Source organism: Archangium minus (assembly GCF_044360475.1).
Taxonomy (GTDB): Bacteria; Myxococcota; Myxococcia; order Myxococcales; family Myxococcaceae; genus Archangium; species Archangium minus.
The window spans coordinates 12,153,051-12,207,500 of sequence record NZ_CP043494.1 but is presented as its reverse complement, the minus strand read 5'-3'; the positions used below and the strand labels follow the sequence as shown (position 1 = coordinate 12,207,500).

General features: G+C 67.5%; 56 protein-coding genes, 2 rRNA genes and 1 pseudogene (2 of these 59 running past the window's edge). 25 read left to right on the top strand and 34 right to left on the bottom strand.

Annotation, left to right across the window (positions count from 1 at the left end; genetic code table 11):
* Together F0U60_RS50230 and rrf are read left to right on the top strand one after the other, a co-directional pair.
* Positions 1–2,295 (top strand): 23S ribosomal RNA (locus tag F0U60_RS50230); it begins 674 nt to the left of the window's first position.
* 169 nt (positions 2,296–2,464) lie between these two features.
* Positions 2,465–2,581, top strand: a 5S ribosomal RNA gene (gene rrf / locus F0U60_RS50225).
* 139 nt (positions 2,582–2,720) lie between these two features.
* Here rrf and F0U60_RS50220 read toward each other — a convergent pair.
* Both F0U60_RS50220 and F0U60_RS50215 read right to left on the bottom strand, forming a co-directional pair.
* Positions 2,721–3,647 (bottom strand): pirin family protein, encoded by a 927-nt coding sequence (locus tag F0U60_RS50220; RefSeq protein WP_395811621.1) that lies wholly within the window; start codon positions 3,645–3,647, stop codon positions 2,721–2,723.
* A gap of 119 nt (positions 3,648–3,766) precedes the next feature.
* The gene (locus F0U60_RS50215) at positions 3,767–4,654 is read right to left on the bottom strand and encodes a LysR substrate-binding domain-containing protein (RefSeq protein WP_395811619.1); all 888 of its coding nucleotides are present in this window, start codon (positions 4,652–4,654) and stop codon (positions 3,767–3,769) included.
* Between the two features lie 130 nt (positions 4,655–4,784).
* Here F0U60_RS50215 and F0U60_RS50210 point away from each other — a divergent pair, with 130 nt between their 5' ends.
* Positions 4,785–5,339, top strand: coding sequence for a YceI family protein (locus tag F0U60_RS50210; RefSeq protein ID WP_395811617.1), 555 nt, complete (start codon positions 4,785–4,787; stop codon positions 5,337–5,339).
* 4 nt (positions 5,340–5,343) lie between these two features.
* Complete coding sequence (locus F0U60_RS50205) at positions 5,344–5,742, top strand: OsmC family protein (RefSeq protein WP_395811615.1); 399 nt, start codon at positions 5,344–5,346, stop codon at positions 5,740–5,742.
* A 38-nt stretch (positions 5,743–5,780) separates the two neighbouring features.
* On the opposite strand, the gene F0U60_RS50200 is transcribed toward F0U60_RS50205, so the two are convergent.
* Entirely contained in the window at positions 5,781–6,056 is a 276-nt protein-coding gene (locus tag F0U60_RS50200; protein ID WP_395811613.1) for a hypothetical protein, read from the bottom strand.
* A 21-nt stretch (positions 6,057–6,077) separates the two neighbouring features.
* Positions 6,078–6,257 carry a hypothetical protein gene (locus tag F0U60_RS50195; protein ID WP_395811611.1) on the bottom strand — a complete coding sequence of 60 codons (180 nt, stop codon included), beginning with the start codon at positions 6,255–6,257 and terminating at the stop codon, positions 6,078–6,080.
* A gap of 108 nt (positions 6,258–6,365) precedes the next feature.
* Between F0U60_RS50195 and F0U60_RS50190 the strand changes: the two genes are divergently transcribed.
* The 4 genes from F0U60_RS50190 (at position 6,366) to F0U60_RS50175 (ending at position 11,683) form a co-directional block, all read left to right on the top strand.
* Complete coding sequence (locus F0U60_RS50190; protein WP_395811609.1) at positions 6,366–7,694, top strand: MFS transporter; 1,329 nt, start codon at positions 6,366–6,368, stop codon at positions 7,692–7,694.
* Between the two features lie 61 nt (positions 7,695–7,755).
* Positions 7,756–7,992, top strand: coding sequence for a hypothetical protein (locus F0U60_RS50185; protein ID WP_395811607.1), 237 nt, complete (start codon positions 7,756–7,758; stop codon positions 7,990–7,992).
* A gap of 157 nt (positions 7,993–8,149) precedes the next feature.
* The gene (locus F0U60_RS50180) at positions 8,150–9,784 is read left to right on the top strand and encodes an ATP-binding protein (protein ID WP_395811605.1); all 1,635 of its coding nucleotides are present in this window, start codon (positions 8,150–8,152) and stop codon (positions 9,782–9,784) included.
* A gap of 45 nt (positions 9,785–9,829) precedes the next feature.
* On the top strand, positions 9,830–11,683 hold the full coding sequence (locus F0U60_RS50175) for a nitrogen regulation protein NR(II) (protein WP_395811603.1): 1,854 nt from the start codon (positions 9,830–9,832) through the stop codon (positions 11,681–11,683).
* Between the two features lie 101 nt (positions 11,684–11,784).
* Here the strand turns inward: F0U60_RS50175 and F0U60_RS50170 are convergent, their stop codons facing one another.
* Genes F0U60_RS50170 through F0U60_RS50160 form a run of 3 tightly spaced genes read right to left on the bottom strand, consistent with a single transcriptional unit; the run spans position 11,785 to position 15,202 of the window.
* Positions 11,785–13,362 (bottom strand): TIM44-like domain-containing protein, encoded by a 1,578-nt coding sequence (locus F0U60_RS50170; protein ID WP_395811601.1) that lies wholly within the window; start codon positions 13,360–13,362, stop codon positions 11,785–11,787.
* Positions 13,363–13,367: 5 nt separating this feature from the next.
* Entirely contained in the window at positions 13,368–13,991 is a 624-nt protein-coding gene (locus F0U60_RS50165) for a hypothetical protein (RefSeq protein WP_395811599.1), read from the bottom strand.
* Complete coding sequence (locus F0U60_RS50160) at positions 13,988–15,202, bottom strand: tetratricopeptide repeat protein (protein ID WP_395811597.1); 1,215 nt, start codon at positions 15,200–15,202, stop codon at positions 13,988–13,990. The genes F0U60_RS50165 and F0U60_RS50160 overlap by 4 nt, the downstream gene beginning before the upstream one ends.
* A gap of 88 nt (positions 15,203–15,290) precedes the next feature.
* On the opposite strand from F0U60_RS50160, the gene F0U60_RS50155 reads away from it, so the two are divergent.
* Entirely contained in the window at positions 15,291–16,106 is an 816-nt protein-coding gene (locus tag F0U60_RS50155; RefSeq protein ID WP_395811595.1) for a GNAT family N-acetyltransferase, read from the top strand.
* Between the two features lie 12 nt (positions 16,107–16,118).
* Here F0U60_RS50155 and F0U60_RS50150 read toward each other — a convergent pair whose 3' ends face one another.
* The 8 genes and pseudogenes from F0U60_RS50150 to F0U60_RS50115 form a co-directional block, all read right to left on the bottom strand.
* The gene (locus tag F0U60_RS50150; protein ID WP_395811593.1) at positions 16,119–17,225 is read right to left on the bottom strand and encodes a hypothetical protein; all 1,107 of its coding nucleotides are present in this window, start codon (positions 17,223–17,225) and stop codon (positions 16,119–16,121) included.
* A gap of 102 nt (positions 17,226–17,327) precedes the next feature.
* Positions 17,328–17,867, bottom strand: a complete 540-nt coding sequence (locus F0U60_RS50145) for a hypothetical protein (RefSeq protein WP_395811591.1) — start codon at positions 17,865–17,867, stop codon at positions 17,328–17,330.
* A complete protein-coding gene (locus F0U60_RS50140; protein ID WP_395811589.1) occupies positions 17,864–18,376 on the bottom strand; it encodes a hypothetical protein in 513 nt (170 codons plus the stop codon). Before F0U60_RS50140 ends, F0U60_RS50145 begins: the two co-directional genes overlap by 4 nt.
* A gap of 143 nt (positions 18,377–18,519) precedes the next feature.
* Positions 18,520–19,251, bottom strand: a complete 732-nt coding sequence (locus F0U60_RS50135) for a hypothetical protein (protein ID WP_395811587.1) — start codon at positions 19,249–19,251, stop codon at positions 18,520–18,522.
* A 107-nt stretch (positions 19,252–19,358) separates the two neighbouring features.
* Complete coding sequence (locus F0U60_RS50130) at positions 19,359–20,249, bottom strand: SRPBCC domain-containing protein (protein WP_395811585.1); 891 nt, start codon at positions 20,247–20,249, stop codon at positions 19,359–19,361.
* Positions 20,250–20,286: 37 nt separating this feature from the next.
* Positions 20,287–20,517 (bottom strand): annotated as a pseudogene (locus F0U60_RS50125) (response regulator); the annotation flags it as partial.
* Between the two features lie 34 nt (positions 20,518–20,551).
* The gene (locus F0U60_RS50120) at positions 20,552–21,787 is read right to left on the bottom strand and encodes an ATP-binding protein (protein WP_395811583.1); all 1,236 of its coding nucleotides are present in this window, start codon (positions 21,785–21,787) and stop codon (positions 20,552–20,554) included.
* 142 nt (positions 21,788–21,929) lie between these two features.
* Positions 21,930–24,350: an ATP-binding protein gene (locus F0U60_RS50115; RefSeq protein ID WP_395811581.1), complete on the bottom strand. Its 2,421-nt coding sequence runs from the start codon at positions 24,348–24,350 to the stop codon at positions 21,930–21,932.
* Between the two features lie 156 nt (positions 24,351–24,506).
* On the opposite strand from F0U60_RS50115, the gene F0U60_RS50110 reads away from it, so the two are divergent.
* Positions 24,507–25,292, top strand: a complete 786-nt coding sequence (locus F0U60_RS50110) for an FKBP-type peptidyl-prolyl cis-trans isomerase (RefSeq protein WP_395811579.1) — start codon at positions 24,507–24,509, stop codon at positions 25,290–25,292.
* A 191-nt stretch (positions 25,293–25,483) separates the two neighbouring features.
* Complete coding sequence (locus F0U60_RS50105; protein ID WP_395811577.1) at positions 25,484–26,335, top strand: dienelactone hydrolase family protein; 852 nt, start codon at positions 25,484–25,486, stop codon at positions 26,333–26,335.
* Positions 26,336–26,366: 31 nt separating this feature from the next.
* Here F0U60_RS50105 and F0U60_RS50100 read toward each other — a convergent pair whose 3' ends face one another.
* Both F0U60_RS50100 and F0U60_RS50095 read right to left on the bottom strand, forming a co-directional pair.
* A complete protein-coding gene (locus F0U60_RS50100) occupies positions 26,367–26,939 on the bottom strand; it encodes a CAP domain-containing protein (protein WP_395811575.1) in 573 nt (190 codons plus the stop codon).
* Positions 26,940–27,063: 124 nt separating this feature from the next.
* Complete coding sequence (locus tag F0U60_RS50095; RefSeq protein WP_395811573.1) at positions 27,064–29,310, bottom strand: TolB family protein; 2,247 nt, start codon at positions 29,308–29,310, stop codon at positions 27,064–27,066.
* An 82-nt stretch (positions 29,311–29,392) separates the two neighbouring features.
* Between F0U60_RS50095 and F0U60_RS50090 the strand changes: the two genes are divergently transcribed.
* The 5 genes from F0U60_RS50090 (at position 29,393) to F0U60_RS50070 (ending at position 33,462) form a co-directional block, all read left to right on the top strand.
* Entirely contained in the window at positions 29,393–30,220 is an 828-nt protein-coding gene (locus tag F0U60_RS50090; RefSeq protein WP_395811571.1) for a CheR family methyltransferase, read from the top strand.
* 99 nt (positions 30,221–30,319) lie between these two features.
* A complete protein-coding gene (locus F0U60_RS50085) occupies positions 30,320–31,216 on the top strand; it encodes a hypothetical protein (RefSeq protein WP_395811569.1) in 897 nt (298 codons plus the stop codon).
* Positions 31,216–31,602, top strand: coding sequence for a hypothetical protein (locus F0U60_RS50080; protein ID WP_395811567.1), 387 nt, complete (start codon positions 31,216–31,218; stop codon positions 31,600–31,602). The genes F0U60_RS50085 and F0U60_RS50080 overlap by 1 nt, the downstream gene beginning before the upstream one ends.
* An 8-nt stretch (positions 31,603–31,610) precedes the next feature.
* The gene (locus F0U60_RS50075; RefSeq protein ID WP_395811565.1) at positions 31,611–32,195 is read left to right on the top strand and encodes a hypothetical protein; all 585 of its coding nucleotides are present in this window, start codon (positions 31,611–31,613) and stop codon (positions 32,193–32,195) included.
* Positions 32,196–32,229: 34 nt separating this feature from the next.
* Positions 32,230–33,462, top strand: coding sequence for a S1 family peptidase (locus tag F0U60_RS50070; protein WP_395825793.1), 1,233 nt, complete (start codon positions 32,230–32,232; stop codon positions 33,460–33,462).
* On the opposite strand, the gene F0U60_RS50065 is transcribed toward F0U60_RS50070, so the two are convergent.
* From F0U60_RS50065 to F0U60_RS50045, 5 genes are all read right to left on the bottom strand, one after another.
* A complete protein-coding gene (locus F0U60_RS50065) occupies positions 33,413–33,916 on the bottom strand; it encodes a hypothetical protein (RefSeq protein WP_395811563.1) in 504 nt (167 codons plus the stop codon). The genes F0U60_RS50070 and F0U60_RS50065 overlap by 50 nt on opposite strands.
* 94 nt (positions 33,917–34,010) lie before the next feature.
* Positions 34,011–34,289 carry a hypothetical protein gene (locus F0U60_RS50060; RefSeq protein WP_395811561.1) on the bottom strand — a complete coding sequence of 93 codons (279 nt, stop codon included), beginning with the start codon at positions 34,287–34,289 and terminating at the stop codon, positions 34,011–34,013.
* 89 nt (positions 34,290–34,378) lie between these two features.
* Positions 34,379–35,047: an RDD family protein gene (locus tag F0U60_RS50055; protein ID WP_395811559.1), complete on the bottom strand. Its 669-nt coding sequence runs from the start codon at positions 35,045–35,047 to the stop codon at positions 34,379–34,381.
* Positions 35,048–35,100: 53 nt separating this feature from the next.
* On the bottom strand, positions 35,101–35,367 hold the full coding sequence (locus tag F0U60_RS50050) for a hypothetical protein (protein WP_395811557.1): 267 nt from the start codon (positions 35,365–35,367) through the stop codon (positions 35,101–35,103).
* A gap of 110 nt (positions 35,368–35,477) precedes the next feature.
* Positions 35,478–35,978 carry a hypothetical protein gene (locus F0U60_RS50045; RefSeq protein WP_395811555.1) on the bottom strand — a complete coding sequence of 167 codons (501 nt, stop codon included), beginning with the start codon at positions 35,976–35,978 and terminating at the stop codon, positions 35,478–35,480.
* Between the two features lie 181 nt (positions 35,979–36,159).
* Here F0U60_RS50045 and F0U60_RS50040 point away from each other — a divergent pair, with 181 nt between their 5' ends.
* Both F0U60_RS50040 and F0U60_RS50035 read left to right on the top strand, forming a co-directional pair.
* Positions 36,160–36,624 (top strand): DUF2267 domain-containing protein, encoded by a 465-nt coding sequence (locus F0U60_RS50040; RefSeq protein WP_395811553.1) that lies wholly within the window; start codon positions 36,160–36,162, stop codon positions 36,622–36,624.
* An 86-nt stretch (positions 36,625–36,710) separates the two neighbouring features.
* Positions 36,711–37,796, top strand: a complete 1,086-nt coding sequence (locus F0U60_RS50035; protein ID WP_395811551.1) for a phosphatase PAP2 family protein — start codon at positions 36,711–36,713, stop codon at positions 37,794–37,796.
* 16 nt (positions 37,797–37,812) lie between these two features.
* Here the strand turns inward: F0U60_RS50035 and F0U60_RS50030 are convergent, their stop codons facing one another.
* On the bottom strand, positions 37,813–39,306 hold the full coding sequence (locus tag F0U60_RS50030; RefSeq protein WP_395811549.1) for an HAD-IG family 5'-nucleotidase: 1,494 nt from the start codon (positions 39,304–39,306) through the stop codon (positions 37,813–37,815).
* A 113-nt stretch (positions 39,307–39,419) separates the two neighbouring features.
* Here F0U60_RS50030 and F0U60_RS50025 point away from each other — a divergent pair, with 113 nt between their 5' ends.
* The gene (locus F0U60_RS50025; RefSeq protein WP_395811547.1) at positions 39,420–40,052 is read left to right on the top strand and encodes an SRPBCC family protein; all 633 of its coding nucleotides are present in this window, start codon (positions 39,420–39,422) and stop codon (positions 40,050–40,052) included.
* 6 nt (positions 40,053–40,058) lie between these two features.
* Here the strand turns inward: F0U60_RS50025 and F0U60_RS50020 are convergent, their stop codons facing one another.
* Positions 40,059–40,499 carry a hemerythrin domain-containing protein gene (locus F0U60_RS50020; protein WP_395811545.1) on the bottom strand — a complete coding sequence of 147 codons (441 nt, stop codon included), beginning with the start codon at positions 40,497–40,499 and terminating at the stop codon, positions 40,059–40,061.
* Positions 40,496–41,308 carry a YwiC-like family protein gene (locus F0U60_RS50015; protein ID WP_395811543.1) on the bottom strand — a complete coding sequence of 271 codons (813 nt, stop codon included), beginning with the start codon at positions 41,306–41,308 and terminating at the stop codon, positions 40,496–40,498. Before F0U60_RS50015 ends, F0U60_RS50020 begins: the two co-directional genes overlap by 4 nt.
* 268 nt (positions 41,309–41,576) lie before the next feature.
* Here F0U60_RS50015 and F0U60_RS50010 point away from each other — a divergent pair, with 268 nt between their 5' ends.
* Positions 41,577–41,921: a TraR/DksA family transcriptional regulator gene (locus tag F0U60_RS50010; RefSeq protein WP_395811541.1), complete on the top strand. Its 345-nt coding sequence runs from the start codon at positions 41,577–41,579 to the stop codon at positions 41,919–41,921.
* Between the two features lie 228 nt (positions 41,922–42,149).
* Here F0U60_RS50010 and F0U60_RS50005 read toward each other — a convergent pair whose 3' ends face one another.
* The 6 genes from F0U60_RS50005 to F0U60_RS49980 all read right to left on the bottom strand — a co-directional run bounded on the left by F0U60_RS50005 (position 42,150) and on the right by F0U60_RS49980 (position 47,287).
* Positions 42,150–42,926 (bottom strand): DUF3396 domain-containing protein, encoded by a 777-nt coding sequence (locus tag F0U60_RS50005; protein ID WP_395811539.1) that lies wholly within the window; start codon positions 42,924–42,926, stop codon positions 42,150–42,152.
* Between the two features lie 98 nt (positions 42,927–43,024).
* The gene (locus tag F0U60_RS50000) at positions 43,025–43,831 is read right to left on the bottom strand and encodes a hypothetical protein (protein ID WP_395811537.1); all 807 of its coding nucleotides are present in this window, start codon (positions 43,829–43,831) and stop codon (positions 43,025–43,027) included.
* Positions 43,832–43,883: 52 nt separating this feature from the next.
* The gene (locus F0U60_RS49995; RefSeq protein ID WP_395811535.1) at positions 43,884–44,765 is read right to left on the bottom strand and encodes a DUF3396 domain-containing protein; all 882 of its coding nucleotides are present in this window, start codon (positions 44,763–44,765) and stop codon (positions 43,884–43,886) included.
* On the bottom strand, positions 44,744–45,538 hold the full coding sequence (locus F0U60_RS49990; protein WP_395811533.1) for a hypothetical protein: 795 nt from the start codon (positions 45,536–45,538) through the stop codon (positions 44,744–44,746). Before F0U60_RS49990 ends, F0U60_RS49995 begins: the two co-directional genes overlap by 22 nt.
* A gap of 52 nt (positions 45,539–45,590) precedes the next feature.
* Positions 45,591–46,499 (bottom strand): DUF3396 domain-containing protein, encoded by a 909-nt coding sequence (locus F0U60_RS49985; protein WP_395811531.1) that lies wholly within the window; start codon positions 46,497–46,499, stop codon positions 45,591–45,593.
* A complete protein-coding gene (locus tag F0U60_RS49980) occupies positions 46,496–47,287 on the bottom strand; it encodes a hypothetical protein (protein WP_395811529.1) in 792 nt (263 codons plus the stop codon). Before F0U60_RS49980 ends, F0U60_RS49985 begins: the two co-directional genes overlap by 4 nt.
* 157 nt (positions 47,288–47,444) lie before the next feature.
* Between F0U60_RS49980 and map the strand changes: the two genes are divergently transcribed.
* Complete coding sequence (gene map, locus F0U60_RS49975; RefSeq protein ID WP_395811527.1) at positions 47,445–48,443, top strand: type I methionyl aminopeptidase; 999 nt, start codon at positions 47,445–47,447, stop codon at positions 48,441–48,443.
* A 5-nt stretch (positions 48,444–48,448) separates the two neighbouring features.
* Here map and F0U60_RS49970 read toward each other — a convergent pair whose 3' ends face one another.
* Entirely contained in the window at positions 48,449–49,588 is a 1,140-nt protein-coding gene (locus F0U60_RS49970) for an EamA family transporter (RefSeq protein ID WP_395811525.1), read from the bottom strand.
* Between the two features lie 193 nt (positions 49,589–49,781).
* On the opposite strand from F0U60_RS49970, the gene F0U60_RS49965 reads away from it, so the two are divergent.
* Together F0U60_RS49965 and F0U60_RS49960 are read left to right on the top strand one after the other, a co-directional pair.
* Positions 49,782–51,221, top strand: coding sequence for a PLP-dependent aminotransferase family protein (locus tag F0U60_RS49965; protein ID WP_395811523.1), 1,440 nt, complete (start codon positions 49,782–49,784; stop codon positions 51,219–51,221).
* Positions 51,222–51,254: 33 nt separating this feature from the next.
* Complete coding sequence (locus F0U60_RS49960; RefSeq protein WP_395811521.1) at positions 51,255–51,707, top strand: hypothetical protein; 453 nt, start codon at positions 51,255–51,257, stop codon at positions 51,705–51,707.
* A gap of 6 nt (positions 51,708–51,713) precedes the next feature.
* Here F0U60_RS49960 and F0U60_RS49955 read toward each other — a convergent pair whose 3' ends face one another.
* Positions 51,714–52,763 carry an MBL fold metallo-hydrolase gene (locus tag F0U60_RS49955; protein ID WP_395811519.1) on the bottom strand — a complete coding sequence of 350 codons (1,050 nt, stop codon included), beginning with the start codon at positions 52,761–52,763 and terminating at the stop codon, positions 51,714–51,716.
* Positions 52,764–52,900: 137 nt separating this feature from the next.
* Between F0U60_RS49955 and F0U60_RS49950 the strand changes: the two genes are divergently transcribed.
* Positions 52,901–53,278 (top strand): hypothetical protein, encoded by a 378-nt coding sequence (locus tag F0U60_RS49950; RefSeq protein WP_395811517.1) that lies wholly within the window; start codon positions 52,901–52,903, stop codon positions 53,276–53,278.
* Between the two features lie 31 nt (positions 53,279–53,309).
* Here F0U60_RS49950 and F0U60_RS49945 read toward each other — a convergent pair whose 3' ends face one another.
* Complete coding sequence (locus F0U60_RS49945; protein WP_395811515.1) at positions 53,310–53,960, bottom strand: TonB family protein; 651 nt, start codon at positions 53,958–53,960, stop codon at positions 53,310–53,312.
* A 124-nt stretch (positions 53,961–54,084) separates the two neighbouring features.
* Between F0U60_RS49945 and F0U60_RS49940 the strand changes: the two genes are divergently transcribed.
* Positions 54,085–54,450: the 5' portion of a hypothetical protein gene (locus F0U60_RS49940; protein ID WP_395811513.1), read on the top strand. 96 nt of this gene lie beyond the right edge of the window; only the first 366 of its 462 coding nucleotides appear in the window; the start codon lies at positions 54,085–54,087; its stop codon lies beyond the right edge, outside the window.

The following is a 54,450-nucleotide window of genomic DNA, read 5'->3' as shown; positions in this document are numbered from 1 at the left end:
GGAGCGAAAGCGAGTCCGAAACGGGCGACTACAGTTGCGTGCATTATAACCCGAAGCGGGGTGATCTACACATGGCCAGGTTGAAGTGAGGGTAACACCTCATGGAGGACCGAACTCATGAAAGTTGAAAATTTCTGGGATGAGCTGTGTGTAGGGGTGAAAGGCCAATCAAACTCCGTGATAGCTGGTTCTCCCCGAAAGATATTTAGGTATCGTCTCGAGGAATTCAATACCGGAGGTAGAGCACTGGAACGGCTAGGGGTCTCACCAGATTACCAAACCGTACCAAACTCCGAATGCCGGTAATTGTTATCTCGGGAAGCAGTCAGTGGGTGATAACGTCCATTGGCAAGAGGGGAATAACCCAGACCGACAGCTAAGGCCCCCAAGTCTAGTCTAAGTGAACACTAGAAAGGATGTGGCAGGTCATTGACAACCAGGAGGTTGGCTTAGAAGCAGCCATCCTTTAAAGAAAGCGTAATAGCTCACTGGTCGAGACAGGCCGCGCCGAAAATGTAACGGGGCTCAAGACTAGCGCCGAAGCTTCGGATTGCATGCGTCAGGCGCATGCAGTGGTAGGGGAGCGTTGCAACTACAGCGAAGGTAGACCGCAAGGGCTGCTGGAGTGGTTGCGAGTGCTGATGCCGAAATGAGTAGCGATAAAGGGGGTGAGAAACCCCCTCGCCGTAAACCCAAGGTTTCCTGGGTCAAGTTAATCTTCCCAGGGTTAGCCGGGACCTAAGCCGAGGCCGAAAGGCGTAGGTGATGGCAAGCAGGTTAATATTCCTGCGCCATCTTGTAGACGTTGAACCGAGGAAGGACGGAGAAAGCTAGACGAGCTGGCCGGTGGTTGTGCCAGTCCAAAGGCGTAGGGGTGTCGCGTACGATGAAAAGGCGCGGCAGCTATCCCCGAGACCCCATGGCACCCCTCACGGGGTAAGTCGTTGATGCTCGGCTTCCAAGAAAAGTTCCGCGGGGAGTCTACAGGGTGTCCGTACCGCAAACCGACACAGGTGGGTGAGGAGAAAATCCTAAGGCGCTTGAGAGAACTCTCCTCCAAGGAACTAGGCAAATTTCCACCGTAACTTCGGAAGAAGGTGGGCCTCTGGTAGGTGAAGGCGTACAGCTGGAGCCGAGAGAGGTTGCAGAGAAATGGCGGTAGCGACTGTTTACCAAAAACACAGGACTCTGCGAAGGCACGAAGCCGACGTATAGGGTCTGACTCCTGCCCGGTGCTGGAAGGTTAAGGGGATTCGTCAGCCGCAAGGCGAAGCGATGATCCGAAGCCCCAGTAAACGGCGGCCGTAACTATAACGGTCCTAAGGTAGCGAAATTCCTTGTCGGGTAAGTTCCGACCTGCACGAATGGAGTAACGACTTCCGCACTGTCTCGGAGAGGGACTCAGCGAAATTGAAATAGCTGTGCCGATGCAGTTTACCCGCAGCAAGACGGAAAGACCCCGTGAACCTTTACTACAACTTGACAGTGACACTAGGGTTCGACTGTGTAGGATAGGTGGGAGCCTTTGAAGCCGGGCCGCTAGGTTCGGTGGAGGCAACGGTGAAATACCACCCTGTCGGATTCTGGTGTCTAACCATGCCCCCTCAACGGGAGCTGGGACACTGTCTGGTGGGTAGTTTGACTGGGGCGGTCGCCTCCCAAAATGTAACGGAGGCGCGCGATGGTTCCCTCAGCCCGATTGGAAACCGGGCGTCGAGTGCAATGGCATAAGGGAGCTTGACTGCGAGACAGACATGTCGAGCAGGTGCGAAAGCAGGTCATAGTGATCCGGTGGTCCTGAATGGAAGGGCCATCGCTCAACGGATAAAAGGTACTCCGGGGATAACAGGCTTATCTCCCCCAAGAGTTCACATCGACGGGGAGGTTTGGCACCTCGATGTCGGCTCATCGCATCCTGGGGCTGGAGCAGGTCCCAAGGGTTTGGCTGTTCGCCAATTAAAGCGGTACGCGAGCTGGGTTCAAAACGTCGTGAGACAGTTTGGTCCCTATCTGCTGTGGGCGTAGGATACTTGAGAGGCTCTGACCTTAGTACGAGAGGACCGGGTTGGAGACACCGCTGGTGTACCAGTTGTCTCGCCAGAGGCATCGCTGGGTAGCCATGTGTCGATTGGATAACCGCTGAAAGCATCTAAGCGGGAAACCGACCTCAAGAACAGGTATCCCGGGCGCAAGCCCCTGAAGACCCGTCGAAGACTACGACGTTGATAGGCCGGGTGTGTAAGCGCGGTAACGCGTTGAGCTAACCGGTACTAATTGGTCGTGCGGCTTACTTTACCTCAATCTCTCACAAGCTCCACCGAAACGGGGGAGTAAGGGATTCGAGGCCAAGGTCGAGGCCCCTGAGCGCGCTCCGAAAGCGAGTGGCGCCGGGCCCGGAAGAAGGCACCAGCTTCTGTCAGCAGGAAATTGAAAACTACCCTTTGTATGCACGCGTCACATGTTTTCCGGTGGCAATGTCGGAGGGGTCCCACCCGTTCCCATCCCGAACACGGAAGTTAAGCCCTCCAGAGCCGATGGTACTCCGCGGGAAACCGCGCGGGAGAGTAGGTCGCTGCCGGATTTTTTTTGAAGGCCCCGAGTCCTCACACCCACGTGTGGACTCGGGGCCTTCGCCTTTGCGGGCTCTTTCTCTATTGCCGCATCCCCGCCGTGTGGCGGGGCCTGGCCGCGCTCAACGTGGCTCTCAAGGGCTCGTTGCACTACGGATAGCGCACAGGGGCGGGCTCCTCGGGCAGCGGGATGAACTCCGTCTCTTGCGGTACCCGGGCGAAGCGCCCAGCCTTCCAGTCCGCCTTCGCCTCTTCCAGCCGCTCCTTCGAACTCGAGACGAAGTTCCAGAAGATGTAGCGCGGCCCGTCCATCGGCTCGCCGCCGAGGAGCATCATTCGCGCCTTCGTGGAGGCCTGGATGCCAATCTCGCTCCCCGGCCGGAAGACGAGGAGCTCGCCCGGGTTGAACTCGATGCCGTCAATCTCCACCGTGCCTTCCGTGAGGTAGAGCGCGCGCTCCTCGTGCTCGGCCGGGAGCACCAGCCCCGCGCCCTCTTCCAGGGCCGTGTCCGCGTAGAACAGGTCCGAGAGTGTCTGTACGGGCGAGCGCTTCCCGTAGAGCGCTCCTGCGATGAGGTGCATGCGCACGCCGTCTCCCTCGAGGAAGGGCATGGTGTCGGCGGCATGGTGGACGAAGGTGGGCCGGGTCTCCTCGTGCTTCTTCGGGAGCGCCACCCAGGCTTGGAGGCCGAAGACCGGCCCGCCCGCTGCCCGCGTCTCGGGGGCCGTGCGCTCGGAGTGGACGATGCCTTGCCCCGCCGTCATCCAGTTCACCTCGCCGGGCCGGATGGGTTGCACCACCCCGAGGCTGTCGCGGTGGAGGATTTCTCCATCGAAGAGGTAGGTGACGGTGGCCAGGCCGATGTGCGGGTGCGGCCGCACGTCGAGTCCCTGGCCCGCGCTGAACACCGTGGGCCCCATCTGGTCGAGGAAGATGAAGGGGCCGACCATCCGGCGCCGGGCGGAGGGCAGCACCCGCCGCACCTCGAATCCATCGCCGAGGTCCCGGGTGCGGCCGACGATAAGGGTCTCCAGCTCGGGGTGCTGCCGCGTCTCGATCGTCTCATCCCAGCTCATGTGTGGCTCCTCCCGCCGGGTCGGCCAGCGGTGCTCCCGTCTTGTCTGACATCCATCATGAGGGCGGGACCGCGTCCACACTAGACGCCGACAATAGGAAAGACCGTCCCACGGGTGGATCAGTTCGAGGGGGAGGCCGGCCAGCGCTCTCGCAGGAAGTCCACGAAGGCCATCACCTTGGGTGAATGATGCCGGGTGCTTGGATAGACCGCGTGTACCGGTGCTCCTGATGAGGTCCAGTCCGGCAGGAGGCGCTGCAGGCGTCCGGCGTTGAGGTCCGCGGCGTGGGGGAGGGTGGGGAGGAGCGTGACCCCGGCGCCCGCCAGCGTCACCGAGCCCAACATGTCGGGCTCGTTCACGACGAGGCGCGCACGGACTGAGACCTCGACCGACTTGTTCCCGGAGTGCAGGGTCCAGATGTTCCCCACCTGCCCCGCTCCGAACAAGAGGCAGTCGTGCTTCTCGAGGTCTTTGGGTGACTTGGGCGTTCCCCGTTCCTTGATGTAGCTCGGGGCCGCCATGACGATGCGCTCGAGGCTCCCGAGCCGGCGGGCAACCAGGGACGAATCGGCCAACCGTCCCGCGCGCACGGCCAGGTCGAACCCCTCCTCCACCAGGTCGACCGAGCGGTCCGTGCACACCATTTCGAGCTGCACCTCGGGGTAGCGCTTCAGGAACTCCGCGACGATCGGTCCGAGGAAGCTGAAGGTGAGAGGGGCCGTCACTCGGAGGAGCCCGTGCGGCGCAGCCTGCATGCGCGTGACGGCTAGCTCGGCCTGCTCCGCCTCAGCCACGATGCGTGCGCAGTGCTCGTAATAGGCACGCCCCACCTCCGTCAGGTTCAGCTTGCGTGTCGTGCGCTGCAAGAGTTGAGCGCCAACCCGCTCCTCGAGCTCGGACACCTTCCGGCTAACGGTGGACTTGGGCATTCGCAGCCCGCGCGCTGCCACCGTGAAGCTGCCGGCCTGCACCACCTTGGCGAAGACGAGGAGTTCGTTGAGGTCCATGTCCGTTCTCTGCTCGGGCGTTGTTCCATGGGTGGAACAGTTCTTCCAGCTCGCCCCATCTAATCAAGGCCACTGCTCGCCGCTACCTTCAGCAACGTCAAACACGCCGCACCGAAAAGGAAGAACGCACATGGCTAGCGCGACCTGGAACATCGACACGACCCACTCCGGTATCCACTTCACCGTCCGTCACATGGTCATTGCGAAAGTGCGCGGAAGCTTCCGGTCGTACAGTGGGACGGTGTCGCTGGACGAGCAGGACATCACCGCCTCGTCGGTCTCCGTCCGCATCGAGACGGCGAGCATCGACACCGGTGTCGAGCAGCGTGACGCGCACCTGCGCTCGGCGGACTTCTTCGACGTGGAGAAGTTCCCCGCCATCACCTTCCAGAGCACGAAGGTGGAGAAGTCCTCGGGCAATGGCCTCCGGGTGACCGGCAACCTGACCATCCGTGACGTCACCCGCGAGGTGGTGCTTGAGGCCGAGCAGCTCGGCATCGGCAAGGACCCCTGGGGCAACGTCAAGGCGGCCTTCGAGGCGAAGACGTCGGTCGATCGCCGCGACTTCGGTCTGAAGTGGAACCAGGCGCTCGAGACCGGCGGCGTCCTCGTGGGCGAGAAGGTGGAGATCTCCCTGGAGCTCCAGGCGGTCAAGGCGCAGCAGGGTGCCGAGAAGGCGGCGTGAGACCATGAGCACCGAGAGCCAGACCGAACAGCGCGGCGCATTCCGCCAGGTCATTCATGTCGACGGGCACACCTTTCACGCCGACGTCTCCTCCGCACAGGGAGGCCAGTCCTCCGCTCCAGGGCCCCATGACTACTTCGACGCCTCGCTCGCTGCATGCAAGGCGCTGACGGCGACGTGGTACGCGAAGAAGCACGGGATGGCTCTGGAGTGCGTCGAGACCCACGTCGAGCGCGATGACTCGCGCGAACGACAGGGCACTTACTCCCTGCGCGTGAAGCTCGCGTTCTACGGCGAGCTGACCCAGGAAGAGAAGCAGCGGCTCTACGATGCCGTCGCTCACTGTCCCATCCATAAGCTCATGACCTCGACGAACGTCGAGATCGTCACCGAGCCCCTCTAATCCGCTTCAGCCCTCTGCCTTCGGGAGAGGGGACATCCTCAAGGAGCAGGGACGAATTCTTCCTGCGTGTCCTGCTGCATCCCCCGCCGGACTCGCGTGAGGATGTCGATGCGCAGCTGGAGCCAGTCCATGCCTTTCGGCGTCTGGTAGTCGTGGGCGGAGAAGTAGGCCGTCGTCGTCCTCGCCCTCAGGACGAACCTCGCCTCCCGCTTCTGGTACAGCACGCGGAAGCCCTTCACCTTGCCTACTTCAACGAGGTCCCTCGTGATGGCCTTGGCCTGACGCTCGGCTTCCTGCGCCCACTCCGAAGACATGGTCTGCTCCCGCGCTCGGATTCAGTTGTGCGGTGGGAATGCCGCGGGCTGGCCCGTGCCGCCGTTGCCCTCGGGCTGAGGGCCGGACTGTTTCTCCTCTGAGGTCGAGCGCCCGCCTCCCTTGTGACGGATTTGCTCGTTCTCGTTCTCGCCCGAGCCCTGCCGGGTTCCCTGCTTGTCGTCCGGGTTCTGCTGGTTCATCGCCCCGCCTCCCCAGAAATGTGTTTCCTTCGAAACTGGGCACGATGGGCCTGGCTGGCATGGGCCGGAACGAAGGCAGGTCGCCTGCTCCTCGGGCATGATGCACCCGTGAATTCGTCCAGCTTCGAGTCCTCGTCCGCCGCGCTGCCAGTGGCCACCACCGCCGAGCGTGGTCTGCGGCAACGGGTGACCTCCATCTTCGGCGGTTCGGTCGGCAATCTGATCGAGTGGTACGACTTCTACATCTACTCGGCCTTCTCGCTGTACTTCGCGAAGTCGTTCTTCCCCAGCGACAACCCCATCGTCGAGCAGCTCAACACGGCCGCGGTCTTCGCGCTCGGCTTCCTCATCCGTCCGATCGGCGGCTGGGTGATGGGCATGTATGCGGACCTGCGGGGGCGCCGCGCCGCGTTGTCCCTCTCGGTCACGCTGATGTGCCTGGGGTCCCTCATCATCGCCCTCTGTCCGACGTATGAGCGCATCGGCGTGCTGGCGCCCGTGGTGCTCATCTTGGCCCGGTTGCTCCAAGGGCTCTCGCTCGGTGGCGAGTATGGCACCAGCGCCACTTACCTCAGCGAGGTCGCCACCTCCCGCCACCGTGGGTTCTACAGCTCCTTCCAGTACGTCACGCTCATCATGGGCCAGCTGCTCGCGACCATGACGCTGCTGGTGCTGCAGCGCCTGGTGCTCACCGGCCCACAGCTCGAGGCGTGGGGGTGGCGCATCCCCTTCCTGTGCGGCGCCGCGCTGGCTGTCGTCGGCTTCTACATGCGCCGCAGCATGGTGGAGACAGAGGCCTTCCAGGCCGAGGCTGCCAGGAAGACGGCGCACCGGCCCATGCGCGAGCTGCTTCGGCACCCCAAGGAGATTGCCCTCGTCGTGGGGCTCACCATGGGCGGCACGCTCGCCTTCTACACATACACCGTCTACATGCAGAAGTTCCTGGTGAACTCGGTGGGCTTGTCGAGGGACCAGTCCACGCTCATCTCGGTGTCGAGCCTGTTCATCTATATGCTGCTGCAGCCGGTGTTTGGCTTCATCTCCGACAAGGTGGGCCGCAGGCCCGTGCTGATGTGGTTCGGTGTCATGGGCACGCTGTGCACCGTGCCCCTGCTGACAGCCCTCACCCAAACCCGTGATGCCTTCATGGCCTTTCTGCTGGTGCTGGCCGCGCTCGTCATCATCTCAGGCTACACCTCCATCAACGCCGTGGTGAAGGCCGAGCTCTTCCCGGCGAGCATCCGCGCCCTGGGCGTGGGTCTGCCCTATGCGCTCACTGTGTCCATCTTCGGTGGGACGGCCGAATACCTGGGCACATGGCTCAAGCTCCGCGGCCACGAGCGCTGGTTCTTCTGGTACGTGAGCGGCTGCATCCTGTGCTCGCTGCTCGTCTACGTCTTCATGCGCGATACTCAGCGGCAGAACCGCTTCGACTGACGGCCTCTCCGCCGCAAGGCGCCTGGGCGGCTCACCTCGTTGGCGTATCATCGCGCGCGACATGTCCACGAAAGCGGCACGCGCGAAACACATCCTCCTCTGGCTTCTCGCCATCTTCGCCTCGGCGGGCGCGGCGCTCTCCTGCGCCTATCGGGCCCTGGGGAACATGCTGGGCTTCCTACGGGATGAGGGCGTGTTGATGCGGGGGGCGACCTCCTGGTTGATCCTCACCGCGCTGTTCGCGGTGGTGTGCTTTCAATGCGCCCTCCGCTTCGCCGATTCGGGAAAGCAGTACTGATTTGGCCCGCTCATCCGCCCCTCTTCCAGCGCGGCTGCCGAACTCCAGGCGGGCTGCTTTTCTGTGTTGAAGGACACACCTGACGACTGTCTCCCTTTCCACAGAAGGGTCGTGGGGCGCTGCCGCGCGTCAGGAGGGTGATGCAAATCAAGAGTGCATGCTCCCCCCCGGTCTCCAGTACGAAGAGAAGCGCCTGCAGGCCCTGCTGCGCTACGGCATCCTCGATACCCCACCCGAGTCCGAGTATGACGACATCGTTCAACTCGCCGCCCGGATGTGTGGCGTCCCTATCGCGCTTGTCAGCTTGATCGACAAGGACCGGCAGTGGTTCAAGGCGAACGTGGGTCTGCCAGGCGTGACGGAGACGGAGCGCTGCATCTCCTTCTGCACCTTCGCCATCGAGCAGGAGCACGTCTTCGTCGTCGAGGACGCCTCGAAGGACTCGCGCTTCTGCAACAACCCGCTCGTGTCCGAGGCGCCCTTCATCCGCTTCTACGCCGGGGCTCCCATCCAGTCAGAGGATGGCTACAACCTGGGGACCCTCTGTGTCATCGATCGCGAGCCTCACGCGTTTGGTGAGGAGCAGCGCCGCAACCTGCTCGCGCTCAAGCGTCAGGTGGAGTTGCTGCTGCGGCTGCGCCTCCAGGTGAAGCAGACCCAGGAGCGCAACCGCCAGTTGATGGAGTCCTCGGGTGATGCCGTCTTCCTGCTCGATGAGGCGGGGCGGGTGCTGGAGGCCAACCCGGTGGCGGTGCGGCTGCTCGGGCGCAGTGCCGCCGAGCTGCTCGGCTCCTGCTTCGAGACGCTCGCACCGGAGAACGAGCGCGACTCCCTGCGCCTGGCCCTGCGGACCTTGCGCTCGCGCGGCACGGTGCGCCTGCCGGATCAGGGGCTGACGTCCGCTCGGGGCGAGCGCGTGGCGCTGGACATCGCTGCCTCCCTCCAGGAGATGGGCTCGTCCCGGAACCTGCTCGTCGTCGGGCATGATCTCACCGAGAAGCGGCGGTTGGAGCAGCAGAGCATCCAGAATGACCGGCTCGCCTCGGTGGGAGCCCTGGCGGCGGGCATCGCCCACGAAATCAACAACCCCATCGCCTACGTGCTCTCCAACCTGTCCTACCTGCAGGGCTGGCGCGACGACCTGGAGCGGCAGTTGGCGGCGCTGCCCTCCTTCCCGGGGCACATGACGGACATGCTCGTGGAAGCCCGCGAGGTCATCTCCGAGTCGCTCGACGGCTGCCAGCGCATCCGGGACATCGTGCGCGACATGCGCTCCTTCTCGCACGTCTCGGACGAGGTGCTCGCTCCCGTGGACATCAACGCGAGCCTCGACTTCGTGCTGCGCATGGCCCAGTCCGAGCTCAAGCGCACGGCGACGCTGGAGAAGGAGTACGCCCAGGAGCTGCCCGTCGTGTTCGCCAGCGAGAGCCGGCTCAGCCAGGTGTTCCTGAACCTGATCATCAACGCCATCCAGGCCATGCAGCCCGGCTCCCCGCAGCGGCACACCCTGCGCGTACGCACCAAGCGTGAGGGGGAGTACATACGCATCGACGTCTCGGACTCCGGCCACGGGATTGCTCCCGAGGTGTTGCCGCGCATCTTTGATCCGTTCTTCACCACCAAGCCGGTCGGCTCGGGCACGGGGCTCGGGCTGTCCATCAGCCACTCGCTCGTGCAGAAAATGGGAGGAGAGCTGCGGGTGCGCAGCGAGCAAGGTCTCGGAACCACCTTCTCCCTGCTGCTGCCCATGGGCGAGCGACCGACCGAGTCACGGGCGGTGCTGGCCTCCTGACGCGGTGTTGCCCAGCGGACACCGGGTTGGGGCATAGTCCGCGTCATGTCGAGTGCTTTGGAGCAGCTCGGGGCGTGGTTTCAGGAGCGGCTGGATGGGGCTCTCTCGGAGAGCCTGCGTCGGGCGCACGCCATTGAGCTCAGCCGGGCGCGGATGCTCGTTGGGGTGTGCTGGCTGCTGCTCGGGTGCTGTTCGTTGTTCCTGGGGCTTGTGCAGCTCACGGAGTATGCAGGGAGCCTGACTGTGCTGGGCGCGGTCTGCACGGCGTGCATCCTGGTGTCCCTGGCGCTGTTGCGTTGGGGGACGTCGACCCGGCCGTCGGCGCTGCTCCTGTGCTCCATGCTGACGGGGGCGGTCATCTTCAGCACGTTCCGCATGGGCTCCCTGGCCATGGCCACGCATGCCGCGAGCATGTTGCTCCCGGTTCTCTCCGCCTACCTGCTGGGGTGGCGTCTGGGCCTGTTCTTCACCCTGCTCTCCATGCTGAACGCCGTCCTCTATCCGCTCTACGCGGGCGCCAGCTATGGGGGCAGCGACTGGTTGTTCAGCTGCTTCGGGGCCGTCTTCCTCCTGTGCGGTTGGGTGGTGAGTGGGCTGTTCCTCTCCTCGCGCATCGAGGCTCATGCGGCGAGCGAGCGGGCGTTGAAGACGCTGCGAGACAGCGAGAGCGAGCTGGCCAGCCTCATCGAGAGCACCGATGACATCGTGTGCTCCGTGGATTTGGATGGGCGGCTGATCATCAGCAACAAGGCGGCGAGGGCCTACTTCCGGCGGCGCTTCGGGAAGAACCTCCCACGAGGTGAGTTCATCTACGCCTGGCTGCCTCTCGCGCGGCAGGTGCGGTGGAAGGAGTGGCTCGCCCAGGCCCGGACCGGCCAGCAGGTGCGGGAGGAGATGGTCATCCCGCCCATTGAAGGAGTCAGCTCCACGGTGGAGACCACCATCAGCCCCGTGCTGAGCGAGGAAGGGAAGGTGGTGAAGCTCACCGTCTTCGTGCGGGACATCACGGAGCGGAAGGCCGCCGAGGCGCGGCTGAGCGAGCTGCACCGCGGCCTGGTGGATGCCTCGCGCCTGGCGGGCATGGCGGAGGTGGCGACCGGGGTCCTGCACAACGTGGGCAATACGCTCAACAGCGTGAACGTGTCGGCCAACCTCCTGGGGGAACGGTTGCGCGGCATGCGAGTCGCCGGCCTGGAGAAGGGGGTGCGGTTGTTGCGCGAGCACGAGGCGGATCCGGGCACGTTCCTCACCTCCGACCCTCGGGGCCGGACGCTCCCGGCCTACCTGGAGTCCGCCACCGCTCAGCTCGTGAAGGAGCGGGACGCCATCCTCGCGGAGCTGCGGACGCTGAGCGATGGTGTGGAGCACATCCGGACCGTCGTCGGCATGCAGCAGCAGTACGCGCGCTTCTCCGGGGTGGTGGAGAAGGTGTCCCTGCCCGAGCTCCTCGACGGTGCGTTGCGTCTTCAGGCCACCGCGTTTCAGCGGCTGCACATCGAGGTTCGGCGTGAGTACGCCGCGGTGCCGCCCGTGTGGGTGGATCGGCATAAGCTGTTTCAAATCCTGCTCAACCTGCTGAGCAACGCGCGCCATGCGATGCAGGAGAGCGGTCGTGCGGACCCGTGCCTCACCATCCGCGTGGAGCCTGGCGGGGAAGGGCGGTTGCGCATCTCCGTGGTCGACAACGGGGTGGGTATTGCTCCGGAGAACCTCCCTCGCCTCTTTACCCATGGCTTCACCACGAAGAAGGACGGGCACGGTTTTGGGCTGCACACCAGTGCGCTCGCGGCCGAGGAGCTGGGTGGCGTGCTCTCGTGCGAGAGCCCCGGTCGTGGGCAGGGCGCTACCTTCACCCTCGAGCTGCCCCTGCAAACCCTCGCTGCGGCTGCTTCTGGGTGAGTCCGGCGCGTACGGACCCCTTCATCCAGAGCCAACCCGGGAACCTTTATACCCTCACCCCGACCCTCTCCCAGAGGGAGAGGGAGGGGAGGAGTGGGGGCTCAGCCTTGGTAGGACTCGTCCTGCTCGATTCGGCTGAGCACCCAGTCGAAGTCTCCGGACGTCACCTTCGCCGAGCAGTGCGTGCAGTTGCCCGCCATGTTGATGGCGAGCGCCGCTCCGCATGAGGGGCAGCGTTTGTCCGCGCTGGGTTTTCCTCTCGTTCGCGTGCCTCGGATGAGCGTCCAGTACTCGCTGTAGCGCCGCTCGCGCCGCTGGCTGCCGCTCAGGCACATCCCATCCGAGTCCCTCACCGTGTAGTCCAGCCCCGTGGCGAACAGCCGCACCGTGAGCGCCACGTAGTACCGGTCCGCTGTCACCCGCGCCAACTCCACTCGCGTGATGCGTGCGTTCTCCGTCACGTTACGCAGCCCCGCCCTCTTGTATGCCTCCATCCAGTAGAGCTGCATCTGGAAGAGGCTGTCGCTCACGTATGGGCGCGCCCGCTCCCACTGGCGGTTGGACCACGCCACCTGCAGCTCCTGGAAGATGAGCCCGAGGCGCTGCTCGAGCGCCTCCCATGTCAGCGCCGGGTCCGCCGCGAGCAGCCTTCTCAGGCGCTCGTCCACCCGGGGCTGCTTCACCGTGGGCAGATCCGTTCCCTCCTCGGGCGTGTCTCCGGCGAGTTGTAGACCGCGCTCCTTCCGCTCCACCACCGACACGCTGTCCACCACCCAGTCGAACTCGCCCGTGTTCACCGTCTTCTGGCAGTAGGCGCAGGTGTTGCCCTGCATCCCCTCCAGGGGTGCGCCGCAGTTGGGGCACTTGAAGACCCGGGCGTTCTGGGGCGAGCGTGACTTCGCCTTCGTGGAGCGCGTGAGCGTCCACTCCTCCGCGACGTAGTAGCTCCGTGCGGCGCCAGAGGCGGAATCCTCGGTGTAGTTGGTCTCGAAGCGCACGCGGACGCTGATGCGCTCGCTGGTGGCCGAGAGCGGGCTCGCCGAGAGGTACTGCATGGCGCCCACCACCACCCCGTACACCCGCTCCGGTTCGCCGAGCACTCGCAGTGCCGCCCGTGCCCGCGTGGAGAGGTACGCGGCCATCGTGTCCAGCCGGCCGCCGCCGCGCGCCTCGTGCACCTTCGCGTACAGCGCGTAGAGGAAGTCCTCGAAGAGGATCTGCGAGAAGTCTGGATCGAACGGGATGGGTCTTCCGTCCGGTCCTGGCGGCCCCTCGGTCCTCAGCCGGTTCAGCCGCTCCCGCGCCTGCTCCTTGCGCTCCGAGGACAGCTTCTCGGTCGTACTCCAGTCAGGAGGTGTCGGGGCGTTGCGGTTCTCGACGTATTGCCTGACGATGACCACTGCGAAGACGAGTCCTAAAAACAGGCAGATGTACCCGCCGCCGGCGGCGTCGCTCGAGCCCGAGGAGGAGCCTCCGGAGTAGCTACTCGAGGAGCCGTAGCTCCGAGAGGAGCTGCTGGAGCTGGAGTAACTCCGGCTACTACTGCTGCTGCTGCTGGAGGAGCTCGAGCCACGGTAGGTGTTGCCGCCTCCCGGGCGCGCCTGGCCCTCCCGCGAGATGAGGACCAGCGCCAGCAAGAGCGGCGCGGTGAAGAGGAGCCATCGGCTAAGGCGATTCATGCGACTCACGCGGCGTGGGGAGCGTCGGGAAGCTCGTTGATGTCATCGTCGCCGCGCGGCAGCACTCGCTCCAGTGGAGGGGCCAACAGGCGCAGCGCTTCGAAGAAGGGCTTGGGGGACTCGGAGGCGGCCACAGCGGCGGATAGCTTCGTCAGCGCCTGCTCCCATTCCGAGCCCAGCGCGGCGGTGTCCACGCCGACGTCCGCCACCACCTCCACACGCCGCTCGAAGGTGGAGACGAGCACGAGCAGGCCCGTGCGCCCCGATGTGCGCGATACCCCGAGCTCCACGAAGGTCGCGCGTGCCGCCGTCCGCACGTTCTCCTCCAGCAGCTTGCGCGAGGTGAGCCTCCGGCGCAGGCTCGGAAGCCGCTCGCTCGAATAGGCCCCCATCGCGAAGGCGAGTGCCACGCCCACGGGGAAGGTCTCCAACGGAAACTCGGGCGGTAGATACAGCATGGCCAGCAGCGTCACGAGCGACAGCCCGAAGCCCACGAGGTAGTCCGTGTGCCGGTAGTGGCCCGAGGCGTGGCGGACGGCCACCACCACCTCGGCGGCGGTGCGGGCTTCAATGGCTTTCACCTCCGCAGCGGCCCTCTTCCGGGTGGCGTCTTCGAAGAATGCTTTCATGGTTTGCCAGGCTTTGTGGAGGACATGGGCTTGAGCTCGCCCCGCAGGACGGAGAGCACCATCTCTCGCGTCTCGTCGTAGGAGGGCTCGCCCTGGAAGAAGCCGTACGTGTCGTGCGCGTTGTCCGGGTGGTAGCCGTCGAGGTGGAACAGGCGCGGGCCGTTGGGGTCCTTCTCGCGCGCGAACGTGGTGGCGAAGGAGTAGGAGCCCAGGGAGATGACGAACGAGGGTCGCTCCTGGTCCGGCGCGTACACCTGGAACTCGTAGCGGCGGGCCCAGTCGCCCTCCAGCTCGAAGTTCTCCACCACCATGACGTTGCGGCCTGCTTCGCTGAACTGCTCGCGGATGAAGTAGTCCTTGTCCACCTTGCCCGCCTGGCGCAGCAGCAGCAGTGCCTCCCGCTCTGCGTCCCGCTGCTCCTTGTGCCCAAGCGCCTGGTGGAGCTGCACCAGCTTCGCCCGTGTCCTCCAGTCCTGGGGCTCCAGCTCGGCCGCCTTCTGGAAGCGCTCCAGCGCCGCGGCGGCATCTCCGCGCAACTGGTGGAGTTGCCCGGCGTTGTAGTGCGCCATCGCGAACTCCGGCTCGGACTTGCGCGCCTTCTCGTAGGCCGCCAGCGCCTCGTCCGGCCTGCCCTGCTCCATGTGCAGCAGGCCGAGGACGAAGAGCGCCTGCGCGTTGTCCGGCTCCAGCGCGAGCGTCTTGTCGATGGCCTCGCGCGCCTCCGCCGGTTTGTCGAGCTGGAGGTTCAGCGTGCCCAGGAGCTGCCAATAGCGGGCTTGTCGGGCGTCCAGCTCGGTGGCGCGGCGGGCGTCATCGAGGGCGGCCTCTACCGCGTCTCCGCTTCCGAGGATGAAGGCCTTGATGAAGTGGGGCTCGGCCTGGTTCGGCTCGAGCGCGAGGCTCCGCTCGGCCTCCGCGAGCGCTTTCTCCTCCTGGTGCAGGAGGAAGGCAGTGCGTGCCAGCACGGTGTGCAGCCGGGCATCCCGGGGGCTCTTCTTGAGCTGGGCCTCCACTTCGTGTGCGAGGGCTTCCAGGTCGGAGAGTGTGGCCTCGTGCTCCGGTCCGCGCAGGCTGAGGCGAGCCCGCTCCAGACGGGCCTCGTAGGAGTTCGAGGTGCTCTCGTGCCGCGGCGCATGGGCACGGCCCGCGGTGCAGCCGGAGCCGGCGAGGAGGACGATGAGCAGCCCTCCCGGGAGTTGGAGTCTTGGCATCCGCGAAGCATGAGATGTTGGACGCACACCTCGCAAGCGCGCTCGACCGGCCGCTTGCTTGGGAGCACACTCGGGGCAGGAGGCCTGCATGACAGCCGTGTCTCTTCCGTGGGTGGAACCGCGCGTGCTCGCTCGGCGCATCGAGAATGCCCAGGCGGAGCAGATTGATCGGACGCCATTCCCTGCGCGCCAGGGCGTCCCCTCCCTGCGCATCGCAGGCGGACGGGCCATCTTCCTCGGTGTGCGCTCACCTTACTCGGCGGCCATCGGCGTGGGGCTCGAGGGGATGGTGGGCACGGCGGACCTCGAGCGCATCGAGGAGCTGTTGAGCCGCGGGGGAGGTGCCGTCCGCATCGAGCTGAACCCGTTCTGCGAGCCCTCGCTCTCCGCGAAGCTGGGCGCGCGGGGTTACCGGGTGGAGCGTTTCCTCCAGGTGTGGTGGCGCACTCCATCGCCCGTGCCGCCGGCTCCTCCAGGCGTGGAGGTGCGGCCCATCCGTCCGGGAGAGGAGCGGCGCTGGGCGGAGCTCTTCTTCCGCGCCTACCTGGGACGGCCCGCGGGGTCCGAGCAGGAGCTGTCCGGGGGCCTGGGGCTCGTGGACACCGAGGGGAACACCTGCTTCTTCGCGCTCCAGGACGGTGAGGCCCGGGGCGTGGGCGTGGTGTCCGCGACAGAGGGGGTGGCCCTGCTCTCGGCGGACGGGGTTGCACCGCCGTTCCGAGGCAGGGGCATTCAGCTCGCGCTCATCCGCGCGCGTATGGCCTGGGCGGCCGAGCGGGGCTGCGATGTGGTGACGGCCTCGACGGAGCCCCTGACGGCCTCGCAACGCAACTATGAGAAGGCGGGCTTCTGCTGCGCGTACCCGAAGCTCGTGATGATGCGGCCACCCCTCTCGTCGTACTGAGTGGGGAGCGCTTCAGGCCAGGGCCATCTCGAAGCCGGTGCGTCCCGTTGGAAAGTGCTCTCGCGCTGCGCTCGCCGGCGTCACCGCATAGAGGTGGAAGTCCAGCCTCCGCTGGAAGAAGCCTTCCAGCGCTGGGTTGAGTGGGTCTCCCTCGTCCAGGTACAACGAGAAGAAGTGGTACCCCTTGCCGTGGTGGTCCGCGTACACCTGCTCCACCAGCGCGCGCAGAATGGTCGGGTCTTCTCCCGCGATGCTCGTGTTGCACAGGTAGAAGTAGCGGAAGTCGTTGCCCGGCTCCGGCAGCCTCGGCGCTCGCAACACCGTGGCCATCGCGTCGTAGCCCCACTTCACCCACCGCATCGAGCCCCGGTACGCCAGCACTCGGTACCTCTTCACCGCGTCCGGATCCCATACCGAGGTGCACCCCACCAGCTTCCTGCCTTCGTCGAACGCCAGGTAGCAGCCCTCCACGCTCAGGCCTGGCCAGCGCTCCAGCCGGTGCTCCAGCTCTCCTTGGTCGTATCGGTAGCCGAAGGGACGGGCGCGGTGGTCCGCGTCCAGCATCGCCGCCATGGCCGGTATGTCCCCAGCGGTGGCTCGACGCACGTGGATGCGGCCCGGGCGCGGTTTGCGCCGACGGGTGAAGTGCACCGATACCGCCGAGAAGCGTCTCAGCAGTGCGTAGTGGGGTTGGGCTTCTCGCTTCTTCTTGCGCTTCACCAACGCTTGCAGCGCCGCCGCGTTCGTTGCCATCACCGAGGTGAGGAACACGTCGACGCCCTGCCGCTTCGCCGTCTCCTCCAGCACCGGCCCGTAGAAGCGTGCCAGCCCCCGGCTGCGTCTCGCCGAGAAGCGCGTGCGGAGGTCTCCGAGGTACCCCACTCGGCACGGCCGGCCCTCCAGCCAGCCCTCCCTCACGAGCACCGCTCCCATCCCGTCCAGCCCCTCCTCTACCTCGTGCACCCAGAGCTCGGTGTCTCCTCGCTGCATGTCGTAGAGGCGGAAGAAGTCCGGTGAGCGCTGCGTGGCTAGCACCAGCTCGCCTTGCATCGGCACCGCTCCGAACAGCTCGAGCAGCCGGGGATTGTCTTCACGCGTCGCGGATCTCAGGTGGCTCATTCGCGCTTCGCACCCTACGCGAGGTGGGGGCTCAGTGGCGGCCACAGGGGGGGATTTACCCTCACCCCAGCCCTCTCCCAGAGGGAGAGGGGGCATACACGGTTAGAGGCCCTCGTGTTCGGCTGCCTGACGTGCTTCTTGCACCACTCCCTGGATTCGCCCCGAGTCTGGGAAGAGTTTTTCCGCCCGCTCGCTCAGTCTCAGTGCCTTCTTCAGTGACTCCTTCGTCCGCTCGTGCACCCACGCGCGCAGCAGCCCTGCCCACGCATCCTCCAGCGTCTCTAACGCCCGGGCTGCTCCCTCCTCGTAGAGCTTCGTGGCCTGCTCAGGCTCGTTGTGGATCGTGTCCAGGTAGTACCCCAGCTCCACCACCGCCTCGCCGCTCCGCTCCGTTCCCACGACCGCTTGCTCCAGCAGCCGCCTTGCCTCTTCAAGGTTCTCCCTCGCGTCCCGCCCCGGCTCGTTCGCGAGCTGCAACTGTCTTGCGAGCTCCAGCAGGTTGGGGGTGAAGGTGGGGCAGCTCTCCGCCAGCTCCCGGTGCAGTCTCAGTCGCTCCGGTGTTCCCGGTGCTCCCGCGCGCCGGGCCTCGCGCAGGCGCTCGGCCAGCTCCTCCACACTCGGGGGCGAGGGCGCCTTCGTCATTTCACCTTCTCCATCAACCGGTCCTGCTGCTCGATGAGTTTTTCGGCCAGCTTCAGTTGCGCCTGCGTCGCCAACGTGTAGTCCCGTCGCTCGAGCTGCTGCTTGATTTGAAACAGGGTGAAGTCGCGCAGCTGTGACGGGAAGTCCTGCACTCGTTGCAGCGTGGCCGGTATTTGTCCCAGTCGCGTGTTGAGCAGCGTGATGCGCTCCAGCATCCGTGCTGCCTGCTGCTGCGTGAGCAGCCCCGCCGCTGTCGACTCGGCGATCAGCAGTTGCGCCTCCGCGAACTGCCCCTGCGCGATGAGCGCCCAAATGCGCAGCGAGACCGTGCCTCCTTTGGTGCGTGTGCCTTCCTCGGACTCGTCCGCTCCGCACGCCCCCTCGTCGCCCCGTGCACACGCCACCCGCAGCCCTTCTCCTGGCTCCTCCCGCCGCACCGCTTCTCCGTGGCCACACCCGACGGCGCACATCAGCGTCCAGCCGCCGATTAGGACCTTCCAGATACGCACGGTCCACCCCCATTAAGGCCAAATACGATTAAACCGGATTTAGCCATGGGCGAATGTCAGGTGTCAAGTTGTAACCTATCACGTTGGGTGATGCCAGAGGTAATTTCTGGGGACCTGTCCTCGGCGGTCACCCCATCGTGACTTCAGAAGGCGTAGCCGAGGGAGAAGGAGAGCACCGGCAGGTGCACGTATCGTTCGAACGTCCGGTCCAGGTAGCCCTCGGCCAGGCGCGCGAAGCCGGTGACGAGCACGGGCACCTCGGGCACGAACTGGGGCTCTATCCGGCTGTTGGAGTCCAGTGTGAAGGCCGCGCCCACGGCCGTGCGCGCCGTCCAGCCCGCCCCCAGTCCCCAACGCCAGCCCAGCTCTACGTCCAGCATGTGCAGCACGGAGCGCACTCGGTACACGCGGTCCAGCACGGACTCGCCTATCGGCGGCGAGACGCCCGTCAGCGTCACCAGCACCTCCTCCGCGTTCGTATCGCCGCCGAGCGCCACCAGCCCATAGCCCCCCTCCAGGTAGAAGCCTGCCCGCGGGAAAGGTCTCCAGCCCACGTGGGTGCGCCACACCAGCGAGTTCTTCAGTGACTCCTCAATGAGGTCCGCCTCGTTGCGGCCATAGGCACCCAGCTCCACCGCCGCGTCATTCACCAGGCGCACGTACGCCTCGGGCAGGTAGCCCAGCGACGTCGACAGGCGCAGCCTCCACGGTGACTCGATTCCCAGCCGCCCACCCACTGACAGCGGGAAGTCCGTGTTCGCCTCCACCGTGATGTCCCAGCCGTGGCGCTCCCGCTTCTCTTCGGCCTGCGCTTGCGCTCCCGCCAGCAGCCCCGCGAGCAGCAGCAGCGCGCCTCGCCCCCTCCATGCCTTCATCGTCCCCCCTCGCCGTGGCGCCATCCCCTCTCGGGGCAGGGTGGGCACGCGGGGCAGCCCAGGCCATGCGACTCAAGGGCACGGTGGCTGGCTCGGTGGGCCAGCGTTCAGGCGGGCGTGGATAGGTTGGCTTCCACCCAGGCCTTCAGTCCGCCACCACCCATCAGCGTGCGCCAGCCCTCACGCAGTCGCGGCACCGTGTGCTCGTCCACCCGGCCGAACACCGAGTCCTCCACCTTCACCACCGTCTTGCCGCCCTCGTCCCTCAGCGTGAGCCGCACTGTTGTTGTCGCGGGTCCTCCGAAGCCCGGCGTCAGGTGCCCCGCCAGCTCCAGCACCTCCAGCGGCTCCACCACCAACACCGTGTACCAGAGCGCTCCCGCCTCGTTGCCCCAGTCCTCGTACACCCGGCCTCCCGGGCGCGCCTCGATGACGAAGCCCTTCGGCGCCCGGCCCACGTAGAAGTCCTTGGGCCACCACTGGCTCGTTTCCTCCACCAGGGCCCGCCAGACGCGCTCCCGCGGCGCTCCCACCGTCACCTCGACCTCCACCCGCGCCACGCCCACGCCTCCGCTTCCTGTCTGTGTCATGTGTGCTCCCTGCCCAGGGTGGGCCGATGGCGCGGCAGGTGGACCGTGAAGGTGGTCCCCTCCTCCGCGTTGGACGTCACGTCGATGCTGCCCCCATGCGCGTGAACGATTTCCTCGGACGTGGGAGGTGATGACGCGCTGGGGCGCCGTCAGCCGCAGCTCCTCGAGCACCTCGTGGGTGAGGGCGAAGAGGTCTCCTGGCGCGCGATCCACCGGGATACCGCCCCCCATCCGGCTGTGCAGGGCGCTCACGGTGATGTCCGCCCAGAAGCGGCTCCCATCCCTGCGCAGCCGCCAGCCCTCGCCCGTGTACACGCCGTGTCGCACCGCCTCTTCCAGCTCCCGCTCGAGCGGCGCGCCATGCAGCTCCGCGGGCACCAGCAACGAGCCGAAGGGCTGCCCCAGCACCTGGGCCTCGCGGGAGCGCCCGCCATTCGTCGGCCGTGCCGGTGAGCATGAGGACCGGGACGCCCGGCCACTGGTGCTGGATGCGGTGCAGCAGCTCCAGCCCGGTGGTCCACGGGAGCTGGTAGTCCACGAGCACGGCGTCGAACCGGGGTTGGTGCAGTGCCCGTTGCCACTGCGTCTCCTCCTCCACCTCTTCCACGAGCAGGCCGGGGAAGGCGCGCGAGAGGACGCGGATGGCCATGAGCCGGTCCGCTGGGCTGTCGTCCACCACGAGGATTCGCAGGCGCCCGTCTTCCTGGGGCTCAGGAATCAAGGCGGGACCCTCCGCCGGCCTCCGGAGGAGAGCAGGGCAGCTCGACGATGAAGGTGGAGCCCAGGCCCGGAGCACTCTCCACGTGGATGTGCCCACCCAGGGCCTTCACCACCTGATGGGTGATGAAGAGGCCCAGTCCCAGGCCGCCGTAGTGACGCTCCGACACGCCGCGCTCGAACCGGCCGAAGATGCGCGCGCGCACGTCCTCGTCCATTCCGATGCCCCCGTCGCGCACCGTCAGCCGGGCCCATTCCCCACGCGCTTCCACGCGCACGTGCACGGGGCAGCCCGCGCCGAACTTGAGGGCGTTGGACAGCAGGTTGGCCGCCACCTGCTCCAGCCTCAGCACGTCCCACTGGCCCAGGACGCGGGAAGGGGCCTCCACTTCCAGCGGGCACTCCGCACGCATCGCCTGGGTCTCGAAGGTCGAAGCCACCTCGCGCACGACGGCCGCGAGGTCCACGTTCCGCTCGTAGCGCAGGACGAGCTGGCCGTTGCTCAGGCGCGTGGCGTCCAGCAGGCTGTCCACCAGCGCCGTCATCCGCCGCAGCTGCCCGTGCACCGCCTCCACGTGCCGGCGCAGCCGCTCGCGGCTTGGCGGCTCCCCCTCCAGCTCCTGCCACATCATCTGCAAGCGCAGGGCGAGCGGCGTGAGGGGCGTCTTCAGCTCGTGGCTGGCCACGGAGAGGAACTCGTCGCGCAGGCGCACCGCCTCGCGCAGCTCCACCACGAGCCGCTCGCGCTCCGCCTCGGCCCGCAGGCGCTTGTCCTCCAGCGCCTGCCGCTCCAGTTCCCGCAGCTCCGCCTCCTGGCGCCGCAGTGCCTCGCGCTCGCGGTGCAGCTCCACGAAGACGCGCACCTTGGCGCGCAGCGTCTCCGGCTCCACGGGCTTGCGCAGCCAGTCCACCGCCCCTGTCGCATACGCGTGCGCCACGGAGGCCTCCTCGCGCGGCGCGCCCGTGAGGAAGATGAGCGGTACATGCCGCTCCGACTCGTGCTCCCGGAGCAACCGCGCCGTCTCGAAGCCGTTGAGCCCCGGCATCCGCACGTCCATGAGCACGAGCGCGAACTCCTCGTCCTCGAGGCGGTGGAGTGCCTCCTCACCCGAGTGGGCCTTCACCAGGTGCAGCGCGAAGGGTTCCAGATGGCGTTCCAGCGCCGCGAGGTCAGCTGGTTGGTCATCCACCAGAAGCACGCTGGTGCGTTGCACGTCCGCTGGTTGCACGGCTCCTCCCAGAACCCGGATATGCCGCCGTATCAGACGGGGCTTGAGACCGCGAGCGGAGATGTAACGTCATGTTGGGGCTCGGGTATGTTGGACGATAGACCGAGCTGCTTGCTCGGAGCACGGCCAGCCGAGCATCGACTCAGTGCAGGCCCGCGTCCGTGGGAGGCTGGGTCGGCACTCGCGCCTCGGGCCCCGCCAGTGGGAGCACGAGGTGGAAGGTGGAGCCCCGTCCCGGTGCGCTCTCCACGTCCACCGCTCCGCCCAGCGCTTCCACCAGTTGCCGCACGATGTACAGCCCCAGTCCAAAGCCACCGTATTTCCGTACTGTCACCGCCCGCTCGAACTTGCCGAAGATGCGCTCCACGTCCTCCGGCGCGATGCCGATGCCATGGTCCGTCACCTCGAGCAGTGCCAGGGCCCCACTGGAGCGCACCTGGATCTCCACGGGCGCTCCCGCTCCGTACTTCATCGCGTTGGACACCAGGTTCGTCACCACCTGCTCCAGCTTCGGCCGGTCCCACCGGCCCACCACCGGCCCCTCTCCCCGCAGCGTCAGGCGCGTCCCCATGCGCTGGGACTCCTCCTGGAAGCGCTCCATCACCTCGCGCACCAGTTGCATCAGGTCCACCTCGCCCAGCTCCAGCCGCAGCCGCCCCTCCGTCACCCGCGACACGTCCAGCAGCTCGTCCATCATCCGCGCCAGCTTCTGAATCTGGCGCTGTGCCTTCTCCAGCCGCTGCACCGTCTCCGAGTCCTCTGGCCGTCCGCTCTGGCGTGCCCGCTTCAGCAGCGTGTGCAGCTGCAGGCCCAGCGAGGTGAGTGGTGTCTTCAGCTCGTGCGAGGCGATGGTGAGGAACTCGTCGCGCGCTCGCACCGCCCGCTCCGCCTCCACGCGCGCCTCCTCCGCCTCCGCGAGGAGCTGGGTCCGCCAGCGTGCCTCGCGCTCGCGTTGGGTGACGTCCACCGACAGCCCGAGCGTGCCCGCGGGGCGCCCCTCCACGTCCCTCAGGGGCACCCAGTGGGTCTCGTAGATGGGCCCGGTGGACAGCGCATCCACGGAGAAGAAGTCCTCTCCGGCGAGCGCCCGGCGCACGTGGGTCAGAGTGGTTGCCTCGGCCCGGTAGAGCTCGAACGCGGACATGCCTACCACCTGCCCGGGCTTGAGCCCCAGCGCCTCCAGCCCCCAGCCCTCGGAGAGGGTGAAGTTGCCGTCGCGGTCCAACGCGAAGAGCACCACAGGCGCGTGGGAGATGAGGGTATGCAGCCGCGCGTCCGCTTCCCGGGGCGCGGTGGGCTCCATCGGCCTCCAGGCCGACAAGTCCAACGCGAACGTCACCACGTGCTCTTCGCCCAGGCTCGCCGAGCCCAGCAGCACCGGCACTCTGTTGTCGTTCTTGCGCAGCAACTCGCTCTCCACGGAATGGAAGACGCCATCGGTCCGCAGCCGCCGCAGCACGCCCTCGAGGCTGATGCGCTGGTTGGGGGGGAGGAGCGTCGACCACGAGAGCAGTCCCTCCCTCACGTCCCGTCGCGAATAGCCCAGCATCCGCAGCAGGGTGGCATTGGCATCCAGCAGCCGGCCCCGGGTGTCGCTGACAAACAGCCCCAGCAAGTCCGACTCCCACAGGTAGCGCACGGCCTTGTCGCGCGTGAGCTCCAGCTCCGTGTGGTGGAGCCGATCCAGGAAGCGTCCGAAGCGATGGCCCAGCGCGTTGGCGAGGGCCTCGTCCGCCTCGCGCTCCTCCCGGGGGGCTCGGCTGAACAGCTCCACCACCCCGTACATCCGGCCTCCGCTGCCCATTACCGGGAAGAAGATCGCCCCGTGCAGCCCCTCCCGTGCTGCCACGTCCGCGCGAAGGAAGCGCGCCTCCCGCGTCACGTCGCGGCACCAGATGGGTTCCCGGCGCGTCCACGTCTGGCCGGGCAGCCCCTCCAGGGGCGCGAGGGTGCGCCGCATCGTGACATTCGTGAAGTCGCTCAGGCCGGGTGAGGCCGTCCACAGGGTGAGCGGCTCCAGCACGTTGGCGCCCTGCTCCATCCGCCAGTACGTGCCCAACGTCCAGCCCTCCAGCTCCCCGCAGGCCCGGAGCACCGCGTAGGCCGCATCCTCCTCGTCCGAAGTCTGTGAGAACGCCTGGGTCAGCGCGGCTTCCATCATGTTCAGCCGGCGGCACAGCCGCAGATGCCTCTCAAGCTCCACCTGGGTGTCCAGCGGGTGAAAGGAGAGGATGCTCAGCCCCTCCGCCTCTCCCCCTGGCCAGGGCGACAGCCGCACCTCGACCTCTCGGGGGCGTCCATCTCGCCGCAGCGCGCTCACCCGGACAAGGGGGCGGGGAGGGGGCAGGTGCGGCTCCCAGCCCGCACTCTGGGGAGGGGCGGCCGGGCTTTCCTGGCGCAAATTGGGCAGTCCCCCTGGAATCACCAGCGTCAGGGGCCGGCCGAGCAGCTCCAGCCGCGACCAGCCCAGCAGCTCCTTCATGCCCGCGTTGGCGTGGAGGATGCGTGCCGAGCGGTCCAAGGCCAACAATGGGTCCCCCAACGAGTCCAGGACGCGTCGCACGTCAATATCCATGCCCTCAGTGCCTCCCGAGTCACCTCACGCCCCCGGTTTCTTGGCAAAAGATAAGGACGCTCCGCTCCCCAGCCGGGCCGCCCCTTTGTATAAGGGCGCCGGCACGGGCAGCGCTCGCTGCCTTGATTGGAAAGGACAGGTCACATGCAGAAGTTTCTGGTGGTGGCATTGATGCTCGCCGTGGCGGGCTGTCAGCAGCAGGGCTCCTCGGGGGCCGGTGGCAGCGGCGCTGGGGCCAACCCGCAGACGGACGATCAGAAGACGTTCTATGCGCTCGGTCTCACCCTGGGTCGGCAGATTCAGGTGTTCGACATGACGCCCGAGGAGCTGGAGTTCGTGAAGGCGGGCCTGTCCGCGCAGGTGGCGGGCAAGGAGCCCGTGGTGGACATCCAGACGTACGGGCCGAAGCTGCAGGAGCTGGCGCGCACGCGCTCTACGGCCCGCGCCACGAAGGAGAAGGAGAAGTCCAAGGAGTTCCTGGAGAAGGCCGCGAAGGAGGAGGGCGCGCAGCGCACCGAGTCCGGCCTCATCTTCAAGTCGCTGCAGGAGGGCACCGGTGCGCAGCCGACGGCCACCGACATCGTGAAGGTGAACTACCGGGGCACGCTGCCGGACGGCAAGGAGTTCGACAGCTCGTACAAGCGCAACGAGCCGGCCCAGTTCCCGCTCAACGGCGTCATCCGCTGCTGGACCGAGGGTCTGCAGAAGATGAAGGTGGGCGGCAAGGCCAAGCTGGTGTGCCCGTCGGACCTGGCCTACGGCGACCGCGGCACGCCGGGCATCCCGGGCGGCTCGGCGCTGGTGTTTGAGGTGGAGCTGCTGGACGTGCAGAAGAACGAGCCGCCTCCGGGCATGCCGGGCGCTCCGGGCGGCGCTCCGCAGGGTCAGCCGGGCGGCGCTCCGCAGGGCCAGCCGGCGCAGAAGAAGTAACCGGACGCGCAGGCGTGTCCACCTCGGGCCATCGGGCTCCCCTCCTCGACAGGGCGGGCGCCGGATGGCCCGTCGTCTTTCTTGCACCCGGCGTTCTGCTCCGCGCGGAGCGCTGGCATGCGCAGTGGGGGCGCGCTAGGCCGGACGTGCTCCAGGGCCCGTGTGCAAGAGGCCCGGAGGAGAGGACACAAATGAATCCGCGAATGAAGTGGGGAGTGATGGCGGCGGTGCTGCTCGCTCTGGGCGGCTGCGCGACGAAGCAGGGGGCGGAGAAGGCGGGCTCGGAGGAGAAACGCGAGGAGCTGGGCGGGCTGACGGAGAAGGAGTTCCAGGCGCTGCACGAGCTGAAGCCGGAGGCGGCGCCGCCGCGCAAGGGGGAGATGGTGGAGATAGCGGGCGCGCGGGCCTACCTGAGCCTGCCGGAGAACGCGAAGGCGCCCATGCCGGGGGTGCTCGTCATCCACGAGTGGTGGGGCCTCAACGAGCACATCATGCACTGGGCGGATCGGCTGGCGGCCCAGGGGTACGCGGCGCTGGCGGTGGACCTGTACGGCGGCAAGGTGGCCACCTCGCCGGAGGAGGCGATGGCCACCATGAAGGCGGTGGACGCGAAGCGCTCGGAGGAGATCCTCAAGGCGGCGCACGCCTTCCTGATGACGTCCAACCGGGTGCAGTCGACGCGCACGGGCGTCGTTGGCTGGTGCTTCGGAGGCGGGTGGTCACTCCGGGCGGGGATGGCCATCCCCGAGCTGAGCGCGGTGGTCATGTACTACGGGCGGCCGGTGACGGACGCGCAGGAGCTCAAGGCCATCAAGGCGCCGGTGCTCGGCGTCTTCGGGACGAAGGACGAGTCCATCCCCAACGACGTGGTGGAGGAGTTCGACGAGGCGCTGTCGGACGCCGGGGTGGCGCACAAGATTCTGAAGTACGACGCGCCACACGCCTTCGCGAACCCGTCCGCGCCAGGGCGCTACAACGCCGAGGCCGCCGCCGCCTCGTGGGAGGCGGTGCGGGCGTTCCTCGCCGAGCACCTGAAGCAGTGAGCTCGGCGAGGCCCGAGTCGAGCCGCGTGGGTCAGTACGGCTTCTGCCCCACGTAGTTGCCCGGCGGCGCGTAGTTGCACACCCAGAGCTGCCACTTGGGGAACTGCGCGCCGAAAGGCGAGTTCTTCGTACAGGTGACCGTGGCGCACCCCACCTGCGTGGTGTTGCGCCACACCACCTGCGTGTAGTGGCCGCACACCTTGCCCGGCGCGCACTTGTTCGTCGCGTACGAGTAGTCGGCGGCCTCGGACACCCAGTCCTGCACCATCTCGGCGTTCGTCTTGGAGCCCGGAGGCGCCGCGGCCGCGAGGTTCTCCCCGTATTTGCCCCGGTTCTTGTTGTGCTCGAACTTGCACTGGGCCGCATAGGCCTGTGCCACCTTGGCGGCGTCCGCGGACCAGGTGAGCGGTGGCAGTGCTTGTTTGGGCGTGGGCTTCACCTTCGCCCGGGCCTGGTTGTGCGCGGCCACTATCTCGGTCGCGAGGGACGTGTTGCCAGGGCTCGTTCCACGCTTCGCCGCGGCCTCGCTGACGCCGTAGCCAGTGGCTCCCACAGCCAGGCAGGTGAGCGACAGGGCGAGCAGGCGGTACTTCGGTCGATTCATGATGGGCTCCTGAGGGCTCCAACACTTCGACGCGGATTCAATTCGTTGCAAGTGAGGATCGCCGAGCCCTGAGTTGGTAGGAGGGGGCGTGGTCGAGGCACGCCCCCTCGTCACGGAAGCGGTACTACTCGGGCTCAGGATACCCGCAGGTGCAGCTGTTACCCGTGGTGCAAGACTCGCCACTCTCCGTCATGCAGGAGAGGCTATTGCAGCAGGAGGCAGCACCACCCCCGATGCCGCACCCCTCTCCTTCGATGGCGCAGGCGTCGCGCACGTCGTACGCGAGCCACTGGGGCAGGTGGTTGGAGACGGTGAGGTTCTGCATGGGCAGTGCGAAGGCCGGGTAGGAGGGATCCACTCCCTGGTCCAGCTTGTCCGGGTCCACCGCCGCAATCCACAGGAGGGAGTTCCTGGGGTTCTCGTCGAGGCCCGGGGCGGGTTGGCGCAGGCCATACATGCGGGTGGAGCCGAACGTCATCCACATCAACCGGCCGCTGCCCCCCTGGCCTCGTGCCACGACGGAGTGCCACTTCGCGTAGCCGGAGCTCAGGTTCGTCATGGTCCCATCCATGATTCCGGGGGCGTTGGCGCGCGTCAGCTCCACCGGGGCCGAGCTGGTCCGCAGCTTCGCGGCCCACAGTCTCGCGGAGGGGTCGGCTTCCGAGTTGCAGTCCCTGTGAACGTCACCCGAACCACTGGGGCAGGAGGACTCGTTGTAGACGAGGAAGGAGTTGTCGGGCGCGATGGCCGGGGCATAGCGGTGCTTCCCGCTCTGCGACGACACCACCGTCACCGGGTTGCCCCAGGCGCTACCCGGCTGCTCCTCCACCACCTGGATGGACCCCTTGTAGCTGCGCTGGAGCGTCCCCTTGATGCCAATGGACGTGAAGGCGATCGTCTTGCCATCCGCGCTCCAGTCGGGGTGGGTGACGGGGTTGGTCGAGGTTCCGGTGTTGGGGATCTCCCCCTCGAAGGCGCCGGTGGTGCCGTTGAAGAGCATCAGGTTGAAGCGCGTGGCTCCGCTGTCCCCATAGGCTCCGACGAACCTGCTGCTGTCCGGGTTCCACGACTCGAAGGAGCTCAGCCTCGTGCCGCCCTGCGCCAGGGGAACCTTGTCGAAGGAGGGGTTGAAGGTGGTCAGGTCCAGCAGGGCGATCCGGCCATCGTTCTGTCCGTTGGCGCCCACGACCATCTTCTTTCCGTCGCGGCTCACCGAGTGGCAGCCCACGCACATGACGGCGGTATTACTGATGTTCGCGCCGGTCACCAGGGGGGTGGGCGGGCTGGAGAAGTCGTCGAAGATCTCGTAGCGCACGACTCCGGTGTTCGAGGTCGTGAAGTAGTAGAGGTTGCCCTTCAGGCTGTCTCGGGAGATGTGGAGGTCGATGGGGTCGGAGACGCCCACCGTGCCCGCCCCCGAGTCATCCGTGGCGCGCAGGGCGAGCTTCACGGGCTGGCCCCCGCGGTTGCTGTTGGCCACGAAGTTCCACACCTGCTCGGAGGGCGTGTAGATGCAGCCGCGGCTCACCCCCGAGGGCAGCTTGAAGCCCGTCGGCAGATAGCAGCGCAGGTAGACGCGCACGTCGGTGAGGGCGTTGCTGAAGGACAGCTCGAACAGGGTGTTGGTGGTGGGCCCGGGCAGGAAGTGAATCTCCAGCGGCCTCAGGTTGGGAGGAACCATGACGCCGTTGTTGGGATAGACGATGCTCGGCTTGCGCGCGGTGTCCACCGCTCCGGAGAACAGCGTCTCCGGCTGAGCGGGCACGGTGGAGGAGCTGGCATGGGAATCCTTGACCTTCTGCTCCAGCCGAACCGTGAGGGGCGTGGTGACTGACAGCTCACCGACACGGGCGCGCACGTTGCCGCGGCCGGCCATCGAGGTGCTGGTGGAGAAGGTGGCTCCGTTGAAGTAGCCCAGCTGCGTGTTGTCGATGGTGAACTTCGCGAGGCTCGTCACGTCCTCGGTGTGATCGTCCGAGTAGGTACCCGTGACGGTGAACGCCTGGGTGGTCGCCGTGCTCCCCTGGGCGACGAGCTGCACGTTCTCTGGCGAGAGGGTGATGGCTCGCAGGGTGGCGATGACGCCCGCGTCGGTCGTGCCCGCGTCGTCCGGGGAGGTACCGGCATCAGTCGGGAGGGTGCCCGCGTCGTCCGGGGTGGTACCTGCGTCATCTGGGGAGGTGCCCGCGTCGCTCAGGCCGCCGTCCGTGCTCAGGCCTCCGTCGGGAACCGGCTTCGCTCCGCCATCGACGGCACCGGCGTCATGCACCCCACCGGTACCGGGGTCCTCTTCGGGGTTGTTATTGATGATGCATCCTGCATGCGTGAGCAGCACCAAGACCGTACTGAGTGTCCAGATGTTCTTCGTCATAGGGGCGGGGATAGTCGCTCATCTGTCTGACATCAATCAGAAGTCTGTATGGGTTTTCCGCAGGGGTGCAGGGAGGTGCCGCGTGACGGATACCGAGTGTCTGGAGTTGCTGCGGTGGGCCGCGCCACGTCTGGGCCTGCGTTATGAGGGGTTCCGCCGCGTGCGCGGGCAGGTGTGCAAGCGCGTGGGCCGGAGGATGAAGGCGCTCGGCGTGGTGGGGCTGCCCGCCTACCTCGAGCGGCTGGAGGCGGACCCGGCCGAGCGGGCCGTGCTGGACGCCCTGTGCCGCGTCACCATCTCGCGCTTCTACCGGGACCAGGGCGTCTTCGATGCGCTCCGTGAGCCGCTCCTTCCCCAGGTGATGGAGGCCGCTCGCGCCCGGGGGGAGCGCGTCTTGCGCGTGTGGAGCGCGGGGTGTGCCTCGGGCGAGGAGCCCTACACCGTGGCCGTCCTCTTCCACCTGGGCCTGCGGCCGCGCTTCCCGGACTTCCGCCTGGAGCTGGTGGCCACCGATGCGGACGCCTCGCTCCTGGAGCGTGCCCGTCGTGGCTGCTACCGGCGACCGACGTTGCGCGAGCTCCCCTCCGAGTGGGTGGACGAGGCCTTCACGCCTCAGGAGGGGGAGCTGTGCCTGCGGCCCGAGTACCGCGAGGGAATCGACTTCCGCTGCGAGGACCTGCGCCAGCGCATGCCCGAGGGCCCCTTCCACCTGGTGCTCTGCCGCAACGTGGCCTTCACCTACTTCGCGCGGACCGTGCAACGCGAGGTGCTGGCGCGGCTCCTGGAGCGGCTGGCTCCCGAGGGACTCCTCGCCATCGGGGCCCACGAGTCCCTGCCCGAGGATGCTCGGGGAGTGGTTCGTGCCGCCGGGGCGCTGCCCCTCTTCCACCGGGACGACGTGGGGCTTTGACGCACCCCGACTTGCTGGAAAACGACAGTTTGGCTAAAGCTGGATTTCTCTCGTTTTCTGCGCATTTGGGAAACTCCCGCGCAAGAGGGATTCAAGCTTATGCGGAAAGTCTTGGGAGCGGTCACTGCGATGATGCTGTGGGGCTGCGGAGGACAGGACAGCGGGCCCGCGCGCACGGAGGGTACGGCGGACGGGCTCGTGCTGACGCAGGAGGCCAGCGCGTTGTCCGGCCGCTTCACGCAGGGAGGCGTGGAGGCGCGCTTCTCCTCGCGGCAGGTGGAGGAGGGCGTCTACCGCATCGAGGTGCGGCAGAACGGCATGACGCTGACGGGCCTGGTGGACGCGGTGAACGGCGTGTCGACGCTGGACGGCTTCGCGGAGGAGAGCGGCCAGGGCACGCAGATGCTGGACGGGGACCGCGAGCTTTTGTCCGGTCTGTACGCGGCGCTCAACGCGCAGCTGCCGGCGAGTGACGCGGCGACGGCGGAGACGAAGTACCTGCGGCGCGCGGTGAGCCTGTGGTCGCAGCACCCGACGACGGTGGAGCTGCAGCGCACGGTGATGGGCGAGCAGGGCCGTGGCTACACCATGTTGTGCAGCTACGCGAAGTGTAACGGCGTCTGGTCGGGTAGCTGCGGTGGCTCCTACAACTGGTACTCGTACGCGAAGCACGACTGCCAGCATGGCGGCTTCGACTCCACCATCAACCAGCAGATCGCCCAGCTCGGCAACCACGGCACGTGCAGCGGTGACGAGTACTACATGAGTGGTGGCTCGTGGGTGTGCGGCGAGCCGGACCACTGGAGCCGCCCGAAGGTGATGGGCAACTGCTTCGGCCGCTGCGGTGGCGGCTGCGGCGGTGACACCCAGTACACGCTGGACGCCACCAACCACGACGGCTGCGTGCGCAACGGCCACGCGCTGGCGAGCGCCTACTGCGACGACCAGTTCGCCTCCGCGAGCGACGACGAGCTGTACGCTCCCAACTGCTACTGATGATGCGCTCGCTGACGGTGAGGGCGGTGCCGCGCGCCGCGCTGTGGCTGGGCCTGCTGGCCGCCCTCGCCTGCAATCCAGAATCGAGAAAAGCCGAGGCCGCGCGGGACACGGTACAGCGCTTCTTCGAGGCGCTGCCTGGGGGGGACTGCGCGGTCCTCGGCACCCTGCTGATTGGCAAGGCGGCCGACACCTGTCGCGCGACGGTGGACGAGATGAACGCGCACAGCTTCTCCCTGGTGGAGGTGCTGGACGCGAAGGTGGACGGGCGCGATCCAAACGCGGTGGTGGTGCGTGCGCGGGTAGCTCGGGACGGGCAGGTGCACGAGCAGCCGCTGCTCCTGCGTGTGGAGCGCCATTCGGACGGGTGGAAGCTGCGCCTGTGAGGAGCGTGATGAACAACCGGTCCCGATTCATTCCACCGCTCGCCGCGGGCCTGCTGCTGGGGGCGGCGTTGGCGCTGCGCCTCTTCTGGCCCGGGTGGGAGGTGGGGCCCTCGGAGAAGGACAGCCCGGGCGTGACGGCGTTGCCCGCGGTGTCCACGCCGGTGCCGCTCTCGCCTGTCCCTGCACCGACGAAGCCCGAGCCGGTGACGGCCAGGCCTCGCATGGAGGTCGCAGAGGGACCTCAGGGGAGGGGGACGGTGGTGCCCCTTGGACCTGGGGACGAGGTACCGGAGCCCGAGGTGGCGAATCCGTTGCCACAGCAGAACGAGCCCATCGAGCCGGAGAAGCCGCAGACGGCGGCCTGGCGGCACGGGAAGCTGGAGCGCATCACGGAGCTGTTGGGGCGAGACATCGAGAGGCTGGAGCAGGAGCAGAAGGAAGCGGAGTCGAGAGGGGACGAGGAGGAGGCGAGGCGGCTGAAGGTGCAGCTGACGCGGCACCGGGAGCGACTGGGGAGGCTGAGAGAGGAGACGGCGGCGCTGGCGACGACGGCCCAACAAGAAGAGCAGAGCGCGAGCGCGCAGGCGCGTTAACCCCATGAACTCGGGTTGCGAGCACCCTCTCCCTCTGGGAGAGGGCCGGGGTGAGGGTATAAAGGACCCAAGAGGCGGAGCCCGAGCGCTCCTGTTCACGACCCTGTGGACGCTCTGCGCGGCCTGTGCCCCCCTCACCGTCGAACCCGAGAGCCGCCCAAGTCCCCCTCAGCGCACGGACGCGGTAGTCGGAGGCACGGCCGCACCGGACGACGAGGCGGTGGTAGCGCTGATCTCCCGTCGAGCGCGGTGCACGGAAGACACGTGGACGCTGCTGTGCTCGGGGGCGCTGGTGGCGCCGGACGTGGTGCTGACGGCGGCGCACTGCCTGGAAATCTTCGGGGAGGAAGGCGACTACGAAATCTTCCTCGGCGAGCGGCTGCTGCCGGAGCCCGAGCCGGGAGGCCGCTTCATCCGAGTGGAGCGAGCCGTGCGTCACCCGAGCTACGACCGGACGACGCACGCCTATGATGCGGCGCTGCTGCGTCTGACGAAGCCGGTGAACGTATCGCCTTTGCCATTACCGGAGCCTGGCTGGGGAGCACTGGAACCAGGCCAGGCGGCGCGGGTGGTGGGGTTCGGCGAGACAAAGGACAGTGCGCCCTCGGGCCAGCGTCGCCAGGGACTGCTGGAGGTGACGGAGGTCGCGCCAGGCGCGTTCCACGCGGGACCGGCTCCGGCGATGAGCTGCGTGGGAGACAGTGGCGGTCCCGTGCTGGTGCGCGGAGCGGACGGGCGTGAGGTGCTGGTGGGAATCACCGCAAGCGGCGACGTGGCCTGCCGAAAGGAGGCCCTCAACGTCCGCGTGGAGGCACTCCTCGAGGACTTCCTCCAGCCCTTCCTTGAAGAGCGCCCGGAGTCACAGGGCCCGGTGCTCGCGCCCGAGTCCCTCTGCACCGCCGCATGCACCCACGATGCCGAGTGCCCCGCGGGACTCTCCTGTGTCTCCGTGACGGAGGACGGGCCGGGCCGCTGTCTCCAGTACGCCCTGCGAGAAGGGAGCTACGGCGCCTCCTGCACGGAGGACGCGCAGTGTGGAGCAGGCGGCACCTGCGCGCGCTTGGAATCCGAAGGAGCGGAGGCGTGCCGATGCTTCACGCCCTGTGCCCCCCTTCCGCTCGAGGAAGAGGAAGCGGAGGCGCCGAGCGGTTGCACGGGCGCGCCAGGGACGACACCCGTGGGGTGGGCCCTGTGCGCGTGGGCGCTGTTTCGAAGACTCAGCCGCCGTGGATGGGGAGGCGCTTGCGCGGCCCGCCGCGGTGGGTGATGTCCATCTCGCTTGGGGCCTTCTTGCGGCCCTGGACGGGTGAGCCGCGCTTGCTGCGCGTCTCCTGGCGCTGCTTCGCCTCGTTGCGCGGAACCTTGGGACGCTCCTCGCGGCGGTAGGCGGCGGCAGCCTCGGTGGCGACCGTCTTGCGGCGGTGCCCCTGGCGGTAGGTGGCGGCGGCCTCGTCTGGAATCGTCTTGCGGCGCGAGGTGCTGCTGCCGGTCTCGGGCAGGGGCAGCTTGATGCTCTGGGCCGTCTTGCCCTCACCGGGCGGGCGGCGCCGGCTGACGGAGCGCTCGGTGGTCCGCGTGCGGCCGACGATGCCGCGGCTCTTCTTGAGGGCGTGGGCGCTCTTGCCGGCGGGAACGTCACCGGTATCCGAGGCCATCACCGTCATCGTCGTACCCTTGGCCTTGGCCCGCTTGGCGCGCAGCTGCTTGGTCTTCTCTGGCATGGGTCCTCCCCCATGTTGAGGTAGGGATGGCCGGCCGGATTGACCAGGGGCCGGTCCATCTGTCGGGTTGGAGTGGTCGGGTGGGGCGGGAGGGTCAGACGATGTTGCCGCGCTTGGCCTTCCGTCGCGTGAGGGTCTTCTTCCCGGGCCGCACTTCGGTGGTGGCGGGCCCGAGCCCCACCGGCTCCGTCATGGCTGGGCCGGGCTTGGCCTTGCGCATCAGCTTCTGGCGGCGCAGCGCGGCGGCCTGGTCACGGGGCACGGTCTTGCGCCCGTTGCTGAGTCCCTGGGACTGCCGGTTGGGCTGCGCCTCGTCAGCGTTCGTCACCCGCCGCTTGTTCTTGATACCTACTTCCCGAGTCCTGACTGCCATGGATGATGGCCTCCTGACTGGGAGGTAAGAATGCTCGGGCCGTTTTTCCATCCCCCGCCCTGCCATCCCCTGGCCGGGCGCTCGCAGGCTCAGCGCCCCATCTCGGCCGAGGCTCTCGGGCAGTCCGCGACAATGGCCTGAGCCTGCGCGTCACCGTCCTTCGCCTCGCTCACCGCGCGCGACACCGACGTCGAGCATTTGAAGGGTGAGGGCGGCGTCTTCGCGTGACAGCAGCGCCACCCATCCAGCTTCTTCAGGTAGGTGAGCGCCTCGCTCCGAGTGGGCATCACCACGAACCACACCGACGCGAACACCATCAGCAGCCAGAAGCCCTGCCAGCCCAGCCCGCGCTGCCACTTCTTCGTCAGGAGCGGCACCGCCTCCGGCTGCACCTTCAGCGAGCGGTCGCAATACCGCCGCTGCAGCATGGGCGCGATGGGCAGGTCCAACGGGACGAGGAAGGCCCGGAGGAAGCCACGCACGGGGCCCGGGGCGCCCCCGTCCGACACCAGCCGCAGGCCCACCAGGCCGCGTCCCAGCGTCCAGCCGCTCAGCCCACCCGCCACGGACATGAGGAGCCACGTCACCACCCCAGCCACCACGAGCGCGCGCGGCGTGCGATCCACGTCCAGCGCGCGCAGGGCTCCCCAACCCAGCAATGCCGAGGTGGCCAGGTCCAGAAGGTCCGCGAACCACAGCCGCCACAGGTAGCGAGTGTCGGCTGGTTCGAACTCTGAGGAGAACAGCGCGTCGCTCATTCAGCCCCAGCATAGACCGCGAAGCGCGCGTGTCCCCGATTTGTTGCGCGCGTTCATCCGCCGTTGCGCTTGATGTGCATCTGGCTGGGCGGCTTCTTGCGCCCGCGCACGGGGGCTTCCGTCCGGGGAATCTTCGGCAGGTGGGGCTCCGCCGCGGGTCCCAGCCGCGCCCGGGCCAGCAGCCGTTCGCGTCGGAGCAGCGGAATCTCATCCCGGAAGGGGATGGGTTTGCCTTTGCTGGTGTGCTGGCTGGGCTGCGCGGAGTGCACGCTCGCCTGACGCAGGTTCTTGATACCCACGGTATCGGTCCGAACCGCCATGTGCTGTTCCTCCTTGGACAGACTTCAGAGGAGGAATGAGCGCGAGGGGCGGTGGCGTCATCCCACGAGGAGCGGACGGAGGCTTCGAGCGGCTGCCCGGTGGGCGTGGCTCAAGAGTCGCGGCGCTTGCTGCGCGTGAGCACTTCCGGCGGGAACAGCCAGCCATCCTCGGGAGACTTGAGGGCCTCGGGACGCCGAGCCTTCGCGGGCTTCTCGTTGGCCGTCTCCTCGCGGGTGGCCTTCACTTCCCGGCCCGAGGCGCTCGGCAGGGCCTTGAGCGGCGGCAGGTTCACCTTGCGGCAGTTGCGGCACCACGACTGCGGCCGGCGCTCGCCCCGGATGATGCGGGTGCCGAAGTCCTGCTGCGTCGGCCCCACGTGCCCACAGCGCGGGCAGCGCGACAGCGCCGTCTTGCCGATCTCCTTGGCGACCTGACGCCCGCGCTGCACCACCAGCGCCAGCGCCGTGGCGAATGCCGGCTTCTGCTCCGCCTTCTTACGGGAGCGCTTCTTTTGTCCGCTCTTACCGAGAAGAGGCATCAGGTCCGCCCCGCCGAGAAGGTTCCCTTGTTCCAGGACTCGCAACGCGCCGTTGGTGGTCGAGTGGCTCACGACTCTACTCATATTGGAGGGGTCTGACATTCCCTGCTGATCGGCCCCGGCCGGCTGCCCGCTCCTCAGGCAGCCGGCTTGGATCAGGCACCCCGCCTCGTCAGGGCGATCAGCCATCCCCCTCGTCCCGGGGCGTGCCCACCTTTCAACAAACGACACCACCGCGTGAGGAGAGCGACACATGGCCGACACTCCACCGGGAGCACCGGGAGCCCCCCAGAGCCGTAGTGAGAAGCGCCACCAGTCCCACATTGGCTCCACCTACGCCGCCTTCATCAAACACCTGTCCGAGGTGGGAAAGCTCGATGCCGGCCTGGCCGAATGTGCGGCGGTGTCGGTCGTCAATGCCTTGCTGCACCGCATTCACCCGGACGAGGCGAAGGATCTCCAGGCGCAGCTGCCGCGCAAGCTGTTGGATTTCCTTCCCAAGGAGGAGGCCCAGAAACCCGGACGCATCCTGGGGAAGAGCCGGGACGACTTCCTGCGGGCGGTGGCGGAGGACCTGCGCAAGGACATCTCCGAGGTGGAGCCCATTGTGCGCGCCGTCTTCCTGGGGCTGCGCGAACACATCTCCGAGGGCGAGGCCCAGGACGTGGAGAGCAACCTCTCCCGCGACCTGCAGGACCTCTGGCGGCGCACGCAATAGGAGTGCGAACACCCCCCCCTCTTGATTCCCTCCGCGTCAAAGGTTTAGTTAGTTACTAATAGCTAACTAAGTGGTGGTGCGGAGTCATGGGACGTCCTCAGCAGGTGCTGGGCGAGGAGAATCTCGAGGGGGGAATGGCTCGGAGCTCGGAGGCCGGCGCGCGCGCCGAGCCCGTGGTGGCTCCTGTTGCGGCGGTGGGCCTGCGCCAACGGGGGGCGTCTCCACGCGCCGCCTTCTGGGAGGTGCGGGACGTGCACCTGCGAGGGGTGGACGTCGTCATCCTGGTGGCCTGCGCGCTGGCGGCCCTGGCGTTGGTGGGGCCCGCCCGGTGGGCACCTGGCTCCACTCGGTCCGCCATCCACTTCACCGTTTTCGCGCTCGGGCCGCTGGTGCTGCGCACGCTGGAGGCCACCTTCCCCAAGCAGCGGTTAGTGGCCTTCGCGGCCTCCTTCTGGCTGCTGCCGGTGCTGGGCCTCGGACACGAGATGCTCGCGCCGTTGGTGACCGCCGTCACCCCGGTGCTGCGCGACGCCCAGCTCGCCGCCCTGGAGCTGCGGATGTTTGGTGCGTACGCGTCGGTGGCGCTCGGGCAGTGGACGCCGGCCTGGCTCACCGAGCTCTTGATGCTCTGCTACTACGGCCACTTCCTCTGGCCGCTGGTGCTGGCCGCGGTGCTGTACTTCACCCGGCGCCGTGAGGCTTTCGACGAGTACCTGCTCGCGCTCAGCCTGCTCTTCGCCTTCAACTACTTCTGCTACGCGCTGGTGCCGGCCATCGGCCCGCGCTACTTCCTCTTCAACGACTTCCCCGAGCCGCTCCAGGGCTTGTGGCTCACGCCCTTCCTGGACTCGGTGATGCGCACGCCGCCCTTCGCGAAGGACTGCTTCCCCTCGGGGCACACTGGCACCACGCTGGTGGTGCTCGTGTATGCCTTCCGCTTCGAGCGGCGCCTCTTCCGGGTGATGTTGCTGCCAGGCATCGGCCTCATCGTGGCCACCCTGGTGGGCCGCTTCCACTACGCGACGGACCTGTTGTGCGCGGTGCCGCTGGTGCTGGTGGTGCTGGGCCTCGCCCGGTGCTGGAGCCTGGCGGCGGCGCGGTACGAGGCCGGCGTGCGCACGGTGCCCATGGGCTCCGCGTACGCCCCCGCCTCCTGGAGCGCACGCAGATGAGTTGCTCGGGCGCTCCTCAGGGGGCGCTCGTCTCCGCGGCGTTGGGGGCGAGGACGGGCGTGCCTCCCGGGGAGCTCGGATCGTGCGGCAGGCTGCCGCGCGGGCTGCGCAGGTAGACGAAGGGCGTGGCGAAGAGGAAGTTGCTCACCCGCGACGTGTAGATGTCCGCGTAGCGCTCCACCTGGCGCGCCAGGTGGCTCTTGTCGTTGCCCGCTCGGGTCAGCAGGCCCCAGATGGGGTTGGACAGCTCGCTGGCGGCGCGGGCCATGGGGCCGAGCTCCGCGTCGAGCGCCTCCAGTTGCAGGCGCAGCTCGGCGGCGCGGGCATGGAGCTGTTCGTCGGAGGCGGAGGAATCGCGCGGGCCGTAGCCCAGCCGCCGCCGCTGCAGCTCCAACCTCACCTGGCAGGACTCCGCCTCCAGCCGCTCCTTGTGCACCATGCGCTCCTCGAGCCGTGCCTCGGTGGCGCGGAAGGCGCTGATGGCGCGGATCTCATCCTCCAGCTCGCGCAGGATGAGCGCGGTGCGCCAGCGCAGCACGTTCTTGGTGACGTGCACGTCGCCGAACATGTGGTCGCCCACGTAGAGGATTTCGTCCCCGCTCATGCCCAGCGAGCGCTCCACCTCCGTGGCGCTGCCGCCGAAGTAGGGCACGCCTGGCTTGAGCGGCCCCGAGTGCGGGCGCAGCAGGCCCTCCTGTCCCGGCGCCGTCACCACCTCGAAGAGCGAGGAGCGCGTGGTGAAGAACTCGGGCTTGCGCGCGCTGACGATGACCACGTCGAACAGCTCGCGCCACGTCATCCCCTTGGGCAGGTACGGGTCGAACGCGGCGTGCATCATGGGCAGCGTGTAGGCCCACTCGCTGTTGGTGATGAGCAGCAGCTTCTTGCCCGCGTTCTTCTGGTCCAGCAGCGCGAGCGCCGTGTCCGACTCGGCCAGCACGTAGCGTCCCGGGTCGGCGATGATCTCCGCCTTGAGCTTGCCCTCCATGTGCGTGGCGTCGAGGCTGCGGCGCACGTGCTCGTAGACGTCGGCGTAGCCCATGGGGCCCGCGAGCTTGCCGGCGTCCAGCAGGTCCACCACCTGGGCGTAGAGGCACGCCTCGGAAAGTGAGAAAAGGGTATTGAGAAACACCCAGCGGCGCTCGGACAGGTCGATGATGGTGCGGGCGTACTCGTTGCGCTGCGTCTCGAAGTCCATGGGCCGGGTGCCGTGGAGCGCCTTCTTCACGAACCCGAAGCGGTTGGCCTTGAGGAGGTTGCCCTTCTCGGTGTCGATGATGAGGCCACGCATGGCCAGCATCGGATCAAACGTCAGGTGAGCCACGGGCCAGCCTTGGGCCACGAGCCGATCCCGCATATGCTCGTAGGCTCGTTGTTCCCACGCTTCCACTTTGTAGTGGATGAGCGTGTAGTCCATGTCATAGCCGATGGCTTTGATGGCCCTCATGTTGAGGGTTCGATTGCAGAAGAGCCCGCGCTCCGGTGGGGGGGCTGTCAGGTGGCCGATCATATGGCTACCTTCGTGCCCTGGCCGGTGCCAAAAGTCGATGCTTCTGGCGGCGAGGGTGTTGGTGGAGGGCGGGAGACCGGCCGGGGCCCGCCTCACAGTGAGGGGAGTCGAACATGAAGGGCCTGCTGGTTCTGGTGGTTGCGTTGGCTGCAGGTGCCGTCATTGGCGCCGAGACGTGGGAGAAGGTCGCGGACGGGGATGTGGTCATCCGCGTGAGGATGCGTCCGGATATTCCCAGCGGGCGAGAAATCTGGGCAGAGGGTGACCTGGACGCAAGCATCCAGGACGTTCAATCGGCGCTCCGGGACCACGAGAGCTTTCGCCACTGGATGCCCTATGTGACGGAGTCGCGGGTGCTCGCGTCGGGGCCGGACGGCTCGCGCGTGACGTACACGCGGCTGAACCTGCCCGTCATCTCCAACCGCGACTACGTGCTCAAGGTGGTGGACGAGCAGCTGCTGGCCGCGGACGGGACGGGGGAGTTCCGTCAGAAGTGGGTGCCGGAGAACCAGGCGCTGCCCGCGCGCAAGGGCGTGGTGCGGCTGCTCCACAACGAGGGCAGCTGGCTCTTCACCCCGCGCGGCGAGGGGAAGGTCCACTTCGTGTACCGCTTCACCGTGGAGCCCGGCGGCTCCATCCCGGGCTTCCTGGCCGGCCTGGGCCAGAAGGACGCGGTGATGGACACGGTGCGCGCGGTGGAGAAGCGCGCGAAGAAGCTGGCCACAGAGCGCGCCTCGGCGCGCTAGGGCACCTCAACCGACCGTTCTTGTAGGCGGGGGCGGGGTGCGACGGGCGATGCGCTCGAGCACCTCGGGCGGCAGGCGTCGCTGGGCCAGCTCGAACACCTGCGCCTCCTCGAAGCGCACGTGGGCGATGAGGCGCAGGCCCAGCTTCTCCAGACGGATGCGCAGAGGCTCCGCCTCATCGGTGACGAGCGCGCGCAGGGCCTCGTGGTCCTCCCAGACGCGTGCCACCAGCGCCTCCTCACCCAGGGACTCCAGCGCGGGCAGCAGCTCCTGCTCCTCGGTGAGGAAGTGGGGCTGCACCTCGGCGAAGAAGCGGCGGCGCAGCACTTCCCAGGCGGGATTCAGCTCCTGCTCGGGGGCGGTGGATACCTCCAGCAGGCGGCGGCCGAAGAGGAGCGCGTCCTGGTGCTCCGCGGACAGGCCTCGCAGTCGCGTGTCGCGCATCATGAGAGCCCCACGCCGAGCAGTACCAGCGTGAGCGTCCCGGCCACTCCCAGCGTCCAGCCGATGGAGTGCAGCCGCCGGGGCGAGGGGAGGGCCACGCACAACCCGAGCGCCACGAGGCCCACGGGCAGCAGGGCCACCACGCGCAGCGGGTGAAGCCCGGAGTCGAGCGCCCAGAGCACGGCCGTGGTGAGGAGGGCCACCACCAGGACCGCGCCCGTACACCGCAGCTGCGTGCGGTGGGCGCGGGGCCGGTGGCTGGCGATGACGAGGCGGACGGCGAGGGTGGCCAGCGCGAAGGACAGCCCATAGGTGCCCCAGAGCGTCATCGCGGTGGAGGCCGGCATGCCTCCGGCCATGGCGACGGGGACGGCCCAGGCACCGAGCGCGAGAGATGCGAGCACCTCGCCGGAGAGCGTCCGCTCCTGGCGGTTCCACACGAACAGGAGTACCTCGCCACCGAGGATGAGGGGCATCGCGAGGAAGGGTCGGGCCTCGGGCGGCAGCGTGACGGCGCCGAGCGCGAAACACACCGCGCCCACTGTGCCCACGAGGAGACCCCACACTCGGGCACGGCCACTGTCTCGCTCACCGCGGCGGGCCCCCCGGTGGCCGAGCAGCAGGACCAGCGGCTCGTGAGCGAGCAGGCAGGCGAAGGCAGCCCCCGAGAGCCAGAGAGCGCTCGCCGGCGCGCCGGAGACGAACAGGGCGGTGACCAGGGGCAGGCCGAGCTGGAACCAGACGCCGTGCTCGCGCGGGAGGAGCCCCTGGATGAGCGAGCCCGGAGTGGGGTGGGTGGAGAGAGGGGACATGATGCGATCGACCTCGAGCGTCGGTGGGCAGGGCACCGATGTGGGGGGGGCCCGTTCGTGACTTGGAGCAAGGGTCGTTCCAGCGAGAGTACGAGAGAGGAGCCTGCCTGGGTGCGCAAGGGGTGCGGAGAGACCCGGGGAGGCCCGCAATCCTTGCGCACGGGAAGCGGGGGCTCCGGGGCAGAAGCGTGAGGCACGTTTTCTGAAATGGGCCAGGAGCCATACGGCGGCGGGCCTGTGCGGCGCGCCGGAGAAGTGAGGGCGCATCATGATGGACACGTGGGAGAACGAGGCACGGGCGGCGTTGCTGCAACGGCGGAGCAGCCTGCGTGGCCTGCTGCGTGAGACCCTGGTCGAGGCCGAGGGGTTGAGGAACAAGCGGGCGGCTGATCCCGTAGACGAGTCAGTGGAGGCGCGCGCGGAAGCGGTGCTCGAGCGGTTGTCGGAGCGGGAGCAGCGGGAGTTGAAGGACATTGACGACGCGCTGGTGCGCATCGCGCAGGGGCACTTCGGGCACTGCGCGCGCTGCGGCGGGGCGATTGGTCGACACCGGCTGCGAGCCATCCCCGAGGCGCGTCACTGCATGGCGTGCAGCGAGGAACTGCGGCGCTGAGTTGGGGCTGGCGTTTCCGGTTCACCTGATTTCAGAAGTCAACTGTGACGAAGTGACCAGAGAAGTGGTTTCGCGCTTGCTCCCGCGAGGGGTTCCACCTAGGTTGTCGAGGTGCGCCCTGGAGCCTGGTTCCTCGTCGCCTTTCCGCTCTCCCTCACGGCCTCCGGGCGGGATGGGATAGGAGGGCCAGCGCTCCAGCGGCGCACACTCGTGCTTCTGTCGCAGGCGTCAGTCGAGGAAGCGGCGCTCCCAGCGACGTAGGTCCTCATCGGCGGCGCTGTCCTGGGTGGGGGGCGCCTGGTAGAGCCAAGGCTCCAGCACACGTGCCAGCTCGCGATACAGCGGCAGCTCATGGCCTTGTTCGGCGTCACCCGCCTCGGGCCATGTGCCGAGCGTGATGACGGCCCGAGCTCCTTCCATCTCCTGGACGGTGATGTCTGGAGAGGAGAGACGGGCGCGCAGGCCGGCCACGCCTCCCAATTCACCCAGCACGGGCTGGCCCAGGAAGGTGAGCCAGTACGCTCCGCGCATCCGTGTGCCGAGATTCCATGCAATGTCTCTCAGTACCTGGACGTCCATTCCCGGGTAGCGGAAGCACAACGAACGGAACCCCGGGGGCCTGTACAGGAAGTTGAAAGAGAGGCTGGCATGGCCAGAGTTGAAGGGCAGTGGGTCGGCCAGTTCCAGCGCCAGTTCACGCACGTGCGCGGGTCCGTGCGTCTCCAGGTATTCAGGAGGCAGCCAGAAAGAGGCCGCACATACCGCGCCCGGGTTGTTGGCGAACAAGGGTGAATCGAGCGACTTGCCGTAATACTCAAAATCATACTGGCCGGCGTCGCTTGGGGTGTCCCTCAGCTTGAGAATGAGCCCGTTGCGTTCGCGCAATTCACACCAGATGTGTGCCCAGCCTTCGGCATCGAGTTCCTGCCAGTCGCCTTCCTGGTCCACGTACCAGCCGAGTGCCTTGGGGCCCACAGCTCGCAGGTACGCTTCCAGTGAGCGCATCACGCCCTGCTTGAGTTCCTGATGGGACCGGCGCATGTAGAAACTGATGTTCAGGCCTTCACGCACCACAGTGGCGCCATGCCGTGCGTAGAGCCTTGTTACTGGGATGCGACCCATCGGATGATTCCCCACGCTGGTGCCACGAGATCGGGTCCTACCTTCAAGAGTTCGAAGTACGTCCTTCCTTGATTCGAGCCCTCAAGGGGGTGTCCTCGCTCGTAGGTTCTCCACTCCGGAATGTTGCTGATGGGACAGGGGAACTTGAAGTCATAGACGGCGAGTATCTCGAGTGGATTTCCCGAGTGGATGACCACGTCAGGGACGATCGAACCTTCGAGCTCGTCGCCGCATCCCTGTTGCCGGAGGGCTCGCGCCTCTTCGCGGGTGACCAATTGCTTCTGTCCTGTTTGAGGATTGTAGCGGTAGCGCTGCTCCAAGCTGAATCGCCCTGGAATCAGCGCGCCCAGCTTCTCTTCCGTGCACTGGCGGGCCAGGTGGTGCTTCTCGGTACCCAGTTGCATGGCCCTCGTCACCTTCTTCCTACATGGGTCCTTCCCCAACTCCTCCTGGCATTGGCTGGGCGTGGGGGTGTTGCCTCCGAAGTGTCGGCGGTTGACCGTCTCATTTGCCCATTCAGCACACTCCACCAACTCGCGCTCGATGCTGGCCTTCATACTGGCCGTCAGCACCCGGAGCGCGGCCCCCACGGAGGCGAACTCGGTGGCGCCCCTGACAGTGGTGGGCACCACGGTCTCCTCGCCCGCCATGGTGGCACAGTAGGCCGGGTTCTGCCGGCAGGCGCTCGTGGCGGAGTCCACGGAGTAGCCCGCCGAGCCGCAGGCGGTGAGCAGGGTACTCGTGACCAGCACCGCCTGACGGAGCTGTGTCTTCAGGAGGGACCGCACGGAGTTCTCTCCTAGCGTGCGCCGAGAAGGGGGGAGTTTCGCATAGCGGGAGTCAATCGAGGAAGCGGCGCTCCCAGCGACGTAGGTCCGCATCGGCGACGCCGTCCTGGGTGGGGGGCGCCTGATAGAGCCAGGGCTCCAGCACACGTGCCAGCTCGCGATACAGCGGCAGGTTGTGGCCCTGCTCGGTGTCACCCGCCTCGGGCCATGTGCCGAGCGTGATGACGGCCCGTGCTCCCTCCATCTCCTGGACGGTGATGTCCGGAGAAGAGAGACGGGCGCGCAGGCCGGCCACGCCTCCCAATTCACTCAGCACCGGCTGACCCAGGAAGGTGAGCCAGTACGCTCCGCGCACCCGTGTGCCCAACTCCTCGGTGACCAGACCCAGACGAAGGACATCCATTCCCGGATGGCGAAGGGCCAGTTGCTGGAACTCCGGGGGCGTGTGCAGGAAGTGGAAGGCGAGGCCCGCGTGACCGGAGTTGAAGGGCAGCTCGTTGCCCAACTCCAACGCAAGCTCGCGCAGTCGGTCTGGGCCATGTTTCTCGAGGTATTCAGTGGGTAGCCAGAAGGCCACCCCAGAGATGAGGCCCTCTTTGCTGCCCTCGAGCCTTCGGCCTCGATACTCGAAGAGATACCTGCTGACGGCGTCGGGCCTTTCACGCAATCTGACAATGCCTCCGCCAGATTCATGCAACTTGTCCTGGATGACCTCCCAGCCCTGTTTGTCGAGCTCCTGCCAGTCACCTTCCTGGTCCACGTACCAGTTGAGAGCCCGCGGACCCACCGCGCGCAGGTACGCGTCCAAGGCACGCCTGACACTTTGAGCCACTTCCTGATGGGAACGGCGCATGTAGAAGCAGATGCTCAAGCCATCGCGAAGCACGAGCGCACCATGCTTTGCGTAGAGCCTTATCTCGGGGAACCGCCCCATCGAATGATTCTCCATATGGGTGCTACGAGGTCAGGGCCCACTCCCAGCAGCTTGAAGTACGCCTCGCCCTGTTGGGAGGCATTGGTGTTCTCCCTCCAATCCGGGTAGTTGCTGGCGGGACAGGGGAACTTGAAGTCATAGACTGCCAGGACTTCAAGCGGGTTGCCCGAGTGGATGACCACGTCGGGGACGATCGTGCCCTTGAGTTCGTCACCGCACCCTTGTTGCCGGAGGGCACGCGCCTCTTCTTGGCTGATCAACTGCTTCTGTCCCGTCTGGGGGTTGTTGCGGTAGCGCTGCTCTAGGCTGAAGCGTCCCGGGATCAGCGCGCCCAGCTTGTTCTCCACACACTGGCGGGCCAGGTGGTGCTTCTCGGTGCCCAGTTGCATGGCCCGGGTCACCTTCTTCCCACATGGGTCCTTCCCAAGTTCCTCCTGGCATTCGCTTCGTGAGGGGCTGTTGCCCCCAAAACGTCGAAGGTTGACCTCTGCGTTGGCCCACTCGACGCACTCCACCAGGGCGTCCTCTATGGCGGAGCGCGCCTCGGGAGTGAGTACCCGGAGCGCGGCCCCCACGGAGGCGAGCTCGGTGGCGCCCCTGACAGTGGTGGGCACCACGGCCTCCTCGCCCGCCATGGTGGCACAGTAGGCCGGGTTCTGCCGGCAAGCGCTCGTGGCGGAGTCCACGGAGTAGCCCGCCGAGCCGCAGGCGGTGAGCAGGGTACTCGTGACCAGCACCGCCTGACGGAGCTGTGTCTTCAGGAGGGACCGCACGGAGTTCTCTCCTAGCGTGCGCCGAGATGGGGGGAGTTTCGCATAGCGGGAGTCAGTCGAGGAAGCGGCGCTCCCAGCGGCGTAGGTCCGCATCGGCGACGCCGTCCTGGGTGGGGGGCGCCTGGTAGAGCCAAGGCTCCAGCACACGTGCCAGCTCGCGATACAGCGGCAGCTCATGGCCCTGTTCGGTGTCACCTGCCTCGGGCCATTTGCCGAGCGTGATGACGGTCCGCGTTCCTTCCATCTCCTGGACGGTGATGTCCGGAGAAGAGAGACGGGCGCGCAGGCCGGCCACGCCTCCCAATTCACTCAGCACGGGCTGGCCCAGGAAGGTGAGCCAGTACGCTCCGCGCACCCGTGTGCCGAGGTTTGACGCGAGGTCTTCCAGATCCCGGACGTCCATTCCCGGGTAGCGGAAGCACGACTGGCGGATCTCTCCGGACACGCCCGGGAGCTGCCCCAGGGCATTGAAGGAGAGGCCCGCGTGGCCGGAGTTGAAGGGCAGCGGTGCGGCCATCTTCTGCGCCAGTTCTCGCACCCGCTCGGGTCCGTGCTCCTCGAGGAACTCGGTGGGCAGCCAGAACTCCACTGCGGATATCACCCCTGGTTTGTTGACAGACCCGGGGGCATCGAGCTGTCTGCCGTAGTACTCGAACCGATACTGGCCAGCGCCACCCGGTGTGTCCTTCAGCGTGATATGTGCGGTGTTGCCCCCACTCAGCTCGCGCTGGACGACTTGCCATCCTGCGGTATCGAGCTCCTGCCAATCTCCTTCATGATCTGCGTACCAACGCAGTGCCTGGGGTCCCAGGGCTTTCAGATAGGTGTCCAGCGAGCTCATCACGCCTGGCGCTACCTCCTGATGGGAGCGGTGCATGTAGAAGCAGATGCTCAGGCCGTCGCGGAGCAGGACTTCGCCATTCCGTGCGTAGACGCGGATCCTCGGGGAGCGCTCGCTCATGGGTAGACTCCCCATCGTGGCGCCACGGGATGGGGCTTTACTCCAAAGGCTTCCTTGTACATCGCCCCCTGCGAGAATCTCTCATAGGGGTGTCCTGGGGGATAGTCGTTCCACCTGGGTTCATTGGTAGAGGGGCAGGGGAACTTGAAGTCGTAGATGGCCAGGGCTTCGAGCGGATTGCCCGAGTGGATGACCACATCGGGCTCGAGTGTGCCCAGGAGTTCATCTGCGCACCCCTGCTGACGGAGTGCCTGCGCCGCCTCGCGGCTGACCAGTTGTTTCTCCCCTGTCTGTCGGTCGTAGCGGTAGCGCTGCTCCAGGCTGAAGCGCCCCGGTATCAGCGCGCCCAGCTTGTCTTCCACGCACTGGAGGGCCAGGTAGTGCTTCTCTCTGCCCAAGTGCATGGCCCTCGTCACCTTCTTCCCACAGGGGTCCATCCCCATTTGCTCCTGGCACTGGCTGCGTGAGGGGCTGTTGCCGCCGAAGTGCTGGCGGTTGACTGTGTCGCTCGCCCATTCAGCGCACTCCACCAACTCGCGCTCGATGCTGGCCTTCATATTGGCCGTCAGCACCCGGAGCGCGGCCCCCACGGAGGCGAGCTCGGTGGCGCCCCGGACGGCGGTGGGAACCACGGTCTCCTCGCCCGCCAGGGTGGCGCAGTAGGCGGGGTTCTGTCGGCAGGCACCCGTAGCGGAATCCACGGAGTAGCCCGCCGAGCCGCAGGCGGTGAGCAGGGCACTGGCGGCGAGCACCACCTGTCGTAGCCGGGCCTTCGAGGGGGACCGCATCGCGAGCTCTCCAGACCTGCGCCGAGGGGCGCGGATTCTCGCACAGTGGACATCCGGCCAACCCGACCTGACGCGGCGTGTCCGGGCCTGGGCACCCCGGGGGCGGGCAGCCGAGAAGGCGTGCGCGGTGCGCTCCTAGAGGCTATAGCTCCATGACATGACCGACGTCTCCACCGTGCGGGTTGCACCCGCAGTGTTGCCCAAGCCGAACGACCCTTGTTGGTGCGGCAGCGGCACCAAGTACAAGAAGTGTCACCGGGGGGCGGACGCCGTGGAGGCACGCAAGCGAGGGCCCGAGGCCCCCTCGCGTGGTATCCGGCCAGGCGTCATCAGCCCCATGCGCACCGTCCCTGCCCACATTCCGCGTCCGGACTACGCGGTGTCGGGCCGGCCCGGTCGCTTCTTCCCTCCCTCCGAGGTGAAGAGCCCGGACGTCATCGCCCGCATGCGCCGCGCCTGCAAGGCCGCCGCCGAGGTGATGAACGCCACCGCCGCCCACGTGCGCCCCGGCATTACCACCGACGAGCTCGATGCCATCGCCCACGAGGAGTACATCCGCCGCGGCGGCTACCCGAGCCCCCTCAACTACCACGGCTTCCCCAAGTCCCTCTGCACCTCCATCAACGAGGTCATCTGCCACGGCATCCCCGACAGCCGGCCGCTCGAGGAAGGTGACATCATCAACCTCGACATCACCATCTACCTCGATGGTGTGCACGGGGACTGCTCGGCCACCTACTTCGTGGGCAAGGTGGACCCGGACAGTGAGCGCCTGGTTCAGGTGACGCGCGAGTGCCTCATGCTCGGCATCGAGGCGGTGAAGCCCGGCCGTCCCATCAATGACATCGGCAGGGCGATCGAAGCGCACGCGACGAAGAACCGCATGGGCGTGGTGCGGGCCTACTGTGGCCACGGCATCGGCGAGCGCTTCCACAGCTCGCTCCAGATTCCGCACCACTTCGACCCCGAGGCCAAGACGATCATGGAGCCCGGGATGACGTTCACCATCGAGCCCATGATTACCCTCGGCCACTGGCACCACCGGACGTGGGATGACGGCTGGACGGCGGTGACGGCGGACGGCAGCCGCACGGCGCAGTTCGAGCACACCATCCTGGTGACGGACCAGGGCGTGGAAATCCTCACCGTGGCCTGACGCGCCTACGGCCCCACGCGCCGCACGCGGCTGCGCACGCTGGTGAGCACGCAGAGCATCACCAGCACGGCCGCGCCGAGCGTGCCGCGTCCCACCGGCTCGCCGAGCAGCAGCGCGCACCAGCCCAGGGTGAGCAGCGGCTGGGCGAGCTGGAGTTGGCTGACACGCGCCACGCCCCCGAGCGCCAGCCCTCCGTACCAGGCGAAGAAGCCAAGGAACATGCTCACCGCCGAGACGTAGCCCATGCCGAGCCACGCGCGCGGGCTCGCGGAGAGCATCCCGGGCTCCACGGAGAGCGCCACCACGGGCACGAGGAAGGGCGCGGCGAGCACCAGCGCCCAGCAGATGACGCGCCAGCTCCCCAGCTCGCGCGAGAGCACACCCCCCTCGGCGTAGCCCACCGCGGCCGCGGCCACGGCGAGCAGCATCAGCGCATCCCCCGCCGTGGGCAGCCCCGCGCCCTGTGCCACCGCGAAGGCCAACACGCCGACGAGCCCCGCCAGCGCGGACAGCCAGAAGCCCCACGAGGGGCGCTCGCGCGCTCGGAAGACGGCGGCCACGGCAGTCGCCGCGGGCAACAGGCCCACCAGCACCGCGCCGTGCGAGGCGGGCATGTGGCGCATCGCGAGCGCGGACAGCAGGGGGAAGCCCACCACCACACCTCCCGCCACCAGCGCGAGGCGCGGCCAGTGCCGACGCTCGGGGAGCCGCTCGCGGCGCACGGCCAGCACCAACCCCGCGAGCACCGCCGCGACCACTGCGCGGCCCAGGCCCACCATGGTGCTGCCCAGCTCCGGTACAGCGACCCGGGTGGCGGGCAGGGTGAAGCTGAAGGCCACCACGCCGAGCGCCCCGAGCAGCAGCCCCTCCAGCACGCGTGAGGACTCGGGCTTCGGTGTGGGGGCGAAGTACAGGCGAGCGGGATGCAGCGCCTGCACCACCACCCGTCCCCGTCCCTCCACCTGGAGCGCGTCCCCGGGTCTCAGGACATGGTCCTCGGAGTCCCCCTCGCGGGTGAGCCATACCGAGCCCTCGCTGCAGGAGAGCATCAACCCTCCCATGCGCGGCAGGTACGTCCACAGCGCTCCCTGTGCGAGCGCCAGACCCGCCGGCTCCTCACCGCCCACGCGTGTCTTCCAGGCCATGTCTCCGTCGCCTCCTCTTGCTCACTCAACATGCGCCCCGGACGGCAAGCAGAACAGATTCAGCGAGGCGCGTTTGTAACCAGTACAGTTGCCTCCCGCCGAACTGTGCTGGTCCTCGCGGGGGCCAGCTGTATCTGTGCCGGAACAGGCCACCCCGTTAAGGGCGGGGATGGGGCCAGGAGAGGAGGACGCGATGAGGCAGGCGAGCGCGGTGCACAAGTCGAAGCTTTATGAGCAGGTGGCCGAGCGGCTCGGCGACGCCATCGCGGCAGGCACGCTGCGGGCGGGGGACCGGTTGCCCTCGGTGCGTCAGCTCAGCGCGAGCGAGCGGGTGAGCGTGTCCACCGTGCTGCAGGCCTACCTGCATCTGGAGTCGCTGGGGATCATCGAGACGCGGCCCCAATCGGGGCACTACGTGCGCCGACGCGAGCGGCCCCTGCCCGCGGAGCCCCAGGTGTCCCAGCCCTCCGCCACGGCCGCGCCGGTGAGCGTGAGCGCGCTGGTGGCCCGGGTGTACCGCGCGGCGAGCGATCCGCGCATCATTCCCCTCGGGGCGGCGGTCCCCTCTCCGGCGCTGCTGCCCACCCGGCGCCTCAACCGCGAGCTGTCTCTCTTGTCCCGCGAGTCCGGCGAGGTGGCCATCGACTACGACATGCCCCCGGGGTGTCTGGTGATGCGGCAGCAGGTGGCTCGCCGTTCGCTGGATTGGGGCTGTCCGCTCGCGCCGGAGGATTTCGTGATGACGTGTGGGGCCTCGGAGGCGGTGCACCTGAGCCTGTTCGCGGTGGCGCGCAGGGGTGACACCGTGGCCATCGAGTCCCCCGCCTACTACGGAACGTTGCAGGCCATCGAAGCGCAGGGGCTGCGCGCGCTGGAGATTCCGAGCCACCCGCGCCACGGCATGGAGCTGGACGCGCTGGAGGCCGCGTTGAAGAAGCGCAAGGTGGCCGCGGTGCTGGTGGTGCCCAGCTTCAGCAATCCGCTGGGGAGCTGCATGCCGGAGGAGAACCGCCAGCGGCTGGTGGCGATGCTCGCCGCCCGGGGCATTCCCCTCATCGAGGACGACATCTACGGGGATTTGCACTTTGGCCCTCGGCGCCCGAGGCCCGCGAAGGCCCACGACAAGGAGGGCCTGGTGCTGCTGTGTGGCTCCTTCTCCAAGACGCTGGCGCCAGGCTACCGGGTGGGCTGGGTGGCCCCCGGGCGCTTCCGGGAGAAGGTGGAGCTGCTCAAGTTCGCGCAGACGGTGGCCACGCCCACGTTGCCCCAGCTCGCCATCACCGCCTTCCTGCGCGATGGGGGGTATGATCGACACCTGCGTTCGCTGCGCCGACAGCTTTCCTCGCAGGTGCAACGGATGGTGGAGGCCATTGGGGAGCACTTCCCGGAGGGCACGCGCGTGACTCGGCCCGAGGGGGGCCCCCTGGTCTGGGTGGAGCTGCCGCGCAAGGTGGATTCGTTGGTGCTACACTCGCGAGCGCTGGAGGCGGGCATCAGCATCGCGCCCGGCCCCATCTTCTCGGCGCAGAGGCGCTACGGGAACTTCATCCGCCTGAATTGCGGCTTCCCCTGGTCCCCGCGGATGGAGGGGGCGTTGGCTACCCTGGGGAGTCTCGCGCGCAGTCTCGCGTGACAGGGCGCTCGCTGCCATACTGCGCGCCCCACCATGATCATCAGGTCGCTCGCGAATGGAACCCGGACGTGGACCTCCACCAACGGAGAGCTGCGCCTCTGGAGTCCCGCTCTCCATGTCCTCGTGCTGAGGTTTCGCGGGCCCCTGTTCGACGCCGCGTTCTCCCGCATCGTCGTGACGGCCGTCGACGAGCTCATCTCCCGCAACGCGCAGAAGGTGGACATCTTCCACGACTGGGAGGCGATGGCGCTCTACACCACGGAGGCTCGGACCGAGCTGACGGACCTGGGCCTGCGCGTCGCGCCCCGGCTCAGCTCCCTGAGCGTGCTCATCGGCTCGAGCCTCGTGGAGATGGGCGTGACGATGGCCGGCATCAAGCTGGGTGGCATCCGCATGTTCACCGCCCGGGCGGAGTTCGAGCAGGCCGTGCGGCAGGCGGTGGTGTCCCGGGGCAGCACGTACACGCCGCTGCCTCCGGGCGAGTGACGCCGCTCAGCTCGTGGGCTCCACGGCGCTCGCGATGGGCGGCTCGGTCGCGCTGGCGGCGCGGACGGACCGCCACCAGGGCTCCACGAGCTCCACCCTCGAGGGCTCCACCGGCGTTCCCAGCTTCGGCATCACGAGCCGCACCCGTTGCTCCTGTCCGAGCCGCACGAGCGTCTCCGCTGGCTCGTCCCACGCGTGCAGGGCGAGGTTGAACGTGCCCCAGTGCACCGGAAGGAACGCGCCGCCGCCGAGCAGCTCCAGCGCCTTCAGCGCGTTCTCCGGCCCCAGGTGGATGTGGCCCCACGCCGGGTGGTACGCGCCCACCTCCAGCATCACCAGATCGAACGGCCCGAGCCGCTGACGGATGTCGCCGTACTCCGGCGTGAGTCCCGTGTCGCCGCTGAAGAAGACCTTGTGCTTCGGGCTCTCGATGACGAACGAGGACCAGAGCGTGCGGTTGCGGTCCGCCATGCCGCGGCCAGAGAAGTGCTGCGAGGGCGCGGCGGTGATGCGCAGCTCTCCGCGCGGGAGCATGGCGGACTCCCACCAGTCCAGCTCGGTGATCCGCTCCGGCGCGATGCCCCACGCCTCCAGGTGCGCGCCCACGCCGAGCGACGTGTAGAAGGGCACGTCCGTCCGCGCCAGCTCGAGGACCGTCGGGTAGTCGAGGTGGTCGTAGTGGTCGTGCGAGATGATGACCGCGTCCAGCGGCGGCAGTTGTGAGAGCGTCACCGGCACGGGATGGAAGCGCTTCGGCCCCGCGAAGGACATGGGCGAGGCGCGCTCGCCCCAGACGGGATCCGTGAGCACGCGCAGCCCGTCGATCTCGATGAGCACCGTCGAGTGTCCGAGCCACGTCGCGCGCAGTCCCGTGTCCACCGGCCGCGCCCATGTCGCGAGCGGACTCTCGGAGGGCAGGGGAGCGGGAGGGGTCCGGTTCGCACCGCCGCGCAGGTACTCGCTCATCGTCGAGAACGTGGTGCCGGGTTTGAGGCCAGGGCCTACTGGTGCGGTGTTCTTGAAGACCCCGTCGAGGAAGCGGGGCGATGCGCGCATGCGCTCGAGGCGCGGACCGTGAGCCTTCCCACCAAAAACGGAACCCTTGGGCATGGCGGCAGCTTTAACGCCGCGCGTTCCTGGGTGCCACCCGGTTGGGTAGGATGCCGGCGGTTCGCGGTCGCGAGGAGACTTCCATGGAGTCGGAGAGCGAGAGGAATTTCTGGCTGGTGATGGGGTTCGTGGTGATTCCGGTCTTCTTCTTCCTGCTCTTCGGCCTGCTCCTTCGTGCTGATGCGAATCGGCGGGAGCGGATCCTGAAAGAAGGCAGACGGGCCCGGGGCACGCTGGTGAAAGCGGAGTCCAACGGGGGCAGTGCGCCCACCACCACGCTGACGTTGCAGATGCGCGACACGCAGACGGGCGAGAGCTGGGTCTTGAATGAGCGACGCCGCCTGATGCCCGAGCACATTCATTTGATCGTCCCCGGGACGGAGTTCGAGGTGCTCTATGATCCCTTCTCCAAGTACTCGAACGTGGTGATCCTGGGGATCGACCACAAGCCTGGCGCGTAGGGGGAGCGCTGTCCGTTCCCCGGCGCCCGGTTCACCCCGCGGGGATGCGGACGACGAAGGTGTAGTCCACGTCGATCGGCTTGCCCTGCGCCATCACGGGCGTGACGCGCCAGGTGGACAGCGCCTCGAGCAACTCCTGCTCCATGTGGGGCAGGCCATTGAGCAACCGGCAGTTCGTCACCTGTCCCTCGCGCGTCACCACGCAACGCACCAGCGCGGTACCTCGCACGCGCTCGGCACGGGCCTCCGCGGTGAGCTGCGGCTCCCTCCCGCTCACCCGCTGGGGGCGCGTCATTCCCCCGGGCTCGAAGGGCACGGGCTGCGAGGGCGTAGCTCCGAGGGACGCGTTCGCGCCGTCCGATTGGGGCCTCCTCAGCTCGGACTTTCTCGCCGCCACGGGCATCTTCGCCTCGGGCTTCACCTCGGGCTTTACCTCGGGGGTGCTTCGAGGCGTGGCGCGCTTCGCGACCTTGGGCTTCGTGGCCTTGGCGACGGGTGCTGGAGCCGGCTGGGGCTCGGGCGCCGGAGTCGGCGCGGACTCGGCGATGGGCTCCGAGGCGGGAAGCGAGGCGGAGGTCGCTCGTGAAGTCGTGGCACATCCCGTCCCCCCCAAGGCCACGCACGCAGCCAGCAGACAGGCGAGGGTAAAACGAGGATTCGCGGAGAGTGAGCAACCAGTCATGTCATAATTTTACACGAAAACGGACTAGCGCGCTGCTGATCCGGCGAATCCCCGACATCTCCCTGGTGAGGGAATGTGGGGTCTGGTGCGGAGCCGGGTGTTATCGAAAGAGAGGAGGTGGCCCATGCCGCTGCGACGAGACATCCCCCTGTTCCAACTCGAGTCCGAGGACGGTCACCCGCGCGGGACGCGCGATGCATGGCAGCGGCGGGAGATGCTGGTGGCGCTGCTGCACGCCAACTGTGATGCCTGTCAGGGGCTGCATCGCGAGCTGATGGCGAGGGCGCCCGGGTTGCGCCAGGAGGAGGTCGAGGCCTTCAGCGTGGTGATGCCCGGCCGGCCCGGAGAGCCGCTGCTGCCCGGGGCGTTGGTGGATCCGGAAGGCACGGTGACGTGGAAGCTCGCGGAGCGCTTCGGGCGCGTGCCCGGGACGGCGGTGCTGGCGGTGGCCAACCGCTTCGGCGAGCTCTACCGGGTGTTGGACGTGCAC

Bases quoted from the DNA above. Each gene is read 5' to 3' on its own strand.
- F0U60_RS50220 (WP_395811621.1), bottom strand. From the start codon at position 3,647: ATGAGCTGGGATGAGACGATCGAGACGCGGCAGCACCCCGAGCTGGAG.
- F0U60_RS50215 (WP_395811619.1), bottom strand. From the start codon at position 4,654: ATGGACCTCAACGAACTCCTCGTCTTCGCCAAGGTGGTGCAGGCCGGC.
- F0U60_RS50210 (WP_395811617.1), top strand. From the start codon at position 4,785: ATGGCTAGCGCGACCTGGAACATCGACACGACCCACTCCGGTATCCAC.
- F0U60_RS50205 (WP_395811615.1), top strand. From the start codon at position 5,344: ATGAGCACCGAGAGCCAGACCGAACAGCGCGGCGCATTCCGCCAGGTC.
- F0U60_RS50200 (WP_395811613.1), bottom strand. From the start codon at position 6,056: ATGTCTTCGGAGTGGGCGCAGGAAGCCGAGCGTCAGGCCAAGGCCATC.
- F0U60_RS50195 (WP_395811611.1), bottom strand. From the start codon at position 6,257: ATGAACCAGCAGAACCCGGACGACAAGCAGGGAACCCGGCAGGGCTCG.
- F0U60_RS50185 (WP_395811607.1), top strand. From the start codon at position 7,756: ATGTCCACGAAAGCGGCACGCGCGAAACACATCCTCCTCTGGCTTCTC.
- F0U60_RS50180 (WP_395811605.1), top strand. From the start codon at position 8,150: ATGCTCCCCCCCGGTCTCCAGTACGAAGAGAAGCGCCTGCAGGCCCTG.
- F0U60_RS50175 (WP_395811603.1), top strand. From the start codon at position 9,830: ATGTCGAGTGCTTTGGAGCAGCTCGGGGCGTGGTTTCAGGAGCGGCTG.
- F0U60_RS50170 (WP_395811601.1), bottom strand. From the start codon at position 13,362: ATGAATCGCCTTAGCCGATGGCTCCTCTTCACCGCGCCGCTCTTGCTG.
- F0U60_RS50165 (WP_395811599.1), bottom strand. From the start codon at position 13,991: ATGAAAGCATTCTTCGAAGACGCCACCCGGAAGAGGGCCGCTGCGGAG.
- F0U60_RS50160 (WP_395811597.1), bottom strand. From the start codon at position 15,202: ATGCCAAGACTCCAACTCCCGGGAGGGCTGCTCATCGTCCTCCTCGCC.
- F0U60_RS50155 (WP_395811595.1), top strand. From the start codon at position 15,291: ATGACAGCCGTGTCTCTTCCGTGGGTGGAACCGCGCGTGCTCGCTCGG.
- F0U60_RS50150 (WP_395811593.1), bottom strand. From the start codon at position 17,225: ATGAGCCACCTGAGATCCGCGACGCGTGAAGACAATCCCCGGCTGCTC.
- F0U60_RS50145 (WP_395811591.1), bottom strand. From the start codon at position 17,867: ATGACGAAGGCGCCCTCGCCCCCGAGTGTGGAGGAGCTGGCCGAGCGC.
- F0U60_RS50135 (WP_395811587.1), bottom strand. From the start codon at position 19,251: ATGAAGGCATGGAGGGGGCGAGGCGCGCTGCTGCTGCTCGCGGGGCTG.
- F0U60_RS50110 (WP_395811579.1), top strand. From the start codon at position 24,507: ATGCAGAAGTTTCTGGTGGTGGCATTGATGCTCGCCGTGGCGGGCTGT.
- F0U60_RS50105 (WP_395811577.1), top strand. From the start codon at position 25,484: ATGAATCCGCGAATGAAGTGGGGAGTGATGGCGGCGGTGCTGCTCGCT.
- F0U60_RS50100 (WP_395811575.1), bottom strand. From the start codon at position 26,939: ATGAATCGACCGAAGTACCGCCTGCTCGCCCTGTCGCTCACCTGCCTG.
- F0U60_RS50095 (WP_395811573.1), bottom strand. From the start codon at position 29,310: ATGACGAAGAACATCTGGACACTCAGTACGGTCTTGGTGCTGCTCACG.
- F0U60_RS50085 (WP_395811569.1), top strand. From the start codon at position 30,320: ATGCGGAAAGTCTTGGGAGCGGTCACTGCGATGATGCTGTGGGGCTGC.
- F0U60_RS50080 (WP_395811567.1), top strand. From the start codon at position 31,216: ATGATGCGCTCGCTGACGGTGAGGGCGGTGCCGCGCGCCGCGCTGTGG.
- F0U60_RS50075 (WP_395811565.1), top strand. From the start codon at position 31,611: ATGAACAACCGGTCCCGATTCATTCCACCGCTCGCCGCGGGCCTGCTG.
- F0U60_RS50065 (WP_395811563.1), bottom strand. From the start codon at position 33,916: ATGCCAGAGAAGACCAAGCAGCTGCGCGCCAAGCGGGCCAAGGCCAAG.
- F0U60_RS50060 (WP_395811561.1), bottom strand. From the start codon at position 34,289: ATGGCAGTCAGGACTCGGGAAGTAGGTATCAAGAACAAGCGGCGGGTG.
- F0U60_RS50055 (WP_395811559.1), bottom strand. From the start codon at position 35,047: ATGAGCGACGCGCTGTTCTCCTCAGAGTTCGAACCAGCCGACACTCGC.
- F0U60_RS50050 (WP_395811557.1), bottom strand. From the start codon at position 35,367: ATGGCGGTTCGGACCGATACCGTGGGTATCAAGAACCTGCGTCAGGCG.
- F0U60_RS50040 (WP_395811553.1), top strand. From the start codon at position 36,160: ATGGCCGACACTCCACCGGGAGCACCGGGAGCCCCCCAGAGCCGTAGT.
- F0U60_RS50035 (WP_395811551.1), top strand. From the start codon at position 36,711: ATGGGACGTCCTCAGCAGGTGCTGGGCGAGGAGAATCTCGAGGGGGGA.
- F0U60_RS50030 (WP_395811549.1), bottom strand. From the start codon at position 39,306: ATGATCGGCCACCTGACAGCCCCCCCACCGGAGCGCGGGCTCTTCTGC.
- F0U60_RS50025 (WP_395811547.1), top strand. From the start codon at position 39,420: ATGAAGGGCCTGCTGGTTCTGGTGGTTGCGTTGGCTGCAGGTGCCGTC.
- F0U60_RS50020 (WP_395811545.1), bottom strand. From the start codon at position 40,499: ATGATGCGCGACACGCGACTGCGAGGCCTGTCCGCGGAGCACCAGGAC.
- F0U60_RS50015 (WP_395811543.1), bottom strand. From the start codon at position 41,308: ATGTCCCCTCTCTCCACCCACCCCACTCCGGGCTCGCTCATCCAGGGG.
- F0U60_RS50010 (WP_395811541.1), top strand. From the start codon at position 41,577: ATGATGGACACGTGGGAGAACGAGGCACGGGCGGCGTTGCTGCAACGG.
- F0U60_RS50005 (WP_395811539.1), bottom strand. From the start codon at position 42,926: ATGCGCTCACTGGAAGCGTACCTGCGAGCTGTGGGCCCCAAGGCACTC.
- F0U60_RS49995 (WP_395811535.1), bottom strand. From the start codon at position 44,765: ATGGGGCGGTTCCCCGAGATAAGGCTCTACGCAAAGCATGGTGCGCTC.
- F0U60_RS49985 (WP_395811531.1), bottom strand. From the start codon at position 46,499: ATGAGCGAGCGCTCCCCGAGGATCCGCGTCTACGCACGGAATGGCGAA.
- F0U60_RS49980 (WP_395811529.1), bottom strand. From the start codon at position 47,287: ATGCGGTCCCCCTCGAAGGCCCGGCTACGACAGGTGGTGCTCGCCGCC.
- map (WP_395811527.1), top strand. From the start codon at position 47,445: ATGACCGACGTCTCCACCGTGCGGGTTGCACCCGCAGTGTTGCCCAAG.
- F0U60_RS49970 (WP_395811525.1), bottom strand. From the start codon at position 49,588: ATGGCCTGGAAGACACGCGTGGGCGGTGAGGAGCCGGCGGGTCTGGCG.
- F0U60_RS49965 (WP_395811523.1), top strand. From the start codon at position 49,782: ATGAGGCAGGCGAGCGCGGTGCACAAGTCGAAGCTTTATGAGCAGGTG.
- F0U60_RS49960 (WP_395811521.1), top strand. From the start codon at position 51,255: ATGATCATCAGGTCGCTCGCGAATGGAACCCGGACGTGGACCTCCACC.
- F0U60_RS49955 (WP_395811519.1), bottom strand. From the start codon at position 52,763: ATGCGCGCATCGCCCCGCTTCCTCGACGGGGTCTTCAAGAACACCGCA.
- F0U60_RS49950 (WP_395811517.1), top strand. From the start codon at position 52,901: ATGGAGTCGGAGAGCGAGAGGAATTTCTGGCTGGTGATGGGGTTCGTG.
- F0U60_RS49945 (WP_395811515.1), bottom strand. From the start codon at position 53,960: ATGACTGGTTGCTCACTCTCCGCGAATCCTCGTTTTACCCTCGCCTGT.